Raw genomic sequence first — 57,671 nt, 5'->3', positions numbered from 1 at the left:
GGCAGAAGTCATTTTTGCAGAGGGTATAACCACAATTTATGAGTTTACTATTTCTGATGCGTTTGGCTGTGAAACAGTAACATTGTCCGAATCCTTTTTCTGTATCAAAACACCTGTTGAACTGATATATTTTAAAGGTGAACCGGTAGCAGATGGAAATTTGCTGAGCTGGGCAACGGCCACAGAAACCGATTGTGAGTATTACACACTTTGGCGTAGCAGCAATGGTCAGGATTTTACCCGTATAGCCAATGTACAGGCTGCCGGAACCAGCATCACCACGCAAACTTATCAATATACTGATTCATACAAATCCTGTGCTGCTACTTATTACCAACTCTCACAAACCGACCTGAACGGTACTACCCGTAAACTTGGAACAATCAGTATCAACAGCACAGACAATGAACAGGCTTCAGGTAACATTATCATCAGCCCTGTGCCGGCAGCCAGGGAAGTAACAATTGCTTATCCCAATACGGGCAGCAACAACCTAATCAGGATATTTGATCTGAGTGGTAAACTTGTTCTGCAACAACAAACCAACTCAGGAACAGATTGTCAGATTCAAGCCACGCTTTCAGTCGAACAACTTGTACCCGGCTTGTATCTGCTCAACATTCAGGGCAGCGAGCAGGTCTTAAGCGGCAAACTGCTTATTCAAAGATAAGGCTTTAAACCAGTCCGGACTCTTTGTCCTTTTTTTAAAAACTCCGGTAATTCTAAGATTTACCGGAGTTTTTTGTTTTAAACAGATTACACTAAACTGACTTACATATTAGTCAGATAATCTGTGCAACAATACCTATGTAACTGATATTTTGTCTAATAGAAGTTGGTTTTAACAGACATGCCATCATGATAAACATCGTTCCGTTCAAATTTTAAAAATTAGAATGGATTCATGAGAAAATAACCTGTTCATAGGTTTAAAATTCCTCCGCAAAGCTAAAAGTCCACCCTGCATTGACTTAATTCACCCCTGCAATGTCCTATTGCGCACCTGCAAAGAAGCATTTTGCCTATGCAAAGACTTATTGCACCCCTGTAATAAACTTTTGTACCCCTGCAAAGTAGCATTGTGCCTTTGCGAAGGCTTAACTCGCCCCTGCAATACATCAATTCACCCCTGCAATGACTTAATGCACCCCTGCAATACATCAAATCGCCCCTGCAAAGGCTTATTGCACCCCTGCAAATGACTTTTGTAACCCCTGATTTTTACCTAAAATCTTGTTTTATTACAATGAATTACAGAAAAAAGGACTTACCCCTGTTTTCTTTGTTGTTGATTAAACCTTAATGGGTTGACAAACCGTTAATATAAGGCTGTAAGAAAAGACTCCATCATCGGGAATAAATCCTCCTGTTTAACACCTAACGAATTGGAAGATGAGATGGTTTTTATAAGCCTTACAACTTTACCGGCCAAATCTGTTAAATATTTTTTTATTCCTAAACCTTTATTTATATTTGCATCACAGCAGACATACAAGCAAGCTTTTTTTAATCTATAAACAACGTTTTTTATTATGGACCAAAACAATTTTCTCGATTTGTTGAACAGTCAGTTTGGAGGACAAGCTGCCGAAATGATTGGCCAACAATTAGGTTTGGATAAAGGAACTACCCAGTTAGCACTAAGTCAGTTTTTACCCATTTTTGCCACAGCACTCGCCAACAACGCCTCGCAGGAAGAAGGTGCAAATGCACTTTTTAACGCAGTTACTAAAGACCATGATGGCAGTATTTTTGACAACCTGCTCGGGTTTTTAGGAAACTTTTCTCAAGGCCCCGGAATGGGCATAATGGGCCATGTTTTTGGCGGACAGATTGACCAGATTGCTGATTTTGTCAGTAACAACACCGGTATTGACAAAAATACAACCAAAAGTATTATGCAGATAGCTGCTCCTTTGGCAATGGGTTTGCTCGGAAAGCAGCAGCGTTCTCAGGGATTGAATGCCGAAGGTTTGGCAGGATTGCTCAATACCTCTGTTAATGATGTGCAAAAAACCGACCCTAAAAATATGGGACTCATCGGAAAACTGCTCGACAGGGACAACGACGGTAATGTTTTGGACGATGTGGCAGCAATGGGTATGAATTTTCTGAAAAACTGGATGAACGGACGGAACTAACCTGGAGATCCCCGTAAGGACAAAAAGGGTTAATTTTAGGAAACTTCCCCTGATTTGATTTTTACAAAAGTTTAAGGGAGGGAAACAAGGGTTTATACCTGTTTTCCTCCCTTTGCTTTTTTTATCAGTTAACAGGGCTGTATGTAGTATTAACCCTGTAAATCCCCAGTTTTTTACCTTTCCTGTTACTCTTCCAGATAACCAAACTTGCCGGCATGAAAATCCTGAATGGCTTGCACAATTTCCCGGTGCGTGTTCATCACAAATGGACCATGAGCGGCAATTGGTTCGTTCAGTGGCTCGCCACTCAATATCAGGATAACTGCATTCTCCAAAGCTTCGAAGCTAAATTCAGTTCCGTCGTTTTCAAAAAGGACTAAATGATCGGCCGGTACTTTTTCAATTCCATTTACCCTGATGCTTCCTTCAATCACCAGCAAGGCTGTGTTGAAGTGTTGGGGGAAATCAAAAGAAGCCTTTGCATTTTTGTTCAACCGTGCATTTAGCAGGTGGAGGGGGGTAAAGGTATTTGCACTGCCTTTAAGTCCCTGATATGTTCCGGCAATTACTTCGACCAATCCTCCATTTTCGGGTAAAACATACTTTGCAATATCGGTATTGGAAATGCCCTGATACTTTGGCTCAGACATTTTGTCTTTTGCCGGCAGGTTGACCCACAATTGAACCATTTGAAAATCACCGCCTTGTTTGCTGAAATTTTCTTCGTGAAACTCTTTGTGCAAAATACCCGATGCTGCGGTCATCCATTGAACATCCCCCTCACCAATCACCCCGCCTCCTCCGCTGCTGTCCTGATGAGCTACTTTTCCTTTGTATGCAATGGTTACAGTTTCAAACCCTCTGTGTGGATGAACGCTCACTCCTCTGGGTTTGTCTGTCGGCGGGAAATAGAATTTTGAATTATAATCCAGCATAATAAACGGATCCATGCGCTTCATATCCAAACGGTATGCACCCGGAATAAAATTATGAACCCTGAATCCGTCGCCGACATAATGAGGTTCCCTCGGCGGAACGACTACTTCAATACTTCTTGTTGCCATTTTTGTTTGTTTTTAAATTTAACGAATTTTCCACAAAATTAAGGCAACTAAATGCGCTGACCATTGATGTATGATAAGAAAAGCACTACCGCAACTTTTCCAGCATTTTGTTGGTCAGTTCATCCGAATATATGCCATATCCGTTGACTAAAATGCCTTTCAACTGATACTTTTCAGAAGAAATGGCATACAAAATAGCCTGATCGTCCGGATCAGTATTGTCTTCAAACCGGAACTGTTTGTCAATATGAAATTCGTCATGAAAAATTTGAAACTCACCATTTCTACATTCAAGACAATTGTTTCTGAGGTTGAAATCTTCAACATAGCCTTGTAGTTTCAGGGAGTTAATAGCTTCTACCATCGTGTCATAAGCTTCCATCTCAATTGGTTTAGAGGTTTGTACCAAAAAAATTTCAATTTCGTGTGTCAGTTGAACAACACAAGGAGAACAAATCAAGTTGACCGATGCTTGTTTTTTGCCAGTTCCTTCCTGACACGGCTCAGGCTTTCAGGGGTGATGCCTAAATAAGAAGCAATCATCCATTGTGGAACGCGGGTAATCAAGTTTGAATAAAGTTTGATAAATTCCAAATATCTTGTTTCCGAACTCGCACTAATCAGCAGATTAATCCGGTTTTGCAGTTGCCGGATATGGTTTTGTAAAATAAACTCATTGTAATTTCTGAACTCGGTACTGATTTCAGATGCTGCTTCAATAAAATGCTGGTCTAACAATATAACCGCGCTTGTTTCTATCGCATCAATAAAAAATTCGGAGGGATGCCCGAAATACACACTACTCCTGTCACTGATAAACCAGTTTTCGGGGGCAAACTGAATGATATGCTCCTTTCCGGATTCGTCTATCGAATAGAAGCGCAGCAACCCCTGTTCTACAAAAAAGGCGTGCTGGCAAACCTGCCCTTTTGAAAGTAAAAATTCACCTTTGTTGATTTCTCTTTCTTTGACCATATCCATCAGTGCCGGCAAATGCACCGGGTTGACCAAAGCGGTGTCTTTCAGGTATTTGTAAAATCCTTGTTTCATGTCAGTATTATTGCCACAAAGTACAAACAACAAGCGAAACAAATGGATACAAGATACAGGAAGAACAGATTGGGATAGATTCTAAATCTAATCCCGGCACATTTATTTAGAGCAGGTATAGCCTTAAAATCATATTAAACAGAAGACGATGACGAATATTGGGTAATAAATTTTTACAAAAAACTTGGGCAGAATCAGATATAAATAGCAGTCTGACGCTCACCGAAGTTTAATAAGAGTTAAAAAACAAGAAAATTTGCATCATGTAGCCGTTAAGTTGGTTAATTTTGCATCGTTTAACCAAACATCTGGCCAAAAAAAAAGATGTCTTTCACCAACCTCACCTTTGCAAATCCGGGTTTCTTTTTGTTGTTGCTGCTTTTGCCTTTGTTGATAATCTGGCAATGGCGCAAATATCAACAGCAATATCCCGAGTTGAAAATGTCATCATTATCGGCTTTTCACAACGTCGGATCTTTAAAATCGAAGTTGCGGCCTTATCTAAGCGGGTTTAAAATAGCTGTTTTTGTTCTGTTGGTCATTGCCCTTGCCCGCCCGCAAAACAAATTTGCCGAAGAGAAGATAAATGCGGAAGGTATTGATATCGTCTTGTCTATTGACATATCGGGCAGTATGTTGGCCAGAGATTTTGAACCCGACAGATTAGGGGCAGCCAAACAAGTGGCCTTGGAATTTATAAAAAGCAGGAAATACGACCGGATAGGTTTGGTTGTGTTTGCCGGCGAGAGTTTTACCCAATGTCCGGCAACAACCGATCATCAGGTACTAAACACACTGTTGCAACAAATAGAAAGTGGTATGATTGAAGACGGAACAGCAATCGGGATGGGTTTAGCCACTGCGGTCAGTCGTCTGAAAGAAAGCAAAGCCAAAAGTAAAATCATTATTTTGCTCACAGACGGGGTTAATAACTCCGGCTTTATTGACCCCCTTACAGCAGCAGAAACAGCCTTGCAAACAGGGGTAAAGGTATATACAATTGGTGTCGGAACACGAGGTTATGCACCTTATCCGGTTCAGAGTTTTTTTGGCATTCAGTATCAGAAAATGCCTGTTGAAATAGATGAAACCCTGCTTCAGAAAATTTCAGAAATGACAGGTGGGCGGTATTACCGTGCAACGGAAAACAGCAGCCTTCGTCAAATTTATGATGAAATTAACAAGCTGGAAAAAACAAAAATAGAGGTGTCAAAAATTAGCAGGTTCAGCGAACATTTTCATGTGTTTGCTTTATTAGCTGCACTTTTTCTGGCACTCGAAATTTTGCTTAAAAATACCCTGTTCAGGGGAATATCATAAAGGACTAACATTTAAACCAACTATTCAGGGTGTTTAAATTTGAAAACAGTATTTGGTTATATGCGCTCGCGTTGATACCGGTTTTTTTGTGGATTTTCAGAGCCGGAATGCAATGGCAAAAAAATGCGTCTATGCGTTTTGCTGAGGATTCCCTGTTGATGCGGTTGATGCCCGATTTTTCAGTGCGTAAAAAACAAGTCGGGTTTTTGCTTTATTTGGGAGCCTATTTCTTTATTGTTATTGGGTTGGCTAATCCTCAGATCGGAGCTAAGTTAGAAAAGGTAACCCGGCAGGGTATAGACATTATAATAGCCATAGACGTTTCAAAAAGTATGTTGGCTGAAGACCTTCAACCAAACCGGCTTGAAAGAGCGCGTCAATTGGTTTCCCGTATGATAGACAATATGAAGGACGATCGTGTCGGGTTAATCGTATTTGCCGGTAATGCCTACTTGCAAATGCCATTAAGTGCCGATTATGCAGCAGCTAAACTGTTTTTGAAAACAATCAATACCGACATTGTTCCCACACAGGGTACAGCGTTAAGCGCAGCCATAGATTTGGCCGCACGCTCATATCCGGAGGAGTCTAAAAAACACAAAGCCATGCTCATCATTTCAGATGGTGAAGACCACGAAGCAGATGCTGCCTCCATTGCAAAGAAGGCGGCCGAAGATGGGCTGATTATTTACACCCTCGGCATCGGGTCGGTGGAAGGGGCAAAAATTCCGGTAATTGTCAACGGTCGCAAGGCCGGTTATAAGCAAGATGACAACGGAGAATTAATATTATCAAAACTGAACGAAGATATTTTACAACAGATAGCCGAGGTCGGAAAGGGAGATTATTTTAGAATTACCGGCGCTAAAGACGAAGCATCTGACGTATTGACGGCATTAGGTGCTTTGGAAAAAAGGAGATTTGAAGATCATATCGTGGCGGAATATGCCCACCAGTTCCAATACTTTTTAGCCATTGCCCTCATTTTATTGCTCATTGAGTTTTTTACCTCCGAACGTAAAAATACTCGTTGGGCAGGATGGAACTTATTTGGTCAGGATCAAAAACCAGAAAACAACTCAACACAATGAAAATTATGAACGAGTGTATCAATTGGCCAAAAGCCTTCTTTGTTGTCCTGTTTTTTACCTTTTTAGCTTATATGCCAAAAGTAACTATTCAGGCACAGTCAGCCAAAAGCTTAGTAAGGCAGGGAAATCAAAAATACCATGAGAATGAGTATGCACTTGCAGAAATAGACTACCGGAAGGCAACAGAAAAAAAACATCCGAAAACTGAACCGATTGCCGGTTACAACTTAGCCAACAGTCTTTACAAACAAGGACGATATGAAGAAGCGGCTACCCAATATGACCAAATTGCCAAAAACGGTACCGATAAAATGTATCAGTCCAACGCTTTCTACAATATGGGAAACGCCTTGTTGAAATCAAAAAAATTGCCGGAAGCCATAGAAGCCTATAAAAACGCCTTGCGGCGAAACCCCGGTCATCAGGAGGCAAAGTACAACCTGGCTTATGCTCAAAAATTAAAACAGGAAGAAGACCAACAACAGGAACAGCAAAATCAGGAAGACCAACAACAGGAGCAACAAGACCAACAGCAAGAGCAGCAAAGCAAAGAACAACAACAGGAACAGCAAAACGAGCAAGACCAACAAAAGCAACAAGAGCAACAAAATAGCAAGGAACAGCAAGAGCAGCAAAGCAAAGAACAACAGCAACAGCAACAACAACGGGAAGGAGAGGAGGAGAAGGAGCAAAAAGAAGCGCAACAACTCACCGAACGCAAACTCAGCAAAGAAGAAACAGAAAGACTGCTCGAAGCCCTAAAAAATGAAGAGTTGAAAGTGCAGCAAAAACTAAAACAAAGGCAGGGGAAAGCCACTAAGACGAAAGTAGATAAAGACTGGTAAACGCAAAAAAAAACGTTACAAAGGACGGACTATACGAATTTAAAGCAAGGACATGAACATCGGAAAACGACATTTTTGGGCTAATATCAATCCAAATCATCCGGCCGGACGGTTAGATGATAATAATAAATTTTGTAGTTGGAAGGGATCAGCTTTTGCGATAATTTATTGCCTGATATTGGTTTTGATGAACACTTCCGGCATTTTGGCACAACAATTTTCGGTAAGCCCCTCCAAGGTCAATGTAAGCACAGACGAAAATTTTCAAATCACCTATTCACTCCAAAATGTTGGGATGGTTGATTTTCAGGCACCGGCGATGGATGATTTTTATATTGTTGGTGGTCCTAATAAGTCTCAAAGTATGCAGTTTGTCAACGGACGTATGTCAAGTTCGGTCAGCATTGGTTATGTGTTGCGCGCTAAAAAAGCAGGTACTTTTACCCTTCCCCCCGCCTTGGTTACTACCGATAAACGCCAAACCCTGCGCAGCGAAAAAGTTACCATCAGTGTTTCGGCATCCAGAACTTCACAACCCAAAAATACGCCAAACCCATCACAAACACAGCCTCAACACCCCGCTCAGTCGGGTCGTCCAAATACTCAGGCTTCCGGTGAACCCAAAATCTGGATCAGCGTTTTTCCGGATACCACCAAAGCGTATATCGGGCAGCAGGTAACGGTAATTTATCGCCTTTATACCAATGTGGACATTGGAAATTATGCTGTTAAAACCCCACCTTCTTTTACAGGTTTTTGGGTAGAAGACATCACGCCTACTTTTCAGCAAACGCCCGGTAATGCCAATATTAAGGGAGAAGATTACCGCTTTGTGGACATTAAAAAGTATGCCCTTTTCCCGCAACGTTCCGGCCCTTTGGAAATTGACCTGATGAATGTGCAGGTCATAGCTCGTGTTCCTAATTCACAAGCAGGAGGAGGATTTTGGGGAGGTTTTTTTTACTCCAATCAGGAAGTGGATATCATGACCGATCCGCTTAAATTAGAAATTTCCGATCTGCCCGAAACCGGCAAGCCCGAAAATTTTACCGGTGCAGTCGGACAATATGAAATCAGTGTCCTGACTTCCAATCCTAATCCTGAAACAAATACCTCCGTAACTCTTAAAATTATGGTCTCCGGAAGCGGAAATACCAAAATGATTGACCTGCCCAAACCGGCTTTCCCCCCCGATATTGAAACCTTCGACCCATTGATGGACGAAGAGACCTTTGTGCAGCAAGACCGTGTTAAAGGTCGTAAAAACTACCAATACACACTCATTCCATCTGAAGCCGGAGTTAAGCAGTTGCCCGATATTTCGTTCAGCTTTTTTAATCCCGAAACCAAAACCTATCAAACCGCTACATCACCCCCCGTCATTCTGAATGTGAGACAAGGTAAAGAAACTGCAAAGCCCGAATCCACCAACACAGTTACAAAGACCCTTGCACCCTTAAACAACTCATTGCGCTTATCCCGCAAAGGCAGTTTTTTTTGGGGTTCTGTGTTGCATATTGCCTTAATCACTTTGCCGGTTCTGATGTTTGCCGGTGCAACAGCCTTGTTGATTAAACGAAAAGAAGAGAAAGAAGACCCATTGGTAATAAGACAAAAACTGGCACAAAAAGTAGCCATTCAACGACTGACAACTGCAAATTTACACCTGCAACAAAGCAGCAACCGTGCTTTTTACGATGAGGTGATCAGGGCTATCTGGCACTACCTGAGCGACCGTATGTATATACCGGCCAGTCAATTAGACAAAAACAATATAGCCGCAATTTTACAACAAAACAAAGTAGCCCCGCACAATATCAATCAATTACTGCAAACTATCGGTGAATGTGAAATAGCCTTGTTTTCCCCGATTGGCAATACTATGGATATGGAGCGAACCTACCAAAATGCAATTCATACCATAGCTGCTATAGAGGATGATTTAAATTCCGGATCTTTGGGAAATCTGAAAACCTGACACCTCACCTTAAACAAGATTTGCGAAATACCCAATTGTTTGACTACTTCAACTTTATTCAACATCTCATGTTCAATTCATATCCCCGTATCTTTCAAACTGCCCTGTTTCTTTTTGCTGTATTATTTCTACTGTTTATGCCTGTTAACATCAAGTCAGAAAATACAACCAAAGAACAATTGATTCAGGCTAATGAGGCTTATTCCAAAGCCGGCTATCAAAAAGCCATCGAACTATATGAGGCAGTTGCCGGCAGTGGTTATGAATCGGCGGCACTTTATTACAATCTTGGCAATGCCTATTACCAGCAACAACAAACAGCAAAAGCTATTTTGAACTACGAACGCGCTTTGAGGATTCAACCGCACAACAAAAACATCCATAACAATCTGGAATTGGCAAAAGCAAAAATTACCCAACCTGTTGACGAATTGCCGGAAATATTTTATCGCCTGTGGTGGCAGCAAATCACCGGTTTGCTGCCCTCTGGATTTTGGGCATTTTTAGGGGTATTCTTTTTGTTTGGTGCTGCTGTTTCAGGGGTTCTGTTTCAACAAGTACAACAGGTAATTCGCAAAAAACAGGCCTTTGCCGCAGCTTTTGTCTTTTTATTCGGATTTATGATGTTCACCACTTTTGGCTATTCCCGCTACCAAGCCGAAACCAGTAAAGATTTTGCAATAGTAATGCAGGAAGAAGTGCCATTGAAAAAAGGACCGGCCGACTCGAGCGAGCAAATTACAACCCTATCATCCGGCATCAAAGTGCGGAATAATGAGCGGGTAAATGGTTGGGTACGGGTGGTTTTGGCCGACAACCGAGAGGGTTGGGTCAACGAATCTTTCCTGATTCGGATATAAAAGGTTATCTAAAATAAGGACATTCCGTTTCATTCAACCCTTTCATTCTTCACCTTTTTGTGGCGAACCTTATCCCTGAGAAAATGTTTAATATAAAATATTAAATCTGATGGCTCTGTTTGGATTCAGCGCATTGTTAGTGCTGGCTTATATGTCTTTGTGGTTTATGCTGGCAGTAATCAAAAAAGATAACGGACTTGCCGATATTGCGTGGGGATTGGGTTTTGTGATGCTTGCCTGGTTTTCATTTTATGAAACGGAAACTATTACCATCCGGCAATTGATGGTCAATATCTGTATTACTGTTTGGGCAGTGCGATTGTCGGGACATATATTTCAGCGCAATTTGGCCAAAACTGAGGAGGATTTCAGATATGCCGCATGGCGCAAAGAATGGGGTAAAAACTGGCTGAAACGAACTTATTTTCAGGTTTTTCTGCTTCAGGGATTTTTTATGCTGATCATTGCCCTGCCTGTTCTGTTGGCAGCGAATCAACCTGTAAGTGGTTGGGAAACCTACAATTACATAGGGCTGTTTGTGTTTGTAGCAGGCTTTTTAATTGAATCCATTGCCGATTTTCAATTGGCAATGTTCAAATCTCGCTCCAAAAACAAAGGGAAGTTAATGAAATCAGGCCTATGGAGATACTCGCGGCATCCTAATTACTTTGGTGAAGCGTTGGTTTGGTGGGGGGTATTTATCATGGTTTTACCGCTTAAATATTGGTTTATCGCATTAGTCAGCCCTGTTCTGATGACTTATCTGCTTGTTGGGGTATCCGGAATACCGATGCTTGAACGCAAACTTAAGAACCACCCCGAATTTGGTGAGTACGCTGCAAAGACAAGCCCTTTTATTCCAATGCCGGTGCGAAATGTGAAAACAGAAAGGTAAAAAAATGCAGACGACCATTTATTGTAATAGAAGCAAAACACAGCAATCGGAGAACGATGCACTTACCTGGCCTACAGGAGAATATTTTTTTACTTAAGCAACAAACCCCGCTCAGGGGTATCTTCAAAAATGGAAACAACATCCAAAACAGAGAGAATTGTATTGTTTGATGGGGTATGCAATTTATGTAACTCCTCTGTTCAGTTTATCATAGACCGCGATACAGAAGGTAAATTCAAGTTTACATCTTTGCAATCGAATACAGGCATCGCACTGATGGAAAAATTTGGGGTTTCCACGACAAATTTTGACACATTTTTACTGATAGAAAATAACAGAATATACTCCAAATCAACCGCAGCACTCAGAGTTGTCCGAAATTTAGACGGATTGTGGAAATTGGGTTATGCTTTTATAGTGATACCTGCATTCTTGCGCGATGCGGTCTATGGATTTGTCGCCCGAAACCGGTACCGGTGGTTTGGCAGGGAGGAGTCCTGCCGGATACCTACCCCTGAATTGAAACATAGGTTTTTGACCTGATTCAGTCATCCAACCCAACCCAAGCCTCAATCCCAGTTTCTTTGCAGGTTTTGCTCGTTTTTTTTGCGAAAGGCCGATTCCAAATCAACCTGAAAATAGTTTGCCAAATCGAGTAAGTAGTTCAACACATCGGCAAATTCTCCTTCCAGGTCAAGTTGATGCTCACTTTTTCCGGCTTCGTCAAACAAATGGTCATGTTTGCGGATGGCTTTAGCCAGTTCGCCCACTTCTTCCGAAAACAGCAGGAAAATTTGCAGGTGGTTGTTTTTATCCCAGCCTTTCAGGGCGCACAATTCCTTGATGAAGTTTTGATACTGTGAAAGCGTAGGGTTGGGGGGGAGTTGGGGCATAAAAATTGGGGAGTTGAATGAAAAAGTAAACTGAATTTCCGAACCGGTTTCTTTGGCAAGATAGTATTTTTTGCATTTACTCACTTCGTTTGGCTTTATGTTGAGTTCCGGAGTTTTGAAACCAATCATTTAAAAATTTTGAATTCTGCACCTATTTACCGGAACAATCCGGAACAAATGGCTCAAAAAGTTTTGGCTATAGTTTTTACATAGCTTAGATACCAAATCCGGCATAAGCAGGATATATTTGTTCAATTAACTGCTTGTTGACTATGTTTATGATTAACCGTTTGTTGATTGGAGTTGCTTTAATAGTCTTAATACCGCTTTTGTTGATTGGTGCTGCGACATTGTTTCACTCAATTTTTCAAAAAAAATGGGAAAGCCCTCCAAAACCTGTAGATTTTCATCAGAGCCGGTTAAATAAACCTGAAAATCCTGAAGAACGCTTGCCCGAAACATGGATAACTCAAATACATCCGGCTGCACCCGGAGATGACTGGAAAGAGTTGGAAGCTAAAAGCCTTCGGAAGTTAGTCCAAGAAAAATTGCAGAAAAGCCAGCAAGAAGATCTGCCTGCGGGAGTTTGGAAAGAGCGGGGGCCTGCAAATATACCTGGCAGAATTACCGATTTAGACATTGACTATACCAACGAAAAAATATATGCTATCAGTGACCATGGCATTGTGTTTACCGGCACGCTTTCGGGCAATAACTGGCAACCTCTTAACGATCAGTTTCCATTGGCTCAAGGGGTTGCCTCTTTTGTTAAAGCGGTTCATTCGGGCAATACAATGAGGTTGGTAGTAGCAGGCTGGCAAAAAACGCTTAATGGTTGGGGTATTTATTATTCTGACGATAACGGGCAAAGCTGGCAACTGTCAGGTGGGCTAAACAGTTTTCCTTTGATGGGTATCAGGAGGGTACAGGTCAGCAACGATAATGACCATACCTTTTATGTTTTTGTGCAGGAATACAACCAAAGCATACCCACCGATTATTATTCGGTGTATAAATCGGTAAATCTTGCTTCGGATTTTACCCTGTTATATCGTTCCAATATTCCGGTCGGAGACGGTTGGCGACATAACAAAAGCGATATGTGGCTTCCGTCCGTGCCCTACCCTGCTCAACTTTACTTAGCCCTGGAAGACAGTGTATTTGTGGTCAATACAGCCACCGGAAGCCGGACATATAAAGGACTGATATCGGGAATAGCCGGGTTAAATGGTTGCCTGCTTACCGGAACAGTTCAGGGAAGCACCACAAAACTCCGGGCATGGATTGGCGATGCAGGTATCGGCAAATTTTATGCCTCCAATGACAATGCCAACTCTTTCCAGTTTAAAGGGCAATATACCGATTGGGTGGGGTCTTCACCTTTTGGTCCAAACTCATTCTCCTGTACCCCCTCCACAGCCGACACCCTTTATTTTGGAGGAATCTTAACCATCAGAAGTAACAACGGCGGTATATCCTGGATTTTGCCAGACCTCGACCCGACTCAGAGTTATGCCTTGTATCATGGAGATGTGCCTAAAACGCTGTGTGTGCGCAATCCCGCAACCAACCAAACTGATGTATGGATGGGCACAGACGGGGGTATATACAAACTCGACCCAACCACCGACCATTTTAACACTTTAAGTATTCCTGGGTTAAATTGTACTCAGATCTACAAGATGGTTAGCACTCATAACCAACCGGGCAATATGTATATTGGAACGCAGGACAATGGATATGCTATTACCCAATTGGGAGACACCCAGCCGGCAACCGTTGATTTTGATTTTGTTTGGGGTGGGGATGTTACCAATATGGCATCGGGTGATAACGGACAAAGTATTTGGGTTTGGTGGTGGGGTGACGGCTGTAATTATGTTACAGATCCTTTGAACAATTATGTGTTATCTACCTGGTCTCCCTATTGGGTAAATGGGGAGGTACCTTATTGGGAAGCACCGGTTTTTGTGCCAATGCAACAACCATCACACTGTTTTACCGCAGGGCATATCTTTAATACCACCGGAAGCTACCTCATTCGGCTGAAAGCTATGCAAAATGCCGATGCACAAGCAACCCAGTATCCTTACAATTTTAGTGCTGCCTCGGGTGGAGGTACTGTGAGTGCTATTGCAATTTCGCCCATAGACAGCAGTTATTGGTATGTTGCAACCGGAAATGGTTATTTTTTCCGTTCTTCCAATGCCGGTGCTTCCTGGCAGAATGTACAGTTGTCGCCCTATTTATATGCCAGGGTGATTTACCCATCAAAAACGCAGCTCGGAAAGGTTTGGGTAGCTGGAAGCGGGTACTCCAATGCTCCGGTCTATTATTCCGCCAATCACGGAGCCTCTTTCACGCCGCTAAATAACGGAATGCCTTCCTGTACGGTGGAAGCTATTGATGGAAATACAGGTGAAACCGCCTTATTTGCTGCAACCAGCATAGCCCCCTTCGTTTTATTGTCTGATGAGGGACAATGGTACGAAATGGCAGGCAGCAAAGCGCCGTTGGTGCAATATATGGATGTTGAGTTTTTAGCGGATATCAATACAGTGCGATTTGCAACCTATGCGCGAGGTATTTGGGATTATGATATGAATGCCTGTCTCGCAACCGGTGTTACCATTACAGGCACTACTTTGGTTTGCGACAATACCGGAGAAGTCTATCTTTATAATACCCAACTTATTGATGGCGCTACCTATAACTGGACAGTGAACTATGGTACTATAATAAGCGGGCAGGGAACCCATCAAATTCAGGTTATCTGGGACAGCGGGGTATCGGGTAATGTTTCAGTAACCGTGGAACAATAGCCTTGTACTAAATACCGCTTTTACCCTTGCTTTAAAACACTAAACCCTATCACCGGGTTTGTTGAAAAAATCAACTTCAAATCCGGTGATAGGGTCTTTTGTTTAGAATTTGATAAGGAGATACAATATTGTTATTGTGCTTTTTTAGGGTTGCGGTGTGCCTGACTAAACTGTTGGATACGTCTTTGTAGTTCACCGGTTTTTTTATGATGGGCAATCATCTGACGAATCTCTTCCGTAGTATAGGCATTGAGGTTTTGGGGATTTACCACCGAAGGCGACATTGATTGGTCTCCTTTTTGGGGCTGACGCTGTGGTCTTTTGCTTTGGGCATAATCTGAACGTTTGCCGTTGGGGTCGTCAATAATGCCGTTTTGGACATAGATGGGGGTATCGTTTTCTCCGGTAAAATAGAAATAGTTATTGCTTTCATTGTGTTCTTCAATATCGTTATAACCATCGGCAACCAGCACAAAATAATACTGGCCGTTCAGGTTGTTGGGCACAGTATATCCCCAGATAAAACCTTCAGACCCGAATTGATCGGCTATGCTCGACCCACCGGGAATGTCAATATTGTTCCACCAGTTTCCTGAAGAACCCGGTCCTGAAGTCAGGGGTCCGTTGTGCTCTGCATTATCATACTCGTCTGTATAATAGTCATACAATAAAACACCCCATTCATTGGCATCGTAAGCATTGTAGTATATATACACGACATTCCAACGCTCAGTAGAATAAATGGTGCGGTCGCCTATATTATAAACATTGTAAAAAATGGTACGGGTTCTCAAATCAGAGAGGTCGTCATCATAGTCGTACAAATCCCAGGCAACGAGGTCGGCTGCTCCATTGACGATCACATCGGGGTTGACCTGATTTTCTTCTTCATCGTAAGGGTTGAAATCATTGCGTTTGTTGTTTGCGACAAAAGCAGAAAAGCAAAAGCTGTTTTGAAAGAAATAATAATCAACCCAGATAAACCCGTTGTTGCCCCATTGTCCTCCCCAGGTATTGGCCACTTTGAAAGCGCCGTTCGGGCCTTTGTTGTCGTCGTAACCGGCAACGGTTACGGCATGGTAGGCATGTTGTCCGGTATAGCCGTAGGTGTCGGAGGTCAAAACACCGGAACTGTTCCATTGCAGGAAGTTATCGCCTACCCGTACACCGATGGCAACAGGCCTGCCTTCTGCCAGATAGCCGCGGATGGTGTTAACATCGCTGTCTATTTTGCGATAGTTGGTAATTTTGAAGTTATTGGCTTCCGAAGTCCAGTTGCTTGGGGGAGAAGAACTGCAGTTACCCAAACTTTGATAGGGCACTGTTGCCATTGTTGCTATTCCGCGCGACTGCATCACATCAAAAGCGGCTTCAAAGGTCGTGCCGTTACAGTTTGCCCCTTTGTAGCTGTTATTAACCGCCCAAAAAAGGTCTTTGGGACTGAACTGTCTCGAGGTCTGAGCCAGTTGCGAGGTGGTATAGTTTTCGTCAATCCCTTCGATGACAGTTTTCAGGTTATACCCTACTGCCCATCCCACACAAGTGCCATATTGCCCCTGATCGCCAATGGGCGGAAATTTTGCTGTCAGATCTACTGCGGAAGGCACATTACCCCCTTCGCTCAGGTTAATATCGGTCGCAATTTCGTCTAAGTTTTCGTCTGCCTCCAACCAGCCCAAGGCATTCAGAAAATCGTTTATGTCGTCAATGCTTTCTTCGTCGCACCCCGGTGAAAAGGTAAACAAAGCCAGACAAACAGCTAAAGAGAACAGATATTTGGTCTTAAAGTATTTCATGTGCGGGTAAGTTAGATGTTATTAGATTCAGTAGTAAGATAGAAAAAACGACAGGGTAAACTTTGAAGCAAAGTGTTTAGACAAATATAACGGTTAAAACCGTATTACTTAGTAATATTTTTAGAACAGGAAGAAATCACGCATTTAGATATTCAGGTTAGTCATTAGTTTATTTTAGATGCTGAAATAATGAGTAAACAAACGGGTTATTCTTTTTTGAAAACAAAAGTGAATGCTTGATTAACAAAAAACTGATGACTTTAGCACAATCAGATGAGGATTTTGAAGGGTTAATGTTCAAAAAACCTTAAGAGGCTTTTATCCCGGTTGTAAATGTCGGGATAAAAATAAGTTTGTCCGGAAGATTCATCTACCCATACAGTCAGATAAAGCAGGTAAATAGGAAGCGGTTGGGGAATAAACACCCGTTTGTTTTTGCCTTTGTCCACAAGATCGGCGATTTTTTCGGGGCTAAAATCGGGTTTGAGGAGGTATTCGGCGAGTTCCAGCGGTTTTTCGAGCCTTATGCAGCCATGACTATATGCACGCTGAGCATTGGCAAACAGGCTTTTAGAGGGGGTGTCGTGCAGATACACATCGTATTGGTTGGGAAACAAAAATTTCACCACGCCCAAAGCATTGTTGCTGCCCGGCATTTGCCGGATGTTGTAATAAAAATTGCGGGCAGATACATTGCTCCAATTAACCTTTGAAGGATTTATTTTTTTTCCGCCCGAAAAGAGTTCCATATTGTGCGATTTCAGATAACCGGAGTTCCGTTTCAGTTTGGGTAATATTTCTTTGGTTGCAATACTGTAAGGCACCCCCCAATTTGGGTTAAATTCAATGTATTGCATTTGTTCACTAAAAATCGGAGTTGGGGTCGAAATCGCACCTACCACGACTCGTTTTGTCAGCATGGCATAGTTGTTTTCATAAGCCCTGATCAAATATGAAGGGATATTAACCAACAAATAACGGTCACCCAAATAGTTGGGCAACCATCGCCATTTGTCCAAAGTCAGCAAAATCTGATTGATTCTGTCCGGTATAGATTCGTTTAAAATTTGCAAGGTTTGTTTACCTACTGCCCCGTCAGGTTCAAGTCCGTGATGTTGTTGGAACAACTTAACTACCTGCACCAACTGTTTGTCGTACATTTTTTCGTTGTAAAAACTGTCCACAGGATTAGTTTGGGTTTTTAACCTGACAGAATCGGTCGAGGGGCGAACATCGTTGTTTTGAGTGGCGGGCATGAAATATTCATCCGCCAGTCTTTGGCGCAATAATGCAACTCTGTCGTCCTTCATGCCGGGTTTTAAAGAAGCCCCTTCAGGGATGGTCGTGTAAACTATGCCATTCATTTCCTTTTGGCGGTAGTCTTCCAAAGCAAATTTCAACTGGGTATATTGGCTGTGCTGGGGTTTTAGTTTGTCAAAAAATGAGCTGAATGTTCCCTGACTCAGGGCTTCGTGTAATCTTGCAGGGATATTGGCAGGTGCCCGGTCAATGTCCCAGCGATAGGGCAAAATCGAAGGGTCAGTTTTACCGCGGTCAAGGTGCCAGGCATAGCGCAAAGCGGCATCGGTAAGCAAAACATCCAATTGATATTTATCGGGTTTAGGTTGATTTGGAGAAGCAAATGCAACCAGTTCATTGAGTTTTTCCGCATGATAATTTGACGGATTTAATCCCTCCATCGCTGCTTCGTTGATGGATATGAGCAGATGCTCTATGGTTGAAGTGTTGAGATTGCCCCCTGTTTGCCAGGCCAAGTTAAAATCATTTCTGCGATAAAAATCACCGATTAAGTCGGGCAGATAAGCCGGACTGCCAAACAATAATACCTTTTTGGAAGGAGTGGCAATGGATGCCACCAACTTAAAGAGGGTCGAGTCATTTATTGCTTTTTGTACCGGTTTTACGTTATCGGCCGGTACAATTGCCGCCGGCCTTTCTGTTTGCTCAGGTGTCCAAATTCCTTTTTTTAGGTTGTCAAAAAAAGCTGGAAATTGCTTTTTTTCGAGGGCTTCGTTCAACATAAACGGGAGTTGCATCAACTCGGCACCGGCAATAGTCTGGCACAATTCGACCGCATAGGTAAATGCGGCATCGGTCAGATAGATGTCAAAAGTATTGGTTTCGGTAAAATCATAAAGCCCTACCGGCAGGTAAATGGTTTCGGCTTCGGTGTATAACAATTCAATTTTATCAGTATGAAGCGAAACCGGCACAAACCCCTGTTGAGGCAGGATTTTGAACAATAGGCTATAAAGTGCAAATGAATCGGCAGGGCTGTACCATGCGGGGGAACAATTGCGTTTGCCATAAAAGGCAATGAGCAAATCAATATGATTGAGCGGCTCGTTGTAAAAAGGGCTGTCAGAATTTTCTGTATCTGAAATCCGGGAAAACAATTCATCGCATGCGTTAGGCACTTTACTGTTTTTTTGTGCCAAAACATCGGCTGTTCCGGTATAGAAAAAAAGCACCAGAAACATCAAAACAAGAGGATGTTTAAGAAAGATAGTCTGCATAAAAGAAACAGATGGGGGTTAAAAAAAATATCAGGTCTGTTTTTTAAAGAAAATCGCTTCAAATGGCTGTTACAAGAACTTGTACAACAATTTAATCTTAACTTTGTGCCTTTATCCGGCAAGCGCAAGGTAAAAAAAAATTGGCTATCTTAGGTTTCTTTATTTTTTTATCTTTTCTTTGCTACAATATCTATTCGTATTTTCAAACTTATTCAGATTGTCATGATACATCTAAAGTCTTCAGTACTGCCAATATTTTTCGGAGTGTTGTGTTCCTTTTTTACAATGTCGTGCAATATCACCAAAGATAAAACCGATAACAGCAAATCTGCCAAACCGGAAGTCGGCAGTTCTGTTCAGGTTAGCAACGAAAATTGGAAGGAGGCAGATTATGAAGATTTCAGAAACATGAGTGTCGAAGAGCGTTGGAGAAGTTTCAGCCCTGAAAGACGCAACTATTTGCGCCAAAATCCTGACTTATATGCTTATTACAAGCCGTTTATCGCTGCCGAACCCAATATGGAACCCGAAGGAACCGTGCAGCATACCGGCATTCAATATTCAGTTGACTCCAATTCGCCGGATCAACCCAAAACTTTGGAAGAATGGTGGAATAGCTTTACCGATGAACGCAAAGCGTATATGCGCCAAAACCCACAGTATTACCCCGAATTTGCCGAGTTTTTAAACAAATAGTTCTTAAAATCAAAATACAGTTCATAGTTAAACCAACCTGAGGTTATGAAACAACAGATACAATCCTTGTTCCTGCTTTTAATAAGCGGTATTATAGGCCTGCTTTTGACGGTAAATGCCAATGCTCAGGGAGCTTCCTGTGCTTCTTATAGTTCGGCATATCCCCCTCCCTATCCTGCCTCATATCCTTGTATGAGTACAATTTTATCAAATGACCCTTTTTGTTGCAACAATGTTTTTGATGCATGGTGCATTAATCAGTTGCGAACTCTCTGTGATGGCAACGGAAATTTAGATACCGATTGTTATATTGAAACCTGCCTTTCTTCGGGTTGCGCTCCCCAAAATATCAGCGAATGGAGTATCGTTCCGTTGTGTTTCGGGCAGATATGCCCTTCTTACGGCAGTATCAACCCTCCTCCTGGCCCCAATCCTCCCATCCAGTTTGTTGATAACATCCCCCGCCCGTTGGTGAACGGCGGGCTGTTTGAGGTGTTCCAATTTGATGGATATTGTTGTGATAATAACTGGGATAATGGTTGTCGTGGATTGTTAGACAGTATTGCCTGTCTAATCTGTAATGACGGACTGCCCGGCACGATTGACGGAGTAAACGAACTGCTGGGCTGTACAAACACCCCCATTCCGTCAGTTTTACCAAACCTTGTGGTGCAAATCAAAGTTTTTCTGGAAGGACCTTATCTTATGGGAACCGGAACCATGAGTACTGCCTTGAGAACCATGGAATTGCTGCCTGCTTCTCAGCCCTTTAACCTGCCTCCTTACAATTACACCGGCACAGAAAGTGTGGCCAACCCTGCGGCACTTCCGGCAAATGCGGTAGATTGGGTGCTGCTTGAGTTCAGAAACACGCTGAACAACAACTTGGCCCACGCCCGTAAAGCAGGCATATTATTAAGCGATGGAACGGTGGTTAATGCAAACGGCACACCATTCAACGTTGGAGGGCTTCTGCCTAATAATAACTACTATATCATTGTTCGCAGCCGCAACCATTTGGATGTAATGAGTACTTATGCGATCTATCTTTCAAGCACCATGGTATTCAACTTTAGTTCAGCCCCCGGTCAGGTGAAGGGAACCGGGCAAACCAAGTTTATGGAAACCATTGACCCCGACACCAATGTTATTGGCGATGAGTTTAGCATTTACGCAATGTATGCCGGCGATTTGAACGGAGATGGTGTTATCAATGCTACCGATTTTACTACGGTGTATGCAGCCACCAATCCGACTGTCAAAGTCTATGCACGGGCAGACATGAACTTCAACGGGTATGTTACTTTCAGAGATTACAACCTGTTTATCTCAACCGCCCCTACACCGGTTTCCAATATCGGAACTACCGGAATTGCTCAGGTGCAGGCATATCCTTCCCTTTCTGCTGTCGTAACAAGTTGTTTCTGATCTTTTTATTGTAACTATGTAACAAAGATAATGGTGGTGAATTTTTTATTATTCACCACCTTTTTTTATTATTATCTCCCTCATAGGTTTCCTTTTATATTCTAATCATTGTTTGCCCTATGCCTTTATGATAAACCATTATAGCCGTTACAAGGTTATGTGGAGTAGAATTAAATATTTAACATCGGAACTCATGAAAAAATACGCTTTTATATTTATGTTCGCAGTGGTTGCTTCTATGTTTGTTGCCTGTCAGTCAGACAACAGTCAACAAGTATCTGACAGCAAAGAATCCGGCAAAACGGAAAAGGGCTCAACAACCGAAAATGAGGTGAAAAAACCCAAATTGAAAATAGTCAACACGATGGGGGTTTTGCCGCCGGAGTTGTTTGCACAAAAAGTAGAAGACCCCAATATAACGCTGATTGATTTGAGAACATCGGGCGAAATTGCCGAAACCGGCATGATTAAAGGCGCTAAACAAATTGATTTTGAAGCAGGCGGGGTGGAAGAAAAATTTGCAGCATTTCAAAAAGATGCCCCGATTATGGTGTATTGCGCCTCCGGAGACCGAAGCCATGAAGCCTATCTGATGCTTCAAAAAATGGGCTTCAACAAAGTATATGATTTGAATGGCGGGATAGAGGCTTGGCTTCGGAAAAGAATGCCCGTGGTAAAAGCCAATTAACCAACGCATTGTTGCCTTTATTCCTACAAACATCTTTGCCCAGACATGGTTTCGCGCAGGCTCAAAGAAAAAATCAAACAACTTGTTCCTACGCAACTTGTACGCATTTACCATGCCTTGCGATTAACATTTGTAGCGCTATATTTTAAATATTGCGCCATTGTTTACAGAGGAAATACCTACTTCTGTCCTTTTTGTGGTCAGGGATTTAGCCGTTTTTTGCCGGACGGAGAAAAATCGGAAGCAATCGCGCGACACGGGGTCATTGGCGGAGGCTACCGAACCAACTGTCTTTGTCCCAACTGCAGGTCTAAAGACCGCGAACGGATGTTGTTGTTGTTTTTGCAGCAAAAAACCCAACTGTTCGATACATCGCTAAAAAGTCTGTTGCACATTGCCCCTGAAAAAAATCTGAAAAAACTGTTCAGGCAGATGCCGCAACTCCGGTATATCAATGCCGACCTCAATCCGGGTGCTGCCGATGTTCAAATGGATATTACCGCAATCCCCCACCCCGATTCGAGTTTTGATTACCTGTTGTGCAATCATGTTTTAGAGCATATTCCCAACGATGCGCAAGCTATGCGCGAACTTTTCCGGGTGTTAAAACCCGGAGGAACTGCAATTCTTCAGGTGCCTTTTGCCGAAAAACTGACTAATACCTATGAAAATTTCGACATCACCCACCCCGCTGAACGGGAATTTCATTTCGGGCAGTTCGATCATGTCCGGATTTACGGCCACGATTACCCACATAGACTTGAACAGGCAGGGTTTAACGTGTTTGTAACGACAGCTTTGGAAGCGCTCGGTTCAGATTCCGTTCAAAAACTATCCCTGATTCCGGACGAAAAAATCTTTATCGGCACCAAATTGTAGTCTTTTCCCCCCATTTTACCGGTTATCCCGACTTTCTGAACCGTTTTTTAACATTTTTCTTCAAGAATATGATTCTGGTCATATTCTTAGGCGTATCGTCATCTTAAATTTGATTTAAGAAAAAAAGTTTTATTCACCATAAATCAAAAGAGATGAAAAAAATAGTTTTCAGCGTGTTTGTCTTATGTGCGGTGGCTGTTGGTTTTATGTTTAATGCTTGCACGACCGATAGCGGACAAACGGCATCCACGACAAGTGGCGGTGGGGCAGGTTTGGATGCCAAACAGGAGTTAGGCGGCCAATCAACCGTAAAAGATGATGTTTCACAGAAAAATATAGTTCAGACAGCAGCAGGCTCTCCCGACCATACTACTTTGGTTGCTGCGGTCAAAGCCGCTGAGTTGGTAGATGTCTTGACCAACGCCGGCCCGTTTACTGTTTTTGCGCCAACCAATGCCGCCTTCGATAAACTGCCCGCCGGAACTGTAGAAGGCTTGCTGAAACCCGAGAAAAAAGCCGACCTTCAAAATATTCTTCAATATCATGTGGCAGTTGCAGTGCTTAAAAAAGAAAGTTTTAAAGACGGGCAATCGTTGGGTATGGTAAACGGCGACAACGCCACCTTTACGGTTAACGGAGATCAGGTTGCCATCAACGGGGCAAATATTGTTGCCTCCATTCCAACTTCAAACGGCATTATTCATGTCATTGATGCAGTCATTTTGCCACCTGCTCCCAAGTAAAAGTTTAATCATCTATTTTTTGCAATAACTTCCGGCTTGTCTGACCACATTCCGGAAGTTATTTTTTTTAACCAACGCAGTTTGTTTTTTAGGGTATGTTTAAGGGTAAAAATTAACCCTGCATCAGGCTATTACACCTCTGCAAAGCAGTATTGCAACCCTGCAATAAGTTAAAGTGCCCCTGCATTGACTTAATGTACCCCTGCAAAAGGGCATTGCATACCTGCAAAGGGTTATTGTACCTGTGCATTGCCTCAATGTACCCCTGCATTGGGTTAATGCACCCCTGCATTACATTAAATCGCCTCTGCATTACAGTAAATCGTCCCTGCAATATGTCAATGCACCCCTGCAATGAGTTAATGCACCCCTGCATTGACTCACTGTGCCCCTGCAATAAGTTAGAGTCAACCGTATTTTTTGACCCTCTCCTAAAAATTGAAGGAAGTTGTATTTTGTTTCCTGACAACTCACACAACTATTTTTGTATATTACTCCGTCATTCATCTGAATCACCTATATTTAGCAAATGGGGAACACAAACCAACTAATGAAACATTTTTTAAACCGCATTTAAACACCAATTTATGCGTAATGAAAAAAATCCTTTCCCTGTTTCAGGCTTTAGATCGGTGCTTTGTTGCTTTATCCCTGGCGTTTATTTTATCACAGAGGTTCGCGGAGGCAGCACAGAGAACCACAGAGTATATTATTTTTCTCTGTGGTTCTCTGTTTAAAAATCATCGGGAGTCCTCCCTACAAGATTAGCTTCTGGGGGCTTAGGGGCGAAACTCCTCCCTCTTCAGTGCTAATTTTGCAGGGGTTTGGTTGGTGTTCCGACTTTTGCATGAATTGAAGATGTTTCGGAGTATCGGTGCTTTGTTGCTTTATCCCTGGCGTTTATTTTATCACAGAGGTTCGCGGAGGCAGCACAGAGAACCACAGAGTATATTATTTTTCTCTGTGGTTCTCTGTTTAAAAATCATCGGGAGCCCTCCCTACAAGATTAGCTTCTGGGGGCTTAGGGGAGAAACTCCTCCCTCTTCAGTGCTAACTTTGCAGGGGTTTGGTTGGTGTTCCGACTTTTGCCTGAATTGAAGATGTTTCGGAGTACCGGTGCTTTGTTGCTTTATTCCCGGCAATTATTTTATCACAGAGGTTCGCGGAGGCAGCACAGAGAACCACAGAGTATATTATTTTTCTCTGTGGTTCTCTGTGCAAAAATCATCGGGAGCCCTCCTTACAAGATTAGCTTCAAGGGATTTAGGGGCGAAACTCCTCCCTCTTCAGTGCTAATTTTGCAGGGGTTTGGTTGGTGTTCCTACTTTTGCATGAATTGAAAATGTTTCGGAGTACCGGTGCTTTGTTGCTTTATCCCTGGCGTTTATTTTATCACAGAGGTTCGCGGAGGCAGCACAGAGAACCACAGAGTATATTATTTTTCTCTGTGGTTCTCTGTTTAAAAATCATCGGGAGCCCTCCCTACAAGATTAGCTTCTGGGGGCTTAGGGGAGAAACTCCTCCCTCTTCAGTGCTAACTTTGCAGGGGTTTGGTTGGTGTTCCGACTTTTGCCTGAATTGAAGATGTTTCGGAGTACCGGTGCTTTGTTGCTTTATTCCTTGGCAATTATTTTATCACAGAGGTTCGCGGAGGCAGCACAGAGAACCACAGAGTATATTATTTTTCTCTGTGGTTCTCTGTGCAAAAATCATCGGGAGCCCTCCTTACAAGATTAGCTTCAAGGGATTTAGGGGCGAAACTCCTCCCTCTTCAGTGCTAATTTTGCAGGGGTTTGGTTGGTGTTCCTACTTTTGCATGAATTGAAGATGTTTCGGAGTACCGGTGTTTTGTTGCTTTATCCCCGGCGTTTATTTTATCACAGAGGTTCGCGGAGGCAGCACAGAGAACCACAGAGTATATTATTTTTCTCTGTGGTTCTCTGTTTAAAAATCATCGGGAGCCCTCCCTACAAGATTAGCTTCTGGGGGCTTAGGGGAGAAACTCCTCCCTCTTCAGTGCTAACTTTGCAGGGGTTTGGTTGGTGTTCCGACTTTTGCCTGAATTGAAGATGTTTCGGAGTACCGGTGTTTTGTTGCTTTATCCCCAGATTATTTTATCACAGAGGTTCGCGGAGGCAGCACAGAGAACCAACAGAGTATATTATTTTTCTCTGTGGTTCTCTGTGCAAAAATCTTCGGGAGCCCTCCCTACAAGATTAGCTTCAGGGGATTTAGGGGAGAAACTCCTCCCTCTTCAGTGCTAATTTTGCAGGGGTTTGGTTGGTGTTCCGACTTTTGCCTGAATTGAAGATGTTTCGGAGTACCGGTGCTTTGTTGCTTTATTCCCGGCGATTATTTTATCACAGAGGTTCGCGGAGGCAGCACAGAGAACCACAGAGTATATTATTTTTCTCTGTGGTTCTCTGTTTAAAATCATCGGGAGCCCTCCCTACAAGATTAGCTTCTGGGGGCTTAGGGGAGAAACTCCTCCCTCTTCAGTGCTAACTTTGCAGGGGTTTGGTTGGTGTTCCGACTTTTGCCTGAATTGAAGATGTTTCGGAGTACCGGTGTTTTGTTGCTTTATCCCCGGCGATTATTTTATCACAGAGGTTCGCGGAGGCAGCACAGAGAACCAACAGAGTATATTATTTTTCACTGTGGTTCTCTGTTTAAAAAATCTTCGGGAGCCCTCCCTACAAGATTAGCTTCTGGGGATTTAGGGGCGAAACTCCTCCCTCTTCAGTGCTAATTTTGCAGGGGTTTGGTTGGTGTTCCTACTTTTGCATGAATTGAAGATGTTTCGGAGTACCGGTGCTTTGTTGCTTTATTCCCGGCGTTTATTTTATCACAGAGGTTCGCGGAGGCAGCACAGAGAACCACAGAGTATATTATTTTTCACTGTGGTTCTCTGTTTAAAAATCATCGGGAGCCTTCCCTACAAGATTAGCTTCTGGGGGCTTAGGGGCGAAACTCCTCCCTCTTCAGTGCTAATTTTGCAGGGGTTTGGTTGGTGTTCCGACTTTTGTCTGAATTGAAGATGTTTCGGAGTACCGGTGTTTTGTTGCTTTATCCCCGGCGATTATTTTATCACAGAGGTTCGCGGAGGCAGCACAGAGAACCAACAGAGTATATTATTTTTCTCTGTGGTTCTCTGTTTAAAAATCTTCGGGAGCCTTCCCTACAAGATTAGCTTCAGGGGATTTAGGGGCGAAACTCCTCCCTCTTCAGTGCTAATTTTGCAGGGGTTTGGTTGGTGTTCCGACTTTTGCCTGAATTGAAGATGTTTCGGAGTACCGGTGCTTTGTTGCTTTATTCCCGGCGATTATTTTATCACAGAGGTTCAGGGAGGCAGCACAGAGAACCACAGAGTATATTATTTTTCTCTGTGGTTCTCTGTGCAAAACCTCTGTGTAACTCTGTGCAAAAATCTTCGGGAGCCCTCCCTACAAGATTAGCTTCTGGGGATTTAGGGGCGAAACTCCTCCCTCTTCAGTGCTAATTTTGCAGGGGTTTGGTTGGTGTTCCTACTTTTGCATGAATTGAAGATGTTTCGGAGTACCGGTGTTTTGTTGCTTTATCCCCGGCGTTTATTTTATCACAGAGGTTCGCGGAGGCAGCACAGAGAACCACAGAGTATATTATTTTTCTCTGTGGTTCTCTGTGCAAAACATCTGTGTAACTCTGTGCAAAAATCTTCGGGAGCCCTCCCTACAAGATTAGCTTCTGGGGGCTTAGGGGCGAAACTCCTCCCTCTTCAGTGCTAATTTTGCAGGGGTTTGGTTGGTGTTCCTACTTTTGCCTGAATTGAAGATGTTTCGGAGTACCGGTGCTTTGTTGCTTTATTCCCGGCGATTATTTTATCACAGAGGTTCGCGGAGGCAGCACAGAGAACCAACAGAGTATATTATTTTTCTCTGTGGTTCTCTGTGCAAAAGTCTTCGAGAGCCCTCCCTACAAGATTAGCTTCAGGGTGCTGTGGGGGTGGGGGTGACAGGGGATTTAGGGGTAAGCCTCTTCAACCTAACTGGTGAGGAAGTGTTTCAAACCCGAAAACTGGCTTACGAAACCGGCAAAGCCATTTCGGTTGCTCACTGCCGTAAGGGTTGTACGTTTATTTGGTGCTCGTAATTAAAAACATCATAGGTTTGCCAAACCTATGATGTTTGAAAAATCGCATTGGCAAACGAGGGCGATAACCAGCGCACTTTTTTTAATAAGCACCGGATGATAATGGAAACTTGTACCCCAACCCAATCAAAACACCTTCACTATTGAACGTGTGCCAAAGTCACCATCAGGGGATTTGGGATAGCAGGGCAGGCAGTGGCGATGTTGCGTTAGCAGAAAACCCTGTCAGAGCGAATAGAACTCCGACAGGGTTTTAACAGAGATAGCAGCTATTTGAATAACCGCCACAGCGAAAATTATACAGATTGCAGATACATAATAGAACGCTCCCAATGTGCTATACTATCCAAATATCAGGTATTCTGTGGGATATTGCAGTTTCATATTTACCCTATATTAACAAAAATATAGCGATGGAAATGGGGTTCAAACTGCTAATCCAATTTAAACTTAAAGGGAAGCGTATAGGCGACACGTACTTTTTTACCTCTTTGCATTCCGGGTTTCCATTTTGGCATCAAATTAACCACTCTCAATGCTTCCTCGTCAATGCCTGCACCGCCGCCGGGCAATCCACGTTTAATATGAACTTGACTGATAGAGCCGTCCTCCATCACCACAAAACCGACATACACGGTTCCTTCAATACCGTTTTCTCTGGCCATAGCCGGATAATGTGTGTTTGAAGCCAAAAACTTAAACAAATCGGTCTGTCCGCCGGGAAATTCGGGCATTTGTTCCACAATCACAAAGACTTCCGGTTCTTCTTCTTTTATGATTTTGGGCTGCTCAACGGCTTTGGGAAGTTCAATTTCTCCGACATCGGCGGGCAATTCGACAAGCTCTATGACAGTGTTTTCATCTGCTTCGAGGTTTGCCAAATCGGGAGAATCTTCCAATATTTCTTTGTCTTCGACGATCTCAATTTTAGGAGGAGGAGGAGGGGGTGCCAATTTAGGAGGTGGAGCCACCTGAGGCGGTAAAATTTCAATATCGTCTTCAAAAACAAAATCTCCCGTCAAGGCTTTGACTTCTGCTTTTTGAGTACTGTAGTTAAAAGCATATAAAACCAGCAACAGGCTTAACGCTAAACTTACTTTTTGAAAAATGCTCCTGAAATTTTGAATGTCGGCTTCAGGATATTTTCTTTGCAAAAAAGATACCGGCTTTCCGGAATATTTTTTCATCAGACTTTCGGAAGAACGGAAACTAAAAAACAGGCGAAACAGTCCGAGCAATAAAAACGGGCTTAACAACAAAAGAATGGCAGTGAAGGTCATGGTGTTTTGAATTTAATTGGTGAACAACTTTTTTTGTTGTTTCAAAATTACCATCCCTAAACCCGTATAAAAAGCCGTATTGAGCAGGTGTATTGGTTTTTGTAGTAACCGCAGGTTTTTTAGCCTCTAACAAAATAAACTCCCTCTTTTCGGGCGCATTTTTTCAGCCTGATTACACAAAAATCAAAATGAATCAGATTTGCATAAAAAAAGTATTTTTTCGTTATAGTTAAACGTCATGAAAAAGAACGTATCTTATCTTAGCATTGTTTTTTATTCCAACAATCGAATTATTAAAATGAAAACCCCTGTTCAGTTTATATTTACAGTTTTACTGAGTATAATTTCTATTACTGTTTTTGCGCAAAAAATTCAAAAAACCGATTCTCTTTACGGTAAACCTATTGGTCAGATTTCGTTTTTAGGGTTATGTGTTTTAGGCACCGATACCATACCCTGTGTACAATTGGAAGAGTTGATAGTGTCAGACAAAAAGCGCTCGCCCGAAGAAGAAGCTGCATACCGCAGGTTAAAGCGCAATGTCATAAAAGTATATCCTTATGCCCAACGTGCAATAGAGTTAATCAATGAGCTGGATGCGGTCAATGCCTCGCTGACCCGCCGCAGAGATGAACGCAAATACAGGAACTATCTGGAAGATCAGCTTAAAAAACAGTTTGCCGAAGAGGTGAAAGACCTGAGTATTTCTCAAGGTAAAATCCTTATCAAACTCATTGAAAGGGGAACAAACAAAACATTTTACAACATTGTCAGAGAACATAAAAACTGGGCTTCTGCATTTGTTTACCACAATATCGGCCGCTCTTACGGGTATGACCTGAAAGAAGGTTACAACCCTCAAAACTACAGCGACCTGGAAAACATTGTCAGCTTTTTGGAACTGAACGGCGTGCAATACTTTGGGTATCGTTCTTATCCGGAATCGGAAAATCTCAAAAACTTTGAACTTCCAAATGTTGATTCGGTTATAAAATCTAAAAAGAAAAAAAATAAATAGGTTAATTTTTATTGCCCTGAATACCGGTTGCCCCAACAGGCTTCCGGTTTTTTTGTTTATGTCCGGATTTGGGGATAATCCATGTGAGGGGTTTTTTTGAAAAACGTTATGAAATAGTATCTTTGTGCAAATAACCATATTAGAAGTAAATTTTTCAGAAAAACATGACAAACCGGATACTTTTTATTGCTTTGATGCTATTGGTTAATGCCCAAGTATGGGCAAACGGCTTTTTTGTGGGTTCTCCTAAAGACTATTACTGGTATCCCACAGAAAGGGAAAGCAGCTATTTTAAAGCCTTTCCCGAGGGCTTCAACCCATGTTTTATTGAACTGATGAGCGATAAACAAACCGTTAACATTGACGGAGATTCTGTAACTGTTCAGATAAATCAGACCTATTACAATATTAGCTCCGACACCCTTCAAACCTACTACCTGCTTCCGCTTCCGGAAGATGTTCAGGTTAAAAAAATAGATTTTGCTATCAATCAGGACGAGTTCCGCGCCGAGCTTTACGACCCTGCCAAATCTTTTAAAGTGTTTAAAGATTTGGTTCGCCGTACCGGAAACCCCGAATGGTGGGCCTATGCAAATAGTCCGATGTTTAGGGTAAACATATACAAAACACCTCCCCGAAGTGTGTTGGCCGTAAAAATCACTTACAAATACAAGCTAACTCCGGAAGCTAACCGGTACAAATTTGAGTATCTCCTCAGTACACAGAAGTTCTCTGCTAAACCCTTGCAGGATACAGAATTCAATCTGACCATTAAAGGCAAAGAAAGGCTGAGCAATTTTTATTGCACCACACACGACCTTCCACCAACTTTTGTCAACGACAAACAGGTCAGTTATAAAATGTCTGCTAAAAGAGGTCGTATAGATAAGGATTTCTTATTGTACTATTCAACTACAAGTCAGGCAGTAGGGTATTCTTTGTTTACCCACAAAGAAGCCGGAAAACAAGGCTATTTTATGCTTGCATTTGATGGTGGTCCCGGAAACACACCGGAAGATAAAGATATTGTTTTTGCGATTGATATAGCTGAAACCATGACCCAAACCCAATGGGATAAGGTCAAAAAGGCAATAGAAAGCTGCATGAAAAAACTGAGCGCCAACGACCGGTTCAATATTGTAACTTTTGCCAACATTTCCGAATCGGCTTTTCCCGATTTTGTAGCGCCCAATTCGTCAAATCTCGCCTTGGCAAATTCTTATCTTAGCACAGTTAAACGCGGAGGTAAAGCCAATTACGAAGGGGCATTTAACAAGAGCCTTCATTTTTCAAAAGACCCCATGCGCCCGTACTATGTGTTGTTGGTCAGTGCCGGAGAACCTCAGGTGGGGATTGTTGTGGAGCATGATGAACTGATTGAAGAAATTGATGTTGCCAAAGTGCGCACACTGCGCTTGTTTACCGTTGGCATTGGCAATCTGGCAAATGCCGCTTTTTTAGAAAGGTTGGCTAACTATACCCAAGGTGAAGCTTTGTTTGTTGCAGACGATAATTCCATTGAAAGCAACATCACTGCATTTTACGATCAGGTCAGCAATCCGGTTTTGGTAAATTTGCAATTATATTTCGGTGATAATTTTGAAGTAACCGAAATGTACCCTAAAAAACCTAATAACCTGTTTAAAGACCAGACATTGTATATTTTGGGTAAATACCGGAAAGGAGCAAACACCACGGTTTCTTTGATTGGAGATTCAAAAAAGCTCATGCAGCGATATGACTATCAGGTCCAGTTTCCCGAAAGTTCAAATGAACATCCTTTTGTAGCCACCCTTTGGGCTGCCCGGGCAACCGGTGAAATGCTCAATCAACTGAAAGCAGACGGAAACGATATGGAAGGTCTCAGCGAAGAAATTGCCGACCTTGCCGAAGAACATTTTATCATTAATCCCTATACCGCCCATCTTTTACTTAAAAACATGCAGTTTTTGAGCGAAGAAAAGAAACGGGTTGCCCCCCGTTTTCTGGTGAATGCGGGTTCTGATTATGCGCAGGAATATGCCGGAGTAACCCAGCAAAAAGGCGCTAACGCACTGCTTAGCAGCCAAACTGCTTCAAAATTAATGCGCGCACATTACCTGCATCATTTACAGGCAGGTCAGCAAAACATGACCTTTACAGATGCCAAAGGCACTCAGCAAAAAGGGATAGCCGGAGAATATATCATGGTCAAAGACCGCATTTTTTACAAAAATGCCGACAACCTGTTAACTGATATGAGTACCCAAAACAAAGGGGAGGGCGAAAAACTATTTTTTGCTTCAGAGGCTTATGCTGCGATAGCGACCCCTGAAAATGCCCCGTTTTTGCGCATCGGTAAACAATTGCGCCTCGAAACGGGCGGTAAAATCTACGAGATTACCGAAGCGCCTCCTGTCGAAGTGAAGGAGGTAAAAGATGCCTCCAAATAAGCATTGCTTCAGGAAGTAATTTTTAGCGCCCGCTGTTTTTTAAAAAATGTGTGAAGTAGGCCATTTGCTACACTTCAAATGAAATGGTATCGCCCAAGCCCGGAATAAGGACATTTTTATACCCGGTTTTTTGTAATGCTTTCTGAAAAGACTGTTGGGCGAGGTATTCTCCATGCACTAAAAACAGTTGTTTCAATTGTTTTTTGTCCTGATTACTCAAAAACTGAATCATTTCCTGTTGGTCACCATGTGCGCTGAAAGAGTCCATTGCCATAATACGAGCTTTTACCCTGACTACTTCATCAAAAATAACTACCTCTTTAGCACCGCTTTTCAGTTCACCGCCCAAAGTCTCGGGTGCGCAATAACCAGTAAATAAAATTGTATTTTTTGCTTTTCCTGCATTGTGCAAAATATGGTGTCTTACTCTTCCCGCATTAGCCATGCCCGAAGCGCTGATGATTATGCAGGCTTGCTTGGTTCGGTTTAGTTGTTTCGAAGCATCTACGGTTCTGACATAGGTCAGTTGGTTGAAACCGAAAGGGTTAGGATCAACCCGCATATACTCAGTAATGTCTTTGTCGAAACAGTCAGGGTGCATTTGAAAGATATTCGTAGCATTTGTTGCCAAAGGACTGTCCACATATACCGGTATTTTAGGCAGTAATCCTTCGCTTTGCAGCAAATTCAGCATGTAAACCACCTCCTGCGTTTTACCCACACTGAATGCAGGGATAATCAGTTTCCCTTTGTTTTTGATACAAGTATCGGTAATTATTTTCAGCAATTTTTCCCTTTCGTTGGGTTTGCTTTCGTGAAGGCGGTCTCCATAAGTTGACTCGCAGATAATCACATCGCATTCGGGCATCGGGATAGGATCATGAAGAATAGGGCGATTGGGTCGGCCAATATCACCGGTAAACCCAATATGTACAGTTTTTCCTTTTTTGTTTTTCAAACGAAGAGTAACACTGGCACTTCCCAAAATATGACCATTATCACGCAACAATACTTCAACGTTATCATTGATCTGATACCAATGTTCATAAGCTATGCCTACTACTTGCCCAAAACATTTGGTTACATCATCCGACTCATAAAGCGGAACTACCTTGTCTTCTTCTTTTCTCCCGGGTTGTTTGTTCGAAAACTCGGCATCCCGCTCATGAATCAAAGCACTGTCCGTTAACATAAGCAGGGCTAAATCACGGGTTGCATGGGTGCAGATAATTTCACCTCTAAAGCCATCCCTTGTAAGCATAGGCAAGCGTCCGCTATGGTCAATATGTGCGTGGGAAAGAATAACGCAATCAATTTCTGCCGGATTAAATATCCATTGCCGGTTTAGTTTGCTGTACACCTCCTCGCTTCCATGATACATGCCGCAGTCCAGCAAAATTTTATACCCATCGTCGAGGGTTATCAGATGAGAACTGCCGGTAACTTCCCTTGCTGCTCCGCAAAACTTAATGTTCATGTTGTACAGTTTAAAAAATTACTAATAATTTTGAACAACCTGTGCCTTTAATCAGCAAACGCTGTTCTCAATTTTTTTAAAACACATAGACATGCAAATATAAACTCAAATTCGATTGGCACATCCTGTTTAAACGGATTTAGCGCAATACTGCCAAACCAGAGAGTAAAATTCAACCCTGCTTGCCCGCAAAAGGAAGGAGTTTAAATTTGATTCACAAAAAAAAGTAAAATAATTTTCAAAAACTTGTTTGCGTTAAACAAATCCCTTACCTTTGCGGACTAAAAAAAGATAGGGCTATGTTCGCAATAGTAGAAATATTAGGTCAACAATTTAAGGTGGCTGCAGGAAACGAAATTTTTGTTCACCATCTGAACGCAGAACCGGGCGACTCAATTACTTTTGACAAAGTGTTGCTGACCGATGATGAAGGTGCTGTAGAAGTTGGCAAACCCGTTTTGGAAGGCAGAAGCGTATCTGCTACGGTATTGGCACATCAGCAAGGCGATAAAGTGATTGTATTCAGAAAAAAACGCCGCAAAGGATTCCGCGTTAAAAACGGGCACCGTCAGCAATTCACCAAAATCAAAATTGATTCTATTGCTTGATTTCCTTAAGGAAAAAGCATTTCTTCAGGTTTTTAATTAACTGCATAAAAATATACCGTCATGGCACATAAGAAAGGTCAAGGTAGTTCCAAGAATGGACGCGATTCCAAAAGTAAACGCTTGGGCGTAAAATTGTATGGTGGTCAACTTGCCAAACCGGGTAATATCATCGTTCGTCAGCGCGGCACCAAGTTCCATCCGGGCGAAGGGGTTGGAATTGGAAAAGATCATACCATCTTTGCTACGACCGAAGGATTGGTAAAATTCACAACCAAAAGGCTTAACCGCACCTTTATTAGTATAGAAGTGCCGGTGGCTCAGGCTTAACCTGAGATCATTGCTTTATTGGTGATTACTGATTAAATTAAACTATTCGTCTAAAGACACCCTTATCTGTAAGCGGTGTCTTTTTTAGTTAGTGCAAATCTTAAATTTTATCCCCCAGGTTTCTTAGCTTTTGAATTCCATGCAATTAAAAACGCGAATAAAGGTCAATAGTATCGCCAACTTATCTGATGCAAGATACTTTGCTACTTTTGCAGAATGGGCAGGATTTAATTTTAACCCTGTAAATAAAGGTTTTATCCCAATTTCCACAGCCCGCGAGTTGATAGGATGGATGTCCGGCCACGCATTGTCGGAGAGTTTGGAGATGCCTCGATTGAACAGGTTAACCAAACGGCAGTTTTACTCGGTTTAGATTCTATTCAAATGAATCACGCCATTGACTACCGCCAATTAGCTCCAATAATTTCAACAATAATCAGGCAGGTATTTATTACGCCCCATACTAAAGCAAAGGAACTACAGGTTCTTTTAGACAAAGAAGCCCCTTTTACTGCCAGTTTTTTACTAAATTTCAAGGATGCCGGAATCAGTTGGGAAAGCCTTCAGCAGGCAGATTCAAAGTTGCGCCCAAAAGTGTTAAATCAACTTTGTAAAGACTATAACATCATTCTTCAACTGCCTTTTCATGCAGGCAATGTGCTGAAGATTGTAGATGAAATTAGTCCCTCGGGTATTGCAGTTGACAGTGGAGAAGAGATAAAAACAGGTATCCGTTCTTTTGAAGATATTGCAGGAATTATTGAGCAATTAGAGATTTAGCACTCTGACTTAATATTTTGTCAGTCAATAAAAGCAATACATTTCAACTCGATGGCAATGGATGTCGGAAGGCTGTTAACTTCAACCGTTGTCCTGCAGGGCTGATTGGTGCTGAAATACTCGGCATACAAACGGTTAAAGGTGTTAAAGTCCCGTTTCATATTGACCAAAAAGACGGTAACATCTACAAGGTTTTCCCAACTGGAACCGGAAGCTTCCAAAACGGCACGTACATTTTTAAACACCGAATGACATTGCGCTTCAAAGTCAAATTCGAGAAAATTTCCGTTTTTATCAGTAATTAACCCCGGAATATCAACCCCTGTTTTGGCATCTCTGGGTCCTATTCCTGACAAAAAAAGCAAATTACCCACTCTTCTTGCATGAGGGTATGCACCAACGGGCTTTGGGGCTTTGTCTGTAATGATTTTATCGTTTGGATTTTTATTCATAGCCCGCGCTTTATTTTGCCGGTATGTATATTACTTGATGCGCAGTTTTTGCCCAACTTGTAACTTGCTGTTTGTGCTCATTCTGTTCAGCCGGCAAATTTCTTTTACCTGTTTGCCGTGTTTCTGAGCAATCGCATAAAGTGTATCTCCTTTGCGAACAACATGGTACTTTGATTTGGAAGACCCGCTGCTGCTATAGCTTGTACGGTTATAGCTGTTGTCGTGGGCATCCAGATATGGGGAGGAAGAAGAAAAGTAATATTTATCTACAACAAAGGTGTGGCTTTTCAATTTTTGGGCTGAAAAGTCTATCATGGCAGTAGGGTCAAGAGGCAACCCTTTATAACGCACTTCAAAATGAAGGTGCGAACCAGTAGATCTGCCTGTGCTTCCGCCTAAACCAATTACATCCCCTGCCTTGACATCTTGGTTTGGAGAGACTTTTAATTTAGACAAATGTGCATAAGTCGTCTCCAACCCGTTAAAGTGACGAACAACGACCATATAACCATAAGAAGAAGAATACTGCGCAATCCGAACTCGCCCGTCAAATGCAGATTTGACCTGATCCCCTTTGTCTAAGTCGAGGTCAACGCCGTTATGATAACGTCCCCATCTGGGTCCGAATTTTGAGGTAACGATGCCGCCCACAGGAATGATAAAATCATCGTCTAAACCATGTGTGAGTAAAAACTCAACCGTTTCGGGCATTGTGGAAAGGTTGTAACGATAGGGGTGTATGTTGGAGGTGTTCCAGTTATAATCGTAATGAGCATTGCAAGGTATTTCTTCCTGATATACATCTGTCAGCAAAATTCTTTGCATGCTTCCCGAAACAGGGGACCCTGCCGGTCTGTGAATCGGCGCAGGCACTACATCCAATACTGCTTCTTCTTCCACCTCATCTTCGGTGGTTGAAAAATCAGCCAGTTCTTCAAATGTTGATTCGGGTTTTCTAAAATTGCTTCTCGAGGCAGTTGCACGCAGATTATCAAACTCCCCGGACTGGTCAGCCAATAAGGTTTCTCCTGCTGGTTGAGAATAGGTTTCAAACAAATTTGTAGCTATTTGATTAGCCGCAAATTCTCCGTTGACATAAAAAATCCCGTCTGCCTTGGCTACAGAATCTTTCAAAAAAGGATGAACCAATCCGATCAGTTCATGCTCTTCGGGAGAGGCTATTTCATTATTTATATAAAGGATGCCGTCAACAATCCGCTTGTCGGGCTTTGGTGGTTCATTTGCTAATATCTCACTGTTTTCTGATATTGAATCTGTATTCATTAGTTCAACAGGTGGAGCAAAAGTGGTAGAAATATCTCGTACATCATAGATTAACCGTTTAATCCACCATTCTGTTTTTGCTACCATTTCGGCATGAAAATCAGCCGCGACAGTAACGGTATCAGATGTTTGCGATTCATTAGTTTTTGAGCCGGAGTTGTTCAATCCCATTTTTCCGGCAGAGGTCTTTTTAAAACTATTTATTTGAGTGTCTTGTACTACAACGGTCAGAGTTGTTACTTCGGACGGACAGACTTCGTAGGTACAACGACTTACTGACAAATGTTTTTGCAGTAAGTTTTCATGAAAATTGTTGAATGTAGTGGCAAAAGCGAGACAACTAATCAGTAAAAAAAGAGAAAAATAAAAGTATGGCAAGTAGTTACTGTTTTCTTCCATTGTGGTGTTTAAGTTTATTGCTCAAAATGTGATCGCTTGCATAGGGCATGGTTAAATATCTTTTGTGGTTTATCAATAGATTTACCCATTGCCCTATCACTTTTGTTTACTTTAAAAGCGCTTACTTCATTTTGGTTGGTTGTAATTTTCTTTTTTAATTATAAAAACACATTGGACTCATTGTCTGAAACAAGCACAAAAAGCGCTTGATTTGCCGGCAAAAAAAACTCCTATGAGTAGCTATTTTATTAGAAAAGCTTAAAAACAACGCGCAAAGATAGTGTTCTATCCCTATTATACAAGCACATCGGGTGAAATTAACACATTAAAACAAGGGAAAAACAAACACTCAGTGTTAAGCAGACTGTATTAATGGAAGGCATAAACTCTGAAGAAGCAGAAAGATGAGATAGAGGGTTTTAATTCAACTCTTTTGAAGATAAAACGAGGCTAAATGGCATACTTTGGAAGAGTTAACTATTTTGACTGTTGATATGTTATATAAAGAAGTTGTTTTAAATCGCTGATGTCTTCAAAAGGGTTGGGTTGTATCAGGTGTTTTCATAACTTTAATGTACAGTCATAGGAGGTAAAACTTGTCTGTTAATACACAAGGTTTTTATAATTGGCATAATATTAGCTGTAAAATTCTAACGACAAAACATCTTTAAAATAAAGCCCTAAAGAATTGCGAAAATAAAAATATATTTTTGTTTCAGCGAAAAGTGAAATATTTTTTAAAAATTTGAACCTATAACAGTATCTTTGATAATTCAATTTTTATAAAACCTCAGCCAATTTCCTAAAATAAAACACTTACAACCATTATGCTAAATCAGCGCCTCGTTCAAAAGCAAATTCAGAAATTATCTCCTCAACAAATTCAGACGATGAAGTTGTTGCAAGTGCCGACATTGTTGCTCGAAGCAAGGATTAAACAAGAGTTGGAAGAAAATCCTGCTTTGGAGGAGGTGAGGTTGGATGATGCACAGGCAACACAGGTATCTTTGGATCATACTGAGCCTAACAGTTCTGACAGTAACAATGAGCAGAACGAAGACGGATTTGATGAATATGACCTGAGCGGGTATTATGATGATGATGACAGAACACCCGGCTATAAGTTGAACGACCCCAATTATGGAAGCAGTGAAGAAAACAGAACAATTCCAAAAGCATTTGACGTTACATTTCACGAATATTTAATGCAGCAATTGGGCATGGTAAGTATAAACGAACCGTCATACCTGATTGCAAAACAAGTGATTGGCAGCTTAGACGATGATGGTTATTTGAGACGCAGTTTGAATTCGATCAGTGATGACCTCGCCTTTAAACAGAACATCATGGTAGAGGTACCGGAATTAGAAACCCTGTTACATATTATTCAATCTTTCGATCCTCCCGGCGTGGGAGCCCGGTCATTGCAGGAGTGTTTGATGATACAGTTAAAAAGACGGCACCCTGAAGAAAACTATTCCGTAAAACTGGCAATAACCATATTGGAAGACCATTTTGAAGAATTTACCAAGAAGCATTACGAAAAACTTTGTCGTCAGTTACATATCAATATGGAAGACTTAAGAGGTGCAGTTGATGAAATTTTAAAACTGAACCCAAGACCCGGAAATGCTTATTCGCCCAACAACACTACCATCAATCCTGAAACCTATATTGTTCCGGATTTTATTGTTACAAATGTGAATGATGAGTTATTGCTAACACTCAATTCGCGTAATACTCCGGAACTCAGGATTAGTGATACCTATAAAGAAATGCTGAAAGAATATTCGCGCTCCAAAAACAAGAAAAAGGACGTACAAAAAAGTGAAGCTATTTTGTTTATAAAACAAAAAATTGACTCTGCCAAGTGGTTTATAGATGCCATCAAGCAAAGACAAACAACTATGCTGAAAACAATGGAAGCTATTCTCAGTTATCAGCACGATTATTTTATTACCGGTGATGAAACGCAGTTGCGACCTATGATTCTCAAGGATGTTGCCGATATTACCAATTTAGACATTTCGACTATTTCGCGCGTTTCTAACAGTAAATTTGTGCAAACTGAGTTTGGGACTTTTTCGCTTAAATCTTTCTTCTCCGAGGCTATGCAAACCGATAGCGGAGAGGAAGTGTCGAACAGAGAAATCAAAAAGATTTTGTCTGATCTGATAGGACAAGAGAATAAAAAACGCCCCTTGTCTGATCAGAAAATCACGGAAGAACTGGTTAAACGAGGGTATAATATTGCCCGCCGTACCGTTGCCAAATACCGCGAACATTTGGACATTCCCGTAGCAAGACTTAGAAAAAAGATATAAGCGGTATAACAGAATTGCATGTTATTGCTAAATTTCAGGGGTATATATTTTTGTTGAATTATCCGGTATTTCAACCAATCAGTTTCAACACAGGTTTTTTACCCGGCAATGAAAATATAAATATGGAACAACAAGTACCTTTGCCTAAACCTTCAGATTTCAATACAGAAAAGCCAAATGTTCTTTCGGGCATCAAAGTCGTCGCCCATCTATTATCTGTTTTGCTGCATCCTGTATTGATTCCTACTTATCTGGCAATGTTTATTGTTTGGGTCTTGCCAAATATTTTTGGTTTTTATACCTCAGGTCAAGCTGTTTTTGTGGTCAGAACCATTGCTCTTTACACCCTTTTGTTTCCGTTGATGATAGTTTTCCTGATGCGTCGCCTCGATTTTATTGACAGTTTTCAGGTTACTGACCGCAAGCAACGCATTTTGGTTTTCATGCCGATGGCGTTTTTATACACATGGACCTGCACCGTATTGTATCGGGAGCAATTGCCGGTTATAGCCGCTAAAATGATGTTTGGAGCAACCATTGCCTTGTTTTTGTCCATGATTGTTAATATAATGGTCGAGAAAATAAGCATTCATGCCATTGGAATGGGAGGCGCTTTTGCTGTGGTGTTATTTGTTTCTGGTATCAGTATTTTCAATATCGCCTGGGCTTTGATGTTGGTTATTTTTTTAACCGGAGCCGTAGGTACTTCACGTCTGATTTTAAATGCACACCAACCCCGAGAGGTATATAATGGCTATATGCTTGGGTTTTTATGTATGTCAGTTTCTTTATTGTTATTTTGATTTTTCTCATCCGTATTCTTTTTGTTGTCTCTTTTTTCAAATACCTTTCAGACAATTTCCATTTATCAGCGCGTTAATTGCAATTCCGGCAATTCAAACTTTATTGTTGATAATTCCGTTTTTGATACTTCCTGCAACAATGGGATATTATGAATTCAGCAAGGCAGCTTAGTTGGTTTGACAAATTGGTCTATTTTTTCAATCTCCTTGCGATTGTTGTATTGCTGTGTACCTATACAGCTCCATTTATCAATCCTGAAACCCTGTGGATACCTGCTGTTTTGGCATTAGGTTATCCCTATATTCTGTTGGTTAATCTTTTTTTTACCCTGTACTGGTTGCTCAGAAAGAAGTGGAAGCAGTTTTTTTACATGCTTATCGTGTTGCTGATTGGCTACAATATGTTTTCTAAAACTGTGGCCTTAAACCTCAACACCTCTGTGCCAAAGTCTGCCACCGAAGGGAAAATTCAGATGTTAAAGGTAATGAGTTATAATGTTCGCAATTTTGATTTGTATAACTGGAAAGAAAATATCCCTGCCAGAGACAGGATGCTGAATTTGATTCGAGCAGAAAATCCCGATATTATTTGTTTTCAGGAGTTTTATACCGAAGACAAAGGCGAGTTACATAACATTAAGTTGCTGGTCAATGAATTAGGCTATAAATATTACCATTTTGAAAAAACACTTTCACTGAGAGGTAAAGATCATTGGGGGGAAGCTATTTTTTCAAAATACCCATTGTCCAATCCTGATAAAATTGTATTCAGCAACTCCACCGGAAATATAGTGGCTTATGCAGATGTAGAGGTAAACGGCAAATTAATTCGCATTTTTAATGCCCATTTACAATCATTTAAACTTGCTGACAAAGAAGTCAAATACATCAGCGAACTTTCCGGAAATCTGAATGATAACCCTTTAAAACAAACGGCTTTACAAAAAGCCAAGGATATTGTGGTGAAACTGGGGGGCGGTTTTCAAAAGAGAAGTACACAAGCCCGCGTGCTGGCAGAACATATCCAAAAATCGCCCCATCCTGTTGTTGTTTGTGGCGATTTTAACGATGTGCCTGCATCCTATACCTACCGCACCATCAGTAAAAATCTACAGGATGCATTTTTAAAAAGTGATTTTGGAATGGGCAAAACCTATAACGCCCTTACCCCTAACCTTCGCATTGACTATATCCTACATGATCCAACAATGGTTTCTCATGGCTTTTCTATTCTTAAAAAAGACTATTCAGACCATTATGCCATTGTTTGTACTTTGGAGTTACCTCCTAAGTAAGGCAGAAGTATCATAAATTCTTCCGTACCTTTACGGACGAAAGGGCAAGCCTTTTTTCCTCCAAGCAATGAGCAGTAAAATTTTTTTCAGGTCTTTACTTTCTATTTTTTTTTGTCCCCTTTTATGAATTATCCATCTAAACATATCGAAGACTCTGTCAATGAATTTTCAAAACTTCCGGGTATCGGAAAAAAAACTGCCCTTCGGCTGGTGTTGCATTTGCTTAAACAAGACTCCAAAGAAGTAGAGCGGTTCAGCGAAACGATTATCAGGATGCGCAATGACATTAAAAAGTGCAAGATATGCCATAATGTGGCTGACACCGAAATTTGCAATATTTGTGCCAGCCCTTCGAGAAACAAAACCCTCGTTTGTGTGGTAGAGACGCTAAGGGATGTGATAGCGATAGAAAATACACAGCAGTTTAACGGAGTTTATCATGTGATTGGTGGAGTTATTTCACCTATAGATGGTATTGGCCCTGATAACCTCCAAATTGAAAGCCTGGTAGAGCGGGTAAAAACCGAAATTGTAGAAGAACTCATCATGGCTTTAAGCCCGACAATGGAAGGCGACACCACTATTTTTTACATTTCCAAAAAACTGTCAGGCTTACCGGTTAAAATAACTACTGTTGCGCGCGGCATTGCATTTGGCGGAGAACTGGAATATGTAGATGAATTTACGCTTGCCCGGTCTATTGCCACAAGGTTGCCTTATGAGAACTATCTGTTAAGCAGATAAACGAAGGAGGAACAATTTATTTTTTTTAAAATTTTTTCATCAATTTATGCAATCCAAACAGCCTTTTTTTGGTTAAACAGAAAAAGACCTTATATTTGCATCTTCTATGAAAATTATATTTTGTAACCACTAAATAACACTAAACAATGGGACTTATTTCGTTTATGAAAAATGCCGGTGCTAAACTTTTCGGAAGAAAAGATGAGACCGCTGAGAAAAAAGAAGTTGTGTCAACTACTCCCGTTTTAAGCCAGGAAGAATTGGATGCTCAAAAAGCGCTTTTATTAGAAAGCGAAGTGCGCAAATTCGGATTGAACATTGAAGACCTATACATACAGGTAAACGATGAAACCGCAATTGTTCACGGTAAAGCATACAGTGTGTCCGACAAAGAAAAAGCAATTTTGGTTTGCGGCAATGTTGATGGTATTGCTTATGTCGAAGACCGTATTTCGTTGCCCGAAGATCGCAGTGTTGAGCAGACTGACTCGCAATACTACACTGTTGTTAAAGGCGATACGCTTTCAAAAATTGCCAAAGAGTTTTATGGCAATGCCAATAAATACATGGTTATTTTTGAAGCCAACAAACCCATGTTGTCTGACCCTGATAAGATTTATCCCGGACAGGTGTTGCGCATTCCTGCTCTTTAAGATTTCATTTTACTGATTCTAATTTAAAATCGTTCGTTCATAATTACGACAACAATGTGCGAACAAAGAATATCGGTGTAGTCTTGCCCATTTTTTTTCGGTAAGATTTCACCGATATTTTTTTGCCCTAAAACAACGTTATCTCATAGAATATGAACCTGTGTCTGGATATAGGCAATACCCGAACCAAGGTTGCCGTGTTTGACCGGCAAAATCAATTGGTTCAACACACCATTTTCAACGGTTTGCCAACTGTTGAAAATATGAACAGGTTGATTGATGACTTTCAAATCCGCCATACAATTGTTTCGTCAGTTGGAAAAAACGCTGACGATCTGATTGATACTATTTGCAGGAAAACTGTTTTGGTGCTGCTTTCAGCCTCAACACCAATTCCGATAGACAACAAATATGAGACTCCGCAAACATTGGGCAACGACCGGTTAGCGGCAGTAATAGGAGCTAATAACCTGTTTCCGGAAACCAATCTATTGGTCATAGATGCCGGTACTTGCATCAAATATGATTTCATCAATGCCAAAGGCAGCTATTTGGGTGGTGCCATTTCACCCGGAATTATGATGAGATTTAAGGCTTTGCACACCTTTACCCAAAAATTGCCGTTTATTGAAACAACACTTGATGAAATCAATTTTTTGCCATTAGTAGGCAACAATACATACTATTCCCTGATTTCGGGTGTTATTGTGAGTGCTTTGGCCGAAATGGACGGCATTATAGACCGCTACCGACAGGAATATTCGGTACAAAAAGTCATATTAACAGGAGGAGATGCCATTTTTTTTGAAAAGAGGCTTAATAATCAGATATTTGTGTCCCCAAATTTAGTACCCGAAGGGTTGAACAAAATTTTACAATATAATGTCGGCAACATCTAAGGCATTTTGCCTCCTGATTTTTTCATTTTTCTTTTCGTTTAAAGGTTTCGCTCAGATCAACCAGGTCAATTCTCCCTACTCCATTGCCGGCACCGGTGATATACACCCAACTCAGTTTGCATTTAACCGCGCAATGGGCGGTGTCAGTACTGCTTTGCGAACCCCGCTGAATATAAACTACGGCAATCCGGCTTCTTATAGTTCTCTGCAACTGACTACCTACGAAATTGCTCTTCAGGGCAGCGCCTTGTGGCTCAATACTGCCACCGAGCAGCATCGTACTGCTACCGGCAACCTTTCTTACCTGGCCTTTGCGTTTCCGTTAAAAAAATATTGGGGGGCAAGTTTCGGAATATTGCCCTACAGCTATTTTCACTACGACATATCGGTCAATAAGAGTCAGGAGGGAATTGACACCCTTCAGTACAGATTTTTAGGGAACGGGCAATTGTATCAGGTTTATTTCGGCAATGGATTTAAATATAAGTCTGTTTCTGCCGGGCTCAACCTTGGCTATGTTTTTGGCACTCAATCGCGGCAATTGCGACAAACATTCCCTTCTGAAGAAAATGTATTTAACAATGTAAGAACTCAGGATATTTTCCCAAGAGGATTTATCTGGAATTTGGGGCTTCAGTATGATTTGAAACTGTCGAAAAAGCTGAACCTGATTTTTGGAGCATCCGGAAATGCAGGCACCAAGCTTAACAGTACACAGAATACTCGTTGGGAAAGGGCTCAGATTGAAGATGATAATGTTTCGGTGATAGATACGCTTTTTATTACCAACGATCAGAAAGGTAAAATTTCACTGCCTGCCAAGATTTCGACCGGCGTATCACTTCAAAGCACAGACCAATGGATTGTCAGTGCTGACGTTAGCTGGGAAAACTGGGAACAGTTCAGGTTTTATGAACAATCAGATACCTCACTGACCAATAGTCTTAAATTTTCAACCGGAGCAACCATAGTTCCCGACAGCCGCTCTTCAGGAAGTTTTTTTAAAAACTCTTCTTACAGCGCCGGCGGGTATTTCGGAACAGGCAGATTAACCATGCATGATACCAGATTGACCGAGTGGGGCATTACCTTTGGAATGGGTATGCCGCTCAAAAGAGTACGTTCACGATTAAACTTATCTGTGGAATTAGGTCAAAGAGGTACTATACAAAATGCTTTAATTCGTGAAACCAGCCTGCTTGCAACCTTCGGCTTTACTTTAAACGACAAATGGTTTATTAAACGCCGTTACGATTAAAACAAACCTCTTTTATATCTGTTACATGAACGAAAGGCAAAAAAAATTTTATTCAACTATTAATTTCCTACTTTAAAAAACAAACCATCCCATCATGCAAAGATTGTCGAAAATTTGCCTGCTTGCCCTAATAACCTCCCTGATTTTTGGCAGCCTTACTTTTCAGGGATATGCTCAGAAAAAAGGCAAAAAAAACGAACCTAAAACCGAAGAAAAACAAACTTCCAAAACTGTTCAGGCAACAGAAGCAGATGCCTTGTTTATGGAAGTTGCCGGCAAATGGGGACCGGACAGCGTTGAAACGGTCCAAAATTATTCACTCTATCGGGAATACTACAAACAAAACCTATACGCCGATGCCTTGCCTTATTGGCGTTATGTGATTAAAAACGCCCCAACTGCCCGTAAAACACCTTATATTGATGGTGAAAAAATGTACAGAACATTTTTGGAGAAACAGATTGAAGACGCTGTTTGCAAAGATGGTTCTACAATTCCGGGTTACATTGAGGATAGCCCTTGTAAAGACAACGGAGGTTTGGTAAAATGGAAATTTTTGGATGAGGCAAAAGCCTATGCCTACTTAGACACCATATTTCAATTGTACGACAAACGAGGAACCGCTTTTAACGAAACCGCTCAAATGTATAGCCTGAAAGCGCGGACTTATGCTACCTACAAACCGCATGAAACTGATGCCTTAATTTTAATGCGCCAAAAGGCCATTGCCGAAGAGACCGAAGATGCACCTTACGATATTGTTTACCAATATTTTAAAGATATGGTTTCGCTTTACCAAACCAAGGTAATTAAACCCGATTCTATGTTTGCGGCTTATGACTATCTTATTGATATTGTCAACAACAATGTGGAAAACAATGAAGATGAATACTATGCCGCCCTCTACAAACAAGTTCAGGAAGTTATGGAAAACTGGAAAGAACGGGTTGATGCTGCAACATCTGCAGCTACTGCTACTGCCTCGACCGATTGTCCTACTGTTTTACAAATATTCGGAGATAAATACCGGGCTAATCCAAACGACATCAGCACCCTGAAACAGGTTTATTCAAAGCTAAAACAAACCCGTTGTACTGACACTCCGCTCTATTTTGAAGTATTGCTTAAATGGCAAACGCTGGAGCCTTCTGCTTCTCAGGCAAGGTTTATCGCTCAACAATATCAAAAAAACAGCGACTTTGGCAATGCCATTAAATACTATCTTCAATCTTTAGAATTAGAAAATGACCCTGCCAAAGAATCAAAAGTATATATGCAGTTGGCAAAAATTGAACAGGTAGCCAATGGCAATTATTCTAAAGCGCGGCAGTATGCCAAAAAAGCTGCCGACCTTCAGCCCGGTTCCGGAGAACCTTATATTTTTATCGGCGACCTTTATATGCGAAGCAAAGGTTCATGCGGAGACGACGGCTTTGACGGACATGCTATTTATTGGGTGGCTGCCGATATGTATGCAAGAGCGAGAGACATTGACCCCAGTGTGGCAGCAAAAGCATCTGAAAAAATCAATGCCGCCTCCAAAGGGTTCCCCAACAAAGAAACGCTATTTTTTAAAGGCTACACAACCGGCACACCGGTTACGGTAAAATGCTGGATACAGCAAAACACTACGATCCGTTAAGCAATCTGCTCAAATATAAAAGTTGTTCATTTAAAAGCACAGGTCTTAAATGCCTGTGCTTTTTTTGTTATGGAAAATGTAGCTTTACCTGCAAAGCATTTGATAAAACAATCAAATAATAAATATTCACCCAAAATAACCGAAACCCACAAGTATTCTGTAAAGAAGATTTGCCTGTTCCGGCGATGTTGGCCCGAAAAACCGGTTTGGAATTGATTAGGTACTTTCTACTTTGGAAGGGAGGAATATCGCTTTTTTATAGCCCTCCTCTAATAGACCCGCACAAGCCTGAATTTGAAGCCGAGATTAAAAAATACCTCCCAATGCATCAAAAAATGCCGGCTTTGCAAAGAATTTCAGGCAGACATAGAATAATCAATGCACACTAAACATGGAATATCAGGGGATGCCTCCCCACTTATTAGTGTAAAAAAACAAGATGTAAGGCATCAAACAGGGTTGACAAAAAGTCATTGCAGGGGGACTTTGAGCCAATGCAGGGGTGCATTAAGTCATTGCAGGGGTGATTTGATGTAATGCAGAGGTGCCATAAGCCATTTCAGGGGCGCAATAGGTTATTGCACGGGTACTTTGAGCCAATGCAAAGGTGCATTATGCCATTGCAGAAGTGATTTAACCCGTTGCAGGGGTGCAATAAGCCTTTGCAGGGGCGATTTGAAGAAATGCAGGGGTGCAATAAGTCATTGCAGAGGTGATTTAACCCGTTGCAGGGGTGCTTTGAGGCTTTGCGGAGGCATAAAAAGCGCTTGTTAAGCGAGCATTTATAAATATGTGTATAGCACAAACCAAACCCGTCCTGGGCTGATAGCATTTAACTGCTTTATTTAAATTCGGGGATTTGTTTATATCAATGCAAAGACATAAGCAAGGCTGTATCTCGCCAAAAAGGTTTTTATTCTTCGGTTAAAAGGGGGCTTTGAAATCGTTATTCCGCCCGGGAGAACCGGTCGGTTGTTAGGGCCGATTTTTATGGAATATTCGAGGTTTTTATCCATCATTGCTTTATGTTGCCGCGCGATATCGGGATCGGCCACCCATGCTAAAACTTCCGTTGTCCATTTTTGTGACACCGCATGAAGGTTATAGCTGCCAACGATGGAAATGGTGTCGTCTATGATGCCTGCTTTTGTGTGCAGGGTTCTTTCGTGCATCCGGTATTCCCAAAGTTCGATTCCCATTTTTAAGAGTTTTTTTCGTTGGTTGAGATAGGCTGCCTGTGCAATCATCACATCGTTGGTTGCAATTGAATTGGTCAGTATTCTGACGGATACTCCCCGTTCTGCCGCTTTTTTTAAAGCATTTCTCCATCTTCGGGTTGGAATGACATAAGCATTTTCAAACACAATACTGTGTTTTGCACGATTGACCAATCCGATAAACGCTTTTGTACTGCGAAGGTCTTTTATATCAGTTTCTACCATTTTGTTGCCTTTGCGTACAAAGAAATCGTCGTGTTCAAAAAAGACCGGCGAGGCTGTCGGGGGCACATTTGTCCAATCAGTTTGGGTGTGCAACCGGATGATATTTTGGCGCTGAAGTAATTCAATGGCCTCTTTCAATTGTTGTCTGACTTGTATGCGTTGTTTTTCGGTTAGTTTTTTTGTTTTTCGTATGAATGACAATTTCCGGTTATTCCAGATACTGAAAAAATGAATGCGTGCTTCTTTGACAGCCGCTTCACCCTGAACCAACACATCCCGGTCGGTAAAGTTAAAGGTCTCGCCCAGTTCGTAATAATCGCGTTTCAGGTTTCTTCCTCCGGTAATAAAACTTCGGGCATCGGTCATAAAAATTTTGTCGTGCAGGCGGTGGGTAATGCTTCTGGGTTTAAACAGCCTGCCGGGGTTAAAAACCTGCACAGTTACGCCGTTTTCTTCTAAGTAGGCAATAGTTGGCTTGGCAATCCGGCTCCGGAAAGCGTCAACCAACAGGTGTACTTTTACCCCGCGTTGTTGGCTGGCTTCGACTAAAAGATAAAAAAGGGCATTGCCCAATACATCGTCATTGACAATGTAGTAAGATAGCAGAATTTCGCGCTCGGCTTGTTGAATCAGGTCAATCCGGCATTGAAGCGCTTCTTTGTCTTCGTCCAAAATCCGGAAAATATCGGCTTGCAACCATCCAAACGGAGCAAGTATCAGCAAGGAAAAGGCGATTGACCGGAAAATTGCCTTTGCTGTTTTCTGAAAAAGTAGCATAATTGTTCAAGTCGTGCAATGCCCGTTCCCAAAATCGGGTAAAAAATGGATGAAAGAAGAGGAGGGAAGGATTAATGGCCGGATTTAATTTTTATTCAGGTTTACTTTTTATCAGAATCCTTTTTAGGCTCGCTTTCCAGAATTTCTCTGAACTGAGAGGCGACTATGGTGCTCAGAATGGTGGTAATTCCCGACAAAGCTGCCCAGATACCATTTTGGACTTCATTGATTTGAAGCTGACCTTTGATGAGATAGTAAATAAAAAAGGGCAAAACGGCAGTGGTAACACCAACCACCAGAGAGCCCAGCACTTTCCGGAAATGTTGAATGATGACGGAGATAAAAAAGAAGCCGACATAAAATCCAATGGGCAGCAGCAGGATGCCCAAGCCAAACAACAGGTACCATTTAGATGCCGGTTCCCCCAAACCTATAAACAGGGCTTGAGCCCCCACAACCAACAGCAACATTCCCAGAATATATAAACTGTTTAGAAGGGTAAAAGCACCGATAAACCTCAGTTGATGGGTGCGTATATCGGTGAAAAAACTGTTTTCGATGGTTATATTTATTGGTTTGATAGATTTGTTTTGAAGCCCCGAAATTTTGTCGGCATGTTTTTGATATAAATCCTTAGAAAGGACAGTTTCATCAGGCACAATCAGGGCGATATCCGACATATTGTAGGAGTATAGCAAATACCAAAATATAGACAAGATGAGGTTGAGAGCGACCATGATTTGGATGGCGGTCAACAACGACATCCATTCGGCTAAATAGGCGACTATGAGAACGATGCCAAACAATTGAAAAAATTTGATAAACGGGCTGATTAACATAGTGGCATTTTGCAGCTTTAAGGGCATGACCCTAAATCCGAGGTTCTCTGTATTTCTGACATTTTGGAAGGTCGCTTTTCCGGTACCGACCATTAACAATTTGTTTTCCCAAAGATTTTTCCATTGTGCTTCCATATCTGTTCCCTCCCTGGAAGCCTGTTCTCCGTAAAGGGCATAGTATCGCTCCCTAAACAGACCTTCCGTCAGATCATTGTCCAATTCACAGAATTTTTTGGCGATTTCTTTTTCTGATTCTTTCAAATCAATCCGTATTTTAGGGCTTGATTTTAGGATGGTAAAAAAGGTAACTCTGTCTAATCCTCCCAATTTACCGAATACCGGTTTGCCAAAAAACAGGGTAGTGAACCAGGTATAGATTCGGGGCAAAATATTGGAATAGGCCAATGAAATCCCGAGCAGTGCAATACAAAGAATAACGGATAACCAAATATTACCCGAATTGCGGAAAAACCAGGTAACCGACCCTATACCGACTAATACCCATAAAATATCGCCGGCAATAACTGCCCGTGGGTGTAAAAACAGGTAATAAAATGCTTTGGTCAACCGCTCTACAAAGTGAACACTGGATTTTGGCGCACTTGAATAGATGCCCAGTTCATCATGGTTAATATTTTGCATAGTCAAAAGATTTAACGATTAAAGGTAATCAAAGTTTCCAATTCAATAAATCGAAATTTAGAATCTAAAATATTGATTTTAGCAGGAATAGCTGTTCAAAACTAATTTAATTGTCAAAAAAAACGAAAAAAATGAATGGCTTCCCAAAATTTTCAACTTCATCATGCTGTTGAAGTTCACTTTAACCGCTCATTCAGGAAACAAAAAGGTACAATATGACCAAATGACCACTTGGGTTTTACCAATCTTCTAAAAGATTTTAACCGGATATGCGTTTATACAGACTCCGGTAGTTGCGGCTGTCCGGCACAAGTGTATTTAGATTAAAAAATGAATAAGATGAAGCTGAAATTAAACTACATGATTTCTTTTACCCTTTCAAAACAAAGGCGAATGATATGGGTAATCTCCTTTTTATGTATGCTTTTTGGTCAAATTATTTTTGCTCAAATGCCTAAAGATTCCCTCTATTCCGATGCAGCTATTCTTTGGCGGGGATTTACCCACGAATGGAGCTACAACCACCGGTTAAATCGCCTTGGAAGCTATATTGACAATCCGGCCATCTTTAACGGGTTTCCTTTTTCAGCCACATTAAGCCATACTTCAGCCACAGGGTTAGGTCCCGATGTCGGCACGTTCAACGGCTATTACTCCTTTTTGGCTGCTAATGGAATTTCAATTCAATCCGGTAAAAAAACAATCCGCTTTTCCGGAAATTTAGGCGATATGCACACCTCCTCCTTCGAGGTATTGGTAGATGCCCGAAAAGAATTTCAAATTGCCGACCAACATACCGTAGTGATCAACGGGTTTGATATCTTATCAGAAAGACGGGCTGACAAGTTGCAGATGTTCAGGCTGTCGGTTACCGAAGGATATTATATTCCCGCAACCGCACAAATACGTTTTACCATTGATGCTGCTTTTTTGGTGCGTTGTCAGTCTATCGAATGTAGCATGTTGAGCGACAAATTTGAGTACAGCATCAGTATTTCTTACCTCATTTTTTCCGGCTCCGGACACCACCTTTTTGTTTCCGAACAAAGCAGCCACCGTGTTTATAACTGGGACAAGCACGCCGAGTTACAACTCCCTCTATCTACCGAAAACTATATTCATGGGGTTGGCAACAACTACTATCCAACGGCAGCCCTGGCTTTTAAATCCATCAGCATTACGCTCGACCGCCCGCATTGGTTCATTGCCTGGCATTCCGCCATCAATCCTATCCGATACGATGCGCAACAGGGAAGCTACCGCTATGAACTCGACCTGCTGTTCAAACAATGGAAAAGCGATATGAAAAAAGGGTCGGTTTACCCCGCAAAATCGAAATTCTCCATAAAACGAAATGGTTGGGCTGCCATTGACGGCACTGTCGTTATGCTTCAGCTCGCAGATGGATTTGTGCTAAACAATTACAATAAAGGAGCATTCAAGTGGACAGGGAAAAACCAATCTGCCAACTCTGACTCGGCCATCTATACACAAGATATCGTGTTTGATACGGATGTTTTTTTGAAAGACCTGCAACAGTTCAGACAAAGCCGGTTGCTGGAAGACGAAAAAGCAAAACAACTCTATCATCAATATATCGGAGACCTGGCCAAACTGAAAGAATTAAGAAAACAAGAACGGGAACTTAAAAAACAAGAAAAAAAACAATAAAAGAATCCGTAAACAGGCGGATCATTATTTTACTTAGTCGTATTCTATAGTTGCTCCGATGCCTCTCTCGACTATGGCTTCACGCATAGGCTTTAATTCATCTTCCGAACCTTCTTTAACCACACATCTGCCTTTAAAGTGAATGATGAGGGTGCATTGCTCTGCCTGTTCCTGTGTATGTCTGCAAATTTCTATCAAGGCTTTGATTACCCAGTCAAAAGTGTTGACCTCATCGTTATGTACCACCAACCTGCACCCTCCGTCAATGGTGGTATCTAATAAAATATCTACATCTTCTTTTGTCCACTCGCGTGTGGCAAATCGAATCATGTTCCGTAATTAGCGTTTAGCGGGAAGGAAGTTTTTATATTTGTTTAACGAAACACAGACAATAAAAGTTTTTTGTACCGGATAAAAACAATTTAACTGCCGATGAATACTACTGGCTTTGGAAATAAAGTTTTTAAAAATAAACAACCCTTTAAGCTAATATTATAGCAGAATGACACGTACTGTTCTAATTTATCTGCAACTGTTAACAATATACGTTCAGCCGCTCTTTGCCGGACACAAGGCAGCATTGCTGCCCGATAGCATTGCTTTAGAGCCGGCCGTTATTGCGTATGATACGGTCAATCAACAATCAACAAATCAGATGGTCGAAATCTGTATCAGCAAAATCAATGTGTTGAATATTAAGTTTCCGAAAATTCCCTTAATAGACTTTTGGCATGTCTGCATCAAAACCGGTGATGGAGATTGTATCGGTTTTTACCCCAAAAATCAGAATTTTTTCGGTCTCTTTAAAGCGTCCTTGATTCGTGAAACAGGGGTTATCAAATCCGGCACGCCTGAACGATGCTTTACTACTTACTACGATGCAGGCACTATGCAGGAAGCCGTTGTCCGCACACAAAAAAGATACAGATATTACAATCTGTTTTTTAAAAACTGCCAGCATTTTATTGCCGATGTTATCGCTGAATATCAATGGCTGTACAATCACAGCCAATAGCGCGGCGGGCTTAACAGGCAGTTCCATTACTTCGTTAAAAAAGGAATTTTAGCCTGCCACTTAGTGGAGGCTTTTACCCCATCTCATCAATATTGTCATTTGATTAAGTGGTACAAACAAAGGAATGTTGCGAATGCAAAACAGCCTAATAAAAACCGAAATACCCCTTTGTTTGGATGGTTAAGTAGTAAACGAAAGCATTTTTGACAGGGACAAAAGGCTTAAGCAACTTTCAGCCATTGTAATATGGCTTTGGTAGGTTGCTGAGAGGTAATTCTAATATTGTGAGTTTCACCAATTTGCATAGTAATAAAATCACCTTCAGAAAGGCGAACGGTGCGGGTGTCGCCTTCAGAGTTGGTAATTTCACATTCGCAACCTCCTTCCAATATCAAAAAACTTTCGAGTAAATCTTCATGAACTTCTTCAGGCACATACTCACGCACCCAAACTACAGAAAGTTCGCGCGTGTTGTTTAATTCGAGCGTATGCAGGTATAAATCTTCAAAATCATCGGGAGGGTTGATGTCTTTAACCAACTCTTTCCAATCTAACCAGTTTGAAGTGGCACTAAGTAAGGGGAGGTTATTGATATCTAAGGTTGTGCGTGCGTTGGTTTGTTGTTTAAGTTGACGAAGTTTATCTAAAACTTTGTTTTTTAGTGGTAAGGGCGGTATCAGTTCATACCCGGCAGCTAAACCAAGCAATGCTTTTTCCGCAGCCTCCGCCTCACTTATATCAGTTGGATGACCATCGAAAGCGAGTAACTTTTCTAATTCTTGTTTTGAGATGTCAAACTTATTTTTCAATTGGGTGGTGTTTTAAATTATACATAAATTTCTCTCAATTCTTTCAATGCAAGCCGCGTTCTGGATTTGACCGTGCCAAGAGGTATTCCTTTGATGTCCGATATTTCTTGTTGCGTATATCCTTCAAAGTACATCCATTGGATAATATCTTTTGCCTGAGGTGATAATTTTTCTAAGTGGTCGGGCAAGCCGATAGTTTCTATCTCAATCCCTTTCGTTTTAGGAACTAAATCATTAGAAACGATTTTTTCCAGATTCTGGTTTATTTTTTTATAAGAATAATATTTTGATCGGGTAAAATCTATCGCCGTATTGCGGGCCACGTTTATCAACCAGGTGGCAAAGCACCCCTTTTCAGGATCATATCTTTCGATGTTCAGCCAAATTTTTACAAAACTATCTTGTAAAAGGTTTTCAGCATCAACATAGTCTTGTACTATTCGAACTATTAAACCAAACAGTATTCCCGAATAATGGTCGTAAAGTTCAGCAAAAGCCGGTTCGTCCCGCTCTTTAAGCCGGTTTATTAACTCGTCTTCATGTGTTGCTGTATAAATAGCGGGGTTCATGGTCAATCTCCTCCCGGATGCTGTTGAGTTTTAAGACCTAAAGGGCTGTTTTATTTTTTTTGGGGTTCGTAATCCAAAAATAATACCGGCTCGTATAATTAGCAAAACTTCACAAAAATAAACTTTCAAACCAAAAAATTAATAAAAAATGAAAAATGGATTTTCTGTTGTTTCAGATTATTTTGCAGCAATTGATTCTGCAAATGTCAATTTTGCTGATAATTTCAGTCATGATTTTGAATTTATGCCGGCACTGTCGCCTGTTCCACTTGATAAAAATGGTTGGGCAGAAATAGTTGTTGCTATTAAAACAGGTTTTCCCGATGGGCATCATGAATTGTCTGATTTTATTGCCGATGAAAATAAAGTAGCTGTAAAAGGTGCTTTTATTGGAACAAATACCGGTTCTATGATGGGCAATCCGGCTACCGGCAATAAAGTGGTGCTACCATTTATTTCCCTTTTTGAACTGAATGAAGAAGGTAAAATAAAATCCATAATGGCAATGTTTGACAATAAATCGTTTGAATCACAATTGATGGCAGGCATTGACCCGCGTGCTGCTGCCGAAGCTATTGTAAAAGGCATTATGGATGCTTCGGATACCGCAGATGTTGAACAATTAGTCTCCTATTTTACCCCTGATGCCAAACATCATTTTTGCGGTGTAACTTCTGGTAACAACGAGTTAAAAATGCGAGTTGCAGGTTTTAAAGCTGCGTTTCCCGATATCAAACGCAATTTAGAAGTGCTTTCATTTTCTGACAATATTATTAGCTGCAAAGGATTTGCAACCGGCACTAATACCGGCATGTTTATGGGCCAACCTGCTACGGGCAATAAAATGAAACTATCGGTTATGGGGGCATACAAATTTAACAGCGAAGGTAAAATCAGCGAATCCTGGGTTGAAATGGATACGGCTTCCATGGTCAACCAATTAAAAGGTAATGCCATATTGACTGAAATGAGTACAAATTAATTGTAAAGCAAAGCTTGTTGAATTTCCAACCACTTTAACATTACAAATCATGAAACCTTTCCTTTCTTTTGTTTTCTTTTTGATTCTTACTACCTCCATATTTAGTCAAAGCAAAAACGCCAAAACGGTTATGGATAACTATGCTGCTTTTGGCCGGGGCGATATACCTGCTATTCTTGCAACTTTTGCCCCGGATTGTGTATGGATACACCCGGGCAATCCTGATATTATTCCTTTTGCAGGCACTTTCAGGGGTGCAGAAGAAATTAAGGAGAAATTTTTCGGTGTGATACCCACAGTTGTTCAATTGATAGAATTTGTGCCAAGCATAGTGGGAGAAGAAAGCAATACCGTGATTGCCTCCATTCATATTAAGGGTAAAGTTTTAACCACCGGTAAAGCGTATGAAAGTACAGGAGAAATGCGGTGGACATTGAACGATGCCGGTTTAGTAACGGAACACAAAGCCATTGTTGATGTAAGTAGTCTTGAAGCTGCTTTCACCCCGAATTGAACAGACAATCATCTTAGTCATCTGAGAAATTTTCTTTAACAATTTTCAACATGGCTGCCACACATTAAAAAAAAGAAGGGAGGCGATATCTTTGTAATTTTGCGAATTGCAAACCCAAAATCAAAGTATATGCCTCCCAACATTCTGCCTTTAGAGTTATATAAAGACATCCTGTCAGTAGCAAAGATATTACAATTAAGGGATTTTCTGTACTGTTTTATGTGTATTCGATATGGAGTAAGTGTACGGAGTTTATGCCGCTATAGTAACTACTCTGTTCGCACTTGGTTTCGTTTTATGTCAGAGGACTACCTGTGGGAGCGCATTCGTATGAAGTTGTTTTTGAAGTGGGTGTATCAACCGGAGGAGAATTATATTATAGCCATAGACGAAGTGGTAGAAGGGAAAAGTCGGGACAAGACCTATGGTTTGTCGAAGTTTTGGAGCAGCATTCAGAAATGCCCCATATTCGGGATTTGTTTTTTTGTGCTTCTCTGATAGCTGTGGGGAAACGGAAATCATATCCGATGGTGGTAGAGCAAGTCGTACAGACAGAGGGGGACAGGAAGCGGATAGCGGAACAGAAAAAGAAGGCATTAGCTGGCAAGCGGCGCAGTGCCGAAGGCAGATGTTTGGTTCGTGGCAGGAAGCAAGGCAGCAAAACCGACCCAAGCAGCCCAATCCTACGGCATCCTTTCGGGCATTCACCGCCTTGTTAAACAAGTTGCTTTCGTGCTTACCGGGCATCAACCTGACCTATATGGTAGCAGACTGTGCTTATGCCTCGGCAGATTATTTCTCTGCGGTAACAAAGACCGGACTTCACCTGATTACCCGTTTGCCTGTAAATGCCGCCCTCGTCTATGCCTACTCAGACCCAGT

General features: G+C 41.5%; 49 protein-coding genes (2 of these 49 running past the window's edge). 34 read left to right on the top strand and 15 right to left on the bottom strand.

The genetic code is table 11. From position 1 onward, the window contains the following. Both IPM47_05230 and IPM47_05225 read left to right on the top strand, forming a co-directional pair. Positions 1-670 carry the final stretch of a T9SS type A sorting domain-containing protein gene (locus IPM47_05230; protein QQS30353.1) on the top strand. It extends 3,710 nt beyond the left edge of the window, so 670 of the gene's 4,380 nt are visible here — the last part of the coding sequence; its start codon lies beyond the left edge, outside the window; the stop codon is at positions 668-670. Positions 671-1,532: 862 nt separating this feature from the next. Beyond that, a complete protein-coding gene (locus tag IPM47_05225; protein QQS30352.1) occupies positions 1,533-2,141 on the top strand; it encodes a DUF937 domain-containing protein in 609 nt (202 codons plus the stop codon). 185 nt (positions 2,142-2,326) lie between these two features. On the opposite strand, the gene IPM47_05220 is transcribed toward IPM47_05225, so the two are convergent. From IPM47_05220 to IPM47_05210, 3 genes are all read right to left on the bottom strand, one after another. Beyond that, positions 2,327-3,205 carry a pirin family protein gene (locus tag IPM47_05220; GenBank protein QQS30351.1) on the bottom strand — a complete coding sequence of 293 codons (879 nt, stop codon included), beginning with the start codon at positions 3,203-3,205 and terminating at the stop codon, positions 2,327-2,329. An 85-nt stretch (positions 3,206-3,290) separates the two neighbouring features. Continuing rightward, entirely contained in the window at positions 3,291-3,587 is a 297-nt protein-coding gene (locus IPM47_05215) for a phosphoribosylpyrophosphate synthetase (GenBank protein ID QQS30350.1), read from the bottom strand. A 74-nt stretch (positions 3,588-3,661) separates the two neighbouring features. Beyond that, positions 3,662-4,255, bottom strand: a complete 594-nt coding sequence (locus tag IPM47_05210) for a Crp/Fnr family transcriptional regulator (protein ID QQS30349.1) — start codon at positions 4,253-4,255, stop codon at positions 3,662-3,664. 324 nt (positions 4,256-4,579) lie between these two features. Between IPM47_05210 and IPM47_05205 the strand changes: the two genes are divergently transcribed. The 7 genes from IPM47_05205 to IPM47_05175 all read left to right on the top strand — a co-directional run bounded on the left by IPM47_05205 (position 4,580) and on the right by IPM47_05175 (position 11,787). After that, entirely contained in the window at positions 4,580-5,575 is a 996-nt protein-coding gene (locus tag IPM47_05205; protein ID QQS30348.1) for a VWA domain-containing protein, read from the top strand. 29 nt (positions 5,576-5,604) lie between these two features. Beyond that, the gene (locus IPM47_05200) at positions 5,605-6,666 is read left to right on the top strand and encodes a VWA domain-containing protein (protein QQS30347.1); all 1,062 of its coding nucleotides are present in this window, start codon (positions 5,605-5,607) and stop codon (positions 6,664-6,666) included. A gap of 5 nt (positions 6,667-6,671) precedes the next feature. Continuing rightward, complete coding sequence (locus IPM47_05195) at positions 6,672-7,511, top strand: tetratricopeptide repeat protein (GenBank protein ID QQS30346.1); 840 nt, start codon at positions 6,672-6,674, stop codon at positions 7,509-7,511. Positions 7,512-7,563: 52 nt separating this feature from the next. Then, positions 7,564-9,489, top strand: a complete 1,926-nt coding sequence (locus tag IPM47_05190; protein ID QQS30345.1) for a protein BatD — start codon at positions 7,564-7,566, stop codon at positions 9,487-9,489. A gap of 137 nt (positions 9,490-9,626) precedes the next feature. After that, positions 9,627-10,349 (top strand): tetratricopeptide repeat protein, encoded by a 723-nt coding sequence (locus tag IPM47_05185; GenBank protein QQS30344.1) that lies wholly within the window; start codon positions 9,627-9,629, stop codon positions 10,347-10,349. A gap of 109 nt (positions 10,350-10,458) precedes the next feature. Next, positions 10,459-11,244: a DUF1295 domain-containing protein gene (locus IPM47_05180; protein ID QQS30343.1), complete on the top strand. Its 786-nt coding sequence runs from the start codon at positions 10,459-10,461 to the stop codon at positions 11,242-11,244. A gap of 129 nt (positions 11,245-11,373) precedes the next feature. After that, positions 11,374-11,787, top strand: a complete 414-nt coding sequence (locus tag IPM47_05175; GenBank protein QQS30342.1) for a thiol-disulfide oxidoreductase DCC family protein — start codon at positions 11,374-11,376, stop codon at positions 11,785-11,787. A gap of 26 nt (positions 11,788-11,813) precedes the next feature. On the opposite strand, the gene IPM47_05170 is transcribed toward IPM47_05175, so the two are convergent. Then, complete coding sequence (locus tag IPM47_05170; GenBank protein ID QQS31387.1) at positions 11,814-12,137, bottom strand: RS21-C6 protein; 324 nt, start codon at positions 12,135-12,137, stop codon at positions 11,814-11,816. A 272-nt stretch (positions 12,138-12,409) separates the two neighbouring features. Between IPM47_05170 and IPM47_05165 the strand changes: the two genes are divergently transcribed. Further along, on the top strand, positions 12,410-14,959 hold the full coding sequence (locus tag IPM47_05165; protein QQS30341.1) for a hypothetical protein: 2,550 nt from the start codon (positions 12,410-12,412) through the stop codon (positions 14,957-14,959). A gap of 131 nt (positions 14,960-15,090) precedes the next feature. Here the strand turns inward: IPM47_05165 and IPM47_05160 are convergent, their stop codons facing one another. Beyond that, positions 15,091-16,755, bottom strand: coding sequence for a C1 family peptidase (locus tag IPM47_05160; GenBank protein ID QQS30340.1), 1,665 nt, complete (start codon positions 16,753-16,755; stop codon positions 15,091-15,093). Between the two features lie 290 nt (positions 16,756-17,045). Beyond that, positions 17,046-19,292 carry a L,D-transpeptidase family protein gene (locus IPM47_05155; GenBank protein ID QQS30339.1) on the bottom strand — a complete coding sequence of 749 codons (2,247 nt, stop codon included), beginning with the start codon at positions 19,290-19,292 and terminating at the stop codon, positions 17,046-17,048. A 222-nt stretch (positions 19,293-19,514) separates the two neighbouring features. Between IPM47_05155 and IPM47_05150 the strand changes: the two genes are divergently transcribed. The 5 genes from IPM47_05150 (at position 19,515) to IPM47_05130 (ending at position 23,726) form a co-directional block, all read left to right on the top strand. After that, a complete protein-coding gene (locus tag IPM47_05150) occupies positions 19,515-19,988 on the top strand; it encodes a hypothetical protein (protein QQS30338.1) in 474 nt (157 codons plus the stop codon). Between the two features lie 45 nt (positions 19,989-20,033). Beyond that, positions 20,034-21,416: a dockerin type I repeat-containing protein gene (locus tag IPM47_05145; GenBank protein QQS30337.1), complete on the top strand. Its 1,383-nt coding sequence runs from the start codon at positions 20,034-20,036 to the stop codon at positions 21,414-21,416. 193 nt (positions 21,417-21,609) lie between these two features. Continuing rightward, entirely contained in the window at positions 21,610-22,104 is a 495-nt protein-coding gene (locus IPM47_05140; GenBank protein ID QQS30336.1) for a rhodanese-like domain-containing protein, read from the top strand. A 45-nt stretch (positions 22,105-22,149) separates the two neighbouring features. Continuing rightward, complete coding sequence (locus IPM47_05135) at positions 22,150-22,983, top strand: class I SAM-dependent methyltransferase (protein ID QQS30335.1); 834 nt, start codon at positions 22,150-22,152, stop codon at positions 22,981-22,983. A gap of 206 nt (positions 22,984-23,189) precedes the next feature. Continuing rightward, positions 23,190-23,726, top strand: a complete 537-nt coding sequence (locus tag IPM47_05130) for a fasciclin domain-containing protein (GenBank protein QQS31386.1) — start codon at positions 23,190-23,192, stop codon at positions 23,724-23,726. A 4,562-nt stretch (positions 23,727-28,288) separates the two neighbouring features. On the opposite strand, the gene IPM47_05125 is transcribed toward IPM47_05130, so the two are convergent. Then, positions 28,289-29,134 (bottom strand): energy transducer TonB, encoded by an 846-nt coding sequence (locus tag IPM47_05125; GenBank protein ID QQS30334.1) that lies wholly within the window; start codon positions 29,132-29,134, stop codon positions 28,289-28,291. Between the two features lie 238 nt (positions 29,135-29,372). Here IPM47_05125 and IPM47_05120 point away from each other — a divergent pair, with 238 nt between their 5' ends. Both IPM47_05120 and IPM47_05115 read left to right on the top strand, forming a co-directional pair. Next, the gene (locus IPM47_05120) at positions 29,373-30,152 is read left to right on the top strand and encodes a DUF4294 domain-containing protein (GenBank protein QQS30333.1); all 780 of its coding nucleotides are present in this window, start codon (positions 29,373-29,375) and stop codon (positions 30,150-30,152) included. Between the two features lie 164 nt (positions 30,153-30,316). After that, positions 30,317-32,584, top strand: coding sequence for a VWA domain-containing protein (locus IPM47_05115; protein QQS30332.1), 2,268 nt, complete (start codon positions 30,317-30,319; stop codon positions 32,582-32,584). A 67-nt stretch (positions 32,585-32,651) separates the two neighbouring features. Here the strand turns inward: IPM47_05115 and IPM47_05110 are convergent, their stop codons facing one another. Then, positions 32,652-34,061 (bottom strand): MBL fold metallo-hydrolase, encoded by a 1,410-nt coding sequence (locus IPM47_05110; GenBank protein QQS30331.1) that lies wholly within the window; start codon positions 34,059-34,061, stop codon positions 32,652-32,654. Between the two features lie 299 nt (positions 34,062-34,360). Between IPM47_05110 and rplU the strand changes: the two genes are divergently transcribed. From rplU to IPM47_05095, 3 genes are all read left to right on the top strand, one after another. Beyond that, entirely contained in the window at positions 34,361-34,669 is a 309-nt protein-coding gene (gene rplU / locus IPM47_05105; GenBank protein QQS30330.1) for a 50S ribosomal protein L21, read from the top strand. 60 nt (positions 34,670-34,729) lie between these two features. Further along, on the top strand, positions 34,730-34,996 hold the full coding sequence (gene rpmA / locus IPM47_05100) for a 50S ribosomal protein L27 (GenBank protein ID QQS30329.1): 267 nt from the start codon (positions 34,730-34,732) through the stop codon (positions 34,994-34,996). A gap of 288 nt (positions 34,997-35,284) precedes the next feature. Then, entirely contained in the window at positions 35,285-35,776 is a 492-nt protein-coding gene (locus IPM47_05095) for a hypothetical protein (GenBank protein ID QQS30328.1), read from the top strand. A 20-nt stretch (positions 35,777-35,796) separates the two neighbouring features. On the opposite strand, the gene IPM47_05090 is transcribed toward IPM47_05095, so the two are convergent. Together IPM47_05090 and IPM47_05085 are read right to left on the bottom strand one after the other, a co-directional pair. Next, a complete protein-coding gene (locus IPM47_05090; protein ID QQS30327.1) occupies positions 35,797-36,228 on the bottom strand; it encodes a RidA family protein in 432 nt (143 codons plus the stop codon). Positions 36,229-36,258: 30 nt separating this feature from the next. Beyond that, positions 36,259-37,911: a peptidoglycan DD-metalloendopeptidase family protein gene (locus IPM47_05085; protein ID QQS30326.1), complete on the bottom strand. Its 1,653-nt coding sequence runs from the start codon at positions 37,909-37,911 to the stop codon at positions 36,259-36,261. Between the two features lie 827 nt (positions 37,912-38,738). On the opposite strand from IPM47_05085, the gene rpoN reads away from it, so the two are divergent. The 8 genes from rpoN (at position 38,739) to IPM47_05045 (ending at position 47,529) form a co-directional block, all read left to right on the top strand. After that, positions 38,739-40,235 (top strand): RNA polymerase factor sigma-54, encoded by a 1,497-nt coding sequence (rpoN, locus tag IPM47_05080; GenBank protein ID QQS30325.1) that lies wholly within the window; start codon positions 38,739-38,741, stop codon positions 40,233-40,235. Positions 40,236-40,357: 122 nt separating this feature from the next. Next, positions 40,358-41,038, top strand: coding sequence for a hypothetical protein (locus IPM47_05075; protein QQS30324.1), 681 nt, complete (start codon positions 40,358-40,360; stop codon positions 41,036-41,038). 149 nt (positions 41,039-41,187) lie between these two features. Beyond that, complete coding sequence (locus IPM47_05070) at positions 41,188-42,333, top strand: endonuclease/exonuclease/phosphatase family protein (protein ID QQS30323.1); 1,146 nt, start codon at positions 41,188-41,190, stop codon at positions 42,331-42,333. 123 nt (positions 42,334-42,456) lie between these two features. Beyond that, a complete protein-coding gene (gene recR / locus IPM47_05065; protein ID QQS30322.1) occupies positions 42,457-43,077 on the top strand; it encodes a recombination protein RecR in 621 nt (206 codons plus the stop codon). A gap of 146 nt (positions 43,078-43,223) precedes the next feature. Beyond that, a complete protein-coding gene (gene lysM, locus IPM47_05060; GenBank protein ID QQS30321.1) occupies positions 43,224-43,730 on the top strand; it encodes a peptidoglycan-binding protein LysM in 507 nt (168 codons plus the stop codon). 152 nt (positions 43,731-43,882) lie between these two features. After that, a complete protein-coding gene (locus IPM47_05055) occupies positions 43,883-44,629 on the top strand; it encodes a type III pantothenate kinase (protein ID QQS30320.1) in 747 nt (248 codons plus the stop codon). After that, a complete protein-coding gene (locus IPM47_05050) occupies positions 44,613-45,887 on the top strand; it encodes an outer membrane protein transport protein (GenBank protein ID QQS30319.1) in 1,275 nt (424 codons plus the stop codon). The genes IPM47_05055 and IPM47_05050 overlap by 17 nt, the downstream gene beginning before the upstream one ends. Positions 45,888-45,981: 94 nt before the next feature. Continuing rightward, positions 45,982-47,529, top strand: a complete 1,548-nt coding sequence (locus tag IPM47_05045; GenBank protein ID QQS30318.1) for a hypothetical protein — start codon at positions 45,982-45,984, stop codon at positions 47,527-47,529. Between the two features lie 863 nt (positions 47,530-48,392). Here IPM47_05045 and IPM47_05040 read toward each other — a convergent pair. After that, positions 48,393-49,748 (bottom strand): phosphatidylserine/phosphatidylglycerophosphate/cardiolipin synthase family protein, encoded by a 1,356-nt coding sequence (locus tag IPM47_05040; GenBank protein QQS30317.1) that lies wholly within the window; start codon positions 49,746-49,748, stop codon positions 48,393-48,395. 101 nt (positions 49,749-49,849) lie between these two features. Then, the gene (locus tag IPM47_05035; GenBank protein QQS30316.1) at positions 49,850-51,229 is read right to left on the bottom strand and encodes a hypothetical protein; all 1,380 of its coding nucleotides are present in this window, start codon (positions 51,227-51,229) and stop codon (positions 49,850-49,852) included. A 450-nt stretch (positions 51,230-51,679) separates the two neighbouring features. Here IPM47_05035 and IPM47_05030 point away from each other — a divergent pair, with 450 nt between their 5' ends. After that, on the top strand, positions 51,680-52,900 hold the full coding sequence (locus tag IPM47_05030; GenBank protein ID QQS30315.1) for a hypothetical protein: 1,221 nt from the start codon (positions 51,680-51,682) through the stop codon (positions 52,898-52,900). A 33-nt stretch (positions 52,901-52,933) separates the two neighbouring features. On the opposite strand, the gene IPM47_05025 is transcribed toward IPM47_05030, so the two are convergent. Beyond that, on the bottom strand, positions 52,934-53,230 hold the full coding sequence (locus IPM47_05025; protein QQS30314.1) for an ATP-dependent Clp protease adaptor ClpS: 297 nt from the start codon (positions 53,228-53,230) through the stop codon (positions 52,934-52,936). A gap of 172 nt (positions 53,231-53,402) precedes the next feature. Between IPM47_05025 and IPM47_05020 the strand changes: the two genes are divergently transcribed. Then, positions 53,403-53,915, top strand: coding sequence for a hypothetical protein (locus IPM47_05020; GenBank protein ID QQS30313.1), 513 nt, complete (start codon positions 53,403-53,405; stop codon positions 53,913-53,915). Between the two features lie 221 nt (positions 53,916-54,136). On the opposite strand, the gene IPM47_05015 is transcribed toward IPM47_05020, so the two are convergent. After that, positions 54,137-54,724 carry a cupin domain-containing protein gene (locus IPM47_05015; GenBank protein ID QQS30312.1) on the bottom strand — a complete coding sequence of 196 codons (588 nt, stop codon included), beginning with the start codon at positions 54,722-54,724 and terminating at the stop codon, positions 54,137-54,139. 17 nt (positions 54,725-54,741) lie between these two features. After that, complete coding sequence (locus IPM47_05010; GenBank protein ID QQS30311.1) at positions 54,742-55,293, bottom strand: RNA polymerase sigma factor; 552 nt, start codon at positions 55,291-55,293, stop codon at positions 54,742-54,744. A gap of 148 nt (positions 55,294-55,441) precedes the next feature. Here IPM47_05010 and IPM47_05005 point away from each other — a divergent pair, with 148 nt between their 5' ends. The 4 genes from IPM47_05005 to IPM47_04990 form a co-directional block, all read left to right on the top strand. Then, complete coding sequence (locus IPM47_05005; protein QQS30310.1) at positions 55,442-56,275, top strand: ester cyclase; 834 nt, start codon at positions 55,442-55,444, stop codon at positions 56,273-56,275. 49 nt (positions 56,276-56,324) lie between these two features. After that, positions 56,325-56,789 (top strand): nuclear transport factor 2 family protein, encoded by a 465-nt coding sequence (locus IPM47_05000; GenBank protein ID QQS30309.1) that lies wholly within the window; start codon positions 56,325-56,327, stop codon positions 56,787-56,789. A 129-nt stretch (positions 56,790-56,918) separates the two neighbouring features. Further along, on the top strand, positions 56,919-57,287 hold the full coding sequence (locus IPM47_04995) for a hypothetical protein (GenBank protein ID QQS30308.1): 369 nt from the start codon (positions 56,919-56,921) through the stop codon (positions 57,285-57,287). After that, a protein-coding gene (locus IPM47_04990) for a transposase (GenBank protein ID QQS30307.1) crosses the window boundary here: on the top strand, positions 57,214-57,671 show its 5' portion. 46 nt of this gene lie beyond the right edge of the window; 458 of the gene's 504 nt are visible here — the first part of the coding sequence; its start codon is at positions 57,214-57,216; its stop codon lies off the right edge, out of view. Before IPM47_04995 ends, IPM47_04990 begins: the two co-directional genes overlap by 74 nt.

The organism is Sphingobacteriales bacterium, from assembly GCA_016700115.1.
Classification (GTDB): Bacteria; Bacteroidota; Bacteroidia; order Chitinophagales; family UBA2359; genus UBA2359.
The sequence above is the reverse complement of the archived record's forward strand: the minus strand, read 5'-3'. Positions and strand labels throughout refer to the sequence as shown.

Coding starts and splice junctions, on each gene's coding strand:
- IPM47_05225 (QQS30352.1), top strand. CDS start 1,533: ATGGACCAAAACAATTTTCTCGATTTGTTGAACAGTCAGTTTGGAGGA.
- IPM47_05220 (QQS30351.1), bottom strand. CDS start 3,205: ATGGCAACAAGAAGTATTGAAGTAGTCGTTCCGCCGAGGGAACCTCAT.
- IPM47_05215 (QQS30350.1), bottom strand. CDS start 3,587: ATGGAAGCTTATGACACGATGGTAGAAGCTATTAACTCCCTGAAACTA.
- IPM47_05210 (QQS30349.1), bottom strand. CDS start 4,255: ATGAAACAAGGATTTTACAAATACCTGAAAGACACCGCTTTGGTCAAC.
- IPM47_05205 (QQS30348.1), top strand. CDS start 4,580: ATGTCTTTCACCAACCTCACCTTTGCAAATCCGGGTTTCTTTTTGTTG.
- IPM47_05195 (QQS30346.1), top strand. CDS start 6,672: ATGAACGAGTGTATCAATTGGCCAAAAGCCTTCTTTGTTGTCCTGTTT.
- IPM47_05190 (QQS30345.1), top strand. CDS start 7,564: ATGAACATCGGAAAACGACATTTTTGGGCTAATATCAATCCAAATCAT.
- IPM47_05185 (QQS30344.1), top strand. CDS start 9,627: ATGCCTGTTAACATCAAGTCAGAAAATACAACCAAAGAACAATTGATT.
- IPM47_05180 (QQS30343.1), top strand. CDS start 10,459: ATGGCTCTGTTTGGATTCAGCGCATTGTTAGTGCTGGCTTATATGTCT.
- IPM47_05175 (QQS30342.1), top strand. CDS start 11,374: ATGGAAACAACATCCAAAACAGAGAGAATTGTATTGTTTGATGGGGTA.
- IPM47_05170 (QQS31387.1), bottom strand. CDS start 12,137: ATGCCCCAACTCCCCCCCAACCCTACGCTTTCACAGTATCAAAACTTC.
- IPM47_05165 (QQS30341.1), top strand. CDS start 12,410: ATGTTTATGATTAACCGTTTGTTGATTGGAGTTGCTTTAATAGTCTTA.
- IPM47_05160 (QQS30340.1), bottom strand. CDS start 16,755: ATGAAATACTTTAAGACCAAATATCTGTTCTCTTTAGCTGTTTGTCTG.
- IPM47_05155 (QQS30339.1), bottom strand. CDS start 19,292: ATGCAGACTATCTTTCTTAAACATCCTCTTGTTTTGATGTTTCTGGTG.
- IPM47_05150 (QQS30338.1), top strand. CDS start 19,515: ATGATACATCTAAAGTCTTCAGTACTGCCAATATTTTTCGGAGTGTTG.
- IPM47_05145 (QQS30337.1), top strand. CDS start 20,034: ATGAAACAACAGATACAATCCTTGTTCCTGCTTTTAATAAGCGGTATT.
- IPM47_05140 (QQS30336.1), top strand. CDS start 21,610: ATGAAAAAATACGCTTTTATATTTATGTTCGCAGTGGTTGCTTCTATG.
- IPM47_05135 (QQS30335.1), top strand. CDS start 22,150: ATGGTTTCGCGCAGGCTCAAAGAAAAAATCAAACAACTTGTTCCTACG.
- IPM47_05130 (QQS31386.1), top strand. CDS start 23,190: ATGTTTAATGCTTGCACGACCGATAGCGGACAAACGGCATCCACGACA.
- IPM47_05125 (QQS30334.1), bottom strand. CDS start 29,134: ATGACCTTCACTGCCATTCTTTTGTTGTTAAGCCCGTTTTTATTGCTC.
- IPM47_05120 (QQS30333.1), top strand. CDS start 29,373: ATGAAAAAGAACGTATCTTATCTTAGCATTGTTTTTTATTCCAACAAT.
- IPM47_05115 (QQS30332.1), top strand. CDS start 30,317: ATGACAAACCGGATACTTTTTATTGCTTTGATGCTATTGGTTAATGCC.
- IPM47_05110 (QQS30331.1), bottom strand. CDS start 34,061: ATGAACATTAAGTTTTGCGGAGCAGCAAGGGAAGTTACCGGCAGTTCT.
- rplU (QQS30330.1), top strand. CDS start 34,361: ATGTTCGCAATAGTAGAAATATTAGGTCAACAATTTAAGGTGGCTGCA.
- rpmA (QQS30329.1), top strand. CDS start 34,730: ATGGCACATAAGAAAGGTCAAGGTAGTTCCAAGAATGGACGCGATTCC.
- IPM47_05095 (QQS30328.1), top strand. CDS start 35,285: ATGGATGTCCGGCCACGCATTGTCGGAGAGTTTGGAGATGCCTCGATT.
- IPM47_05090 (QQS30327.1), bottom strand. CDS start 36,228: ATGAATAAAAATCCAAACGATAAAATCATTACAGACAAAGCCCCAAAG.
- IPM47_05085 (QQS30326.1), bottom strand. CDS start 37,911: ATGGAAGAAAACAGTAACTACTTGCCATACTTTTATTTTTCTCTTTTT.
- rpoN (QQS30325.1), top strand. CDS start 38,739: ATGCTAAATCAGCGCCTCGTTCAAAAGCAAATTCAGAAATTATCTCCT.
- IPM47_05075 (QQS30324.1), top strand. CDS start 40,358: ATGGAACAACAAGTACCTTTGCCTAAACCTTCAGATTTCAATACAGAA.
- IPM47_05070 (QQS30323.1), top strand. CDS start 41,188: ATGAATTCAGCAAGGCAGCTTAGTTGGTTTGACAAATTGGTCTATTTT.
- recR (QQS30322.1), top strand. CDS start 42,457: ATGAATTATCCATCTAAACATATCGAAGACTCTGTCAATGAATTTTCA.
- lysM (QQS30321.1), top strand. CDS start 43,224: ATGGGACTTATTTCGTTTATGAAAAATGCCGGTGCTAAACTTTTCGGA.
- IPM47_05055 (QQS30320.1), top strand. CDS start 43,883: ATGAACCTGTGTCTGGATATAGGCAATACCCGAACCAAGGTTGCCGTG.
- IPM47_05050 (QQS30319.1), top strand. CDS start 44,613: ATGTCGGCAACATCTAAGGCATTTTGCCTCCTGATTTTTTCATTTTTC.
- IPM47_05045 (QQS30318.1), top strand. CDS start 45,982: ATGCAAAGATTGTCGAAAATTTGCCTGCTTGCCCTAATAACCTCCCTG.
- IPM47_05040 (QQS30317.1), bottom strand. CDS start 49,748: ATGCTACTTTTTCAGAAAACAGCAAAGGCAATTTTCCGGTCAATCGCC.
- IPM47_05035 (QQS30316.1), bottom strand. CDS start 51,229: ATGCAAAATATTAACCATGATGAACTGGGCATCTATTCAAGTGCGCCA.
- IPM47_05030 (QQS30315.1), top strand. CDS start 51,680: ATGCCTAAAGATTCCCTCTATTCCGATGCAGCTATTCTTTGGCGGGGA.
- IPM47_05025 (QQS30314.1), bottom strand. CDS start 53,230: ATGATTCGATTTGCCACACGCGAGTGGACAAAAGAAGATGTAGATATT.
- IPM47_05020 (QQS30313.1), top strand. CDS start 53,403: ATGACACGTACTGTTCTAATTTATCTGCAACTGTTAACAATATACGTT.
- IPM47_05010 (QQS30311.1), bottom strand. CDS start 55,293: ATGAACCCCGCTATTTATACAGCAACACATGAAGACGAGTTAATAAAC.
- IPM47_05005 (QQS30310.1), top strand. CDS start 55,442: ATGAAAAATGGATTTTCTGTTGTTTCAGATTATTTTGCAGCAATTGAT.
- IPM47_05000 (QQS30309.1), top strand. CDS start 56,325: ATGAAACCTTTCCTTTCTTTTGTTTTCTTTTTGATTCTTACTACCTCC.
- IPM47_04995 (QQS30308.1), top strand. CDS start 56,919: ATGCCTCCCAACATTCTGCCTTTAGAGTTATATAAAGACATCCTGTCA.